The sequence below is a fragment of the Pseudonocardia lutea genome, assembly GCF_042658055.1.
GTDB lineage: Bacteria > Actinomycetota > Actinomycetes > Mycobacteriales > Pseudonocardiaceae > Pseudonocardia > Pseudonocardia lutea.
The window spans coordinates 54,232-96,153 of record NZ_JBHSQK010000027.1 but is presented as its reverse complement, the minus strand read 5'-3'; the positions used below and the strand labels follow the sequence as shown (position 1 = coordinate 96,153).

Genomic DNA, 41,922 nt, shown 5'->3' with positions numbered 1-41,922 from the left:
CTTACGAGCGAGGCGCCGGCCCCTCATACGGTCTAGTCGCCGCGAGAGGCCCGGCCGGCCCTGCGCCCCGGCGCGCGCTTCATGCCTCTCCCTCGGCACGCTCAAAGAGCGGCGACGCCAGCCCGGAGCACCCCGGACCGCGGCGTCGATCACCTCGGTCCACACTGGAACCGTGCGACTCGTGCTGCTGGCCCACGCCGCCACCGTGGCCACCCGGCGGTCCGGGTTCCCGGCCGACGAGCCGCTCGACGCCGCCGAGCTGCCCCTCCCGGCCCTCCCGCGCTACGAGGAGGTCCGCTGCGCGCCCTCGCTGCGCTGCCGGCGGACCGCCGACGCGTTCGGCCTGCCCGCCGCCGTCGACGACGGGCTGACCGGCCTCGACCACGGCAGCTGGGCCGGCCGCGCGCTCGACGACGTCGCCGCCGCCGACCCGGACGGCCTCACCCGCTGGCTCACCGATCCCGAGGCCGTGCCGCACGGCGGGGAGTCGATGGCCGCGTTCGTCGGGCGGGTCGGCGGCTGGCTGCGCACGGTGCCGAACCGCCCGCGCGGGCTGCTCGCCGTCGTCGACCCGGCGGTCGTGCGGGCCGCGCTGGCCCACGCGCTCGGCGCGCCGGTGACGGCGGTCTGGCGCATCGACGTCGATCCCCTGTCCGTGGCCGTGCTGGCCGGCGAGCCGGGCCGGTGGAACCTGCGCGAGCTGCGGCCGGGCCCCGGACGGGGCGCGAACGGCACCCCGCCCTGAGCGCTCCGGGGTCAGCCCCGGCCGCCGGCCTCCACTGCGAGCGGCTGGTACTCCCGCCAGCTCGCGAGCCGGCTCTCGTAGTCCGCCTCGGCGATCGACAGCGGGGCCTCGCCGAAGAACGCCCGCAGCGGCGGGTTCTCGGCGTCGACCAGCGTCAGCACGGCCGCGCTCGACGCGGCCGGGTCGCCGGGAGCCGCCGTGCGGCGGCGCCGCTGCTCGGCGGCCTTCTCGCGGAACTCGTCGTAGGCCGGGTTCGGCGTGGCGTGCTTCGCCGAGGCGCCGCCCCAGTCCGTGTCGAACCCGCCGGGCTCGATCAGCGTCACGTGGACGCCGAAGTCCGCGACCTCCTGGGCCAGCGCCTGGCTGAAGCCCTCCAACGCCCACTTGGACGCGTTGTAGATCCCGATGTTCGGGAACGCCGAGATCCCGCCGATCGAGCTGACCTGCAGGATGTGCCCCGAGCCCTGCGCGCGCAGGAACGGCAGCGCCGCCTGGGTGACCCAGAGCGCCCCGAACACGTTCGTCTCGATCTGCGCGCGGGCCTCCTGCTCGGAGAGCTCCTCGATCATGCCGAACTGCCCGTAGCCGGCGTTGTTCACCACGACGTCGAGCCGGCCGAAGTGCTCGTGCGCCTTCGCCACGGCGGCGAAGTCGGCCTCCCGGTCGGTGACGTCGAGCGTCAGCGGCAGGATCCTGTCGCCGTACTTCGCGACCAGGTCGTCCAGCGTGGTCGTGTCGCGCGCGGTGGCCGCGACCGAGTCGCCGCGCTCCAGCGCCGCGATCGTCCACTCGCGGCCGAAACCGCGGGACGCACCGGTGACGAACCAGACCTTCATCTCTCCACCTTCTCCGGATCGGCATGTCTGCCGTCCCGCACAAGGAGCGGAGGCGCCTCCGTATGCCCGGCCGTGGGCGCGCTCACACGGAGCCCGCGAACGGGTCGGCGATCCCGCCCGGTCACCCGTACCGCTCGACGAGCATCCGGCCGATCCGCGCGAGCCCGGCCGGACCTCCTCGTTCACGGTGCCGGTGCCGGTGCCGGTGTCGTCCTCGGCGTCCGGGGGCTCCACCTCGACGTACCCCGCCCAGCCGGCCAGCTGCTCGGCCAGCGCCCAGGGGGTGTGCCCGGTGACGGTCACGCGCACCCGGCCGTCGCCGACGTCGACGGTCCCCGCGCCGAGGTGACGGCCGAACCGCTCCCGCAGCACGGGGACGAGACGGGGCTCGACCAGCACCGTGACGGTGGCCGAGGAGCGGCGGCCCTCCAGCAGCTCCACGGTCTCGCGCCAGGCCTCGGTGAGCGACAGGTCGTCCGGCCGGTCCGCAGCGAGGTCGGTGAGCTCGGCGTCGCCGATCCGGTCGACGCGGAAGGTGCGGCGACCGGCGGCGGTGCCCGCGAGCAGGTACCAGGTCGCGGACTTGTCGACCAGTCCCCAGGGGTCGACGAGCCGCTCGCGGCCGGCGTAGCCGAACCGCACCTTGCGGCGCCGCACCACCGCCTCGGACAGGTGAGCCCGGTGAGGTCCGTGCGCGCCCCGCCGACGAGCGACCAGCCGCCCCCGCGGCCGGGCTGCGGGTAGACCGGCACGCCGGCGGCCGAGAGCGCCTCGAGGTCCCGGCGGGCGGTCGCGACGGAGACCTCGAGCTCCTCGGCCACCTGACCGGCGGTCACCCGACCGCGGGCCTGCATCAGCAGCAGGATCGCGACGAGTCGGTCGGCACGCACGGGCGGAAGTATTCTCCGGAAAGTGCTCAGACCGTGAACACTTCTGAGGCGCATGCTGCTCCCACACGCCGAACGGGAGGACGACATGCTGCAGGGAATGGCCACCCACAACTTCTTCGCCGCCGACCTCGACGCCGCGCGCGCCTGGTACTCGGACCTGTTCGGCGCCGAGCCGTACTACGTGGTCGAGGGCGGGTACGTCGAGTGGCGGCTCGGGCCGCGCGAGGACGAGTTCGGGATCGTGAACGCCGCGTACGCCCCGCACCCGACGGGCACGCCGGCCGGGTCCGTCACCTTCTGGGCGGTCGACGACGTGGCCGCCGCCCTCGACGACCTCGTCGCCCGCGGCGCCGCGAAGCACACGGACGTCCGCGAGCACGGCCCGGGCTTCGTCACCGCCTCCGTGGTCGACCCGTTCGGCAACGTCCTCGGGATCATGGAGAACGTCCACTTCGCCGAGGGGCTCCGCGGACCGGCCCGATGACCGGTCCCGTCTTGCCGTGTCGCCCCTCGAATGGTCGGGTAGGGGTCCGGGGACCCGGGACACGGCGGACGGAGGAGACGGCATGCCGATCGCGGACGTGGTGCGCAAGATGCGGAAGCAGCCAATCCCGGGCTCGGGTGGCGACCTGCCGCACGTCGTGGTGCTCGGCGCCGGGTTCGCCGGGCACACCGCCGCGAAGGGCCTGCTGCGCCGGCTCCGGGGCCGCGCCCGGGTCACCGTGATCGACCAGAACGACCACTTCCTCTACCTGCCGCTCCTGCCGGAGGTCGCGGTCGGCACGCTCGAGCCGCGCCGGATCGCGGTGCCGCTGGTGCAGTCCCTGCGGGGCGCCGACGTCGTGGTCGGCGAGGTCACGCACATCGACGTGGAGGCCCGCACGGTGGCGTACACCGACCAGGAGGGCGGCTCCGGGTCGGTGTCCTACGACCGGCTCGTGCTCGCGGTGGGCAGCGTCAACAAGCTGCTGCCGGTGCCCGGCATCGCCGAGTACGCGCACGGCTTCCGCGGGCTGCCCGAGGCCCTCTACCTGCGCGACCACCTCACCCGGCAGATCGAGCTGGCGGCCACGGCCACCGACCCGCAGGAGAAGGCGTCGCGCTGCACGTTCATCGTGGTCGGCGCCGGCTACACGGGCACCGAGGTGGCCGCGCAGGGGGCGTCGTTCACCGCGCAGATGGCGCGGGCCCACCCGTCGCTGCGGGGCACGCCGATCCGCTGGATGCTGCTCGACATCGCGAAGCGGGTGCTGCCCGAGCTCGACGAGCGGCTCTCGCGCACCGCCGACACCGTGCTGCGCGAGCGCGGCGTCGACGTGCGGATGGGTCAGTCCGTGGCGGAGGCGCTGCCGAAGTGCGTACGCCTCACGAACACCGACGAGGAGGTCCCGACCCACACCCTCGTCTGGTGCGTCGGGGTCCGGCCCGATCCCCTCGTCGAGGACCTGGGCCTGCCCAACGAGCGCGGCCGGCTCGTCGTCGGGACCGACCTGGCCGTGGCCGGGCACCCGGAGATCGTGGCGTGCGGCGACGCCGCCGCGGTCCCGGACGTCACCCGGCCCGGCTCGGCCACCGCCATGACCGCCCAGCACGCCACGCGGCAGGGCGCGCTCGCCGCGCGCAACGTGGCCGCGTCGCTCGGCCACGGCACCCCGCGGGCGTACAAGCACAGCGACCTCGGGTTCGTGGTCGAGCTGGGCGGGACGGACGCGGCGGCCAACCCGCTCGGCCTGCCGCTGTCCGGGCTGCCGGCCACCGCCGTCACCCGCGGCTACCACCTGCTGTCCATGCCGGGCAACCGGATCCGGGTGGCGGCGGACTGGCTGCTCGACGCGGTACTCCCCCGCCAGGCCGTGGCGCTCGGCATGGTGCGCGGCCGGCAGGTGCCGCTGGAGACGACCGCACCGGCGCAGGCGGGCTGAGGCGGTCCCGTCGGAGGTCCGAGCGGGAGGATTCGCGGGGAGGGTTCGCGGCGGCCCGGCGGGGGCATCCCGCCGGGCATGACGAGCCGAACCGACACGACGGCGCGCCCGGGCGCGGGTGGCCGGCCGGCCGGGGAGCAACCCCTCGGCCGCGAGGCGGCCACCCCGGTCCAGATCCCGCCCCGCGGCTGGCTGCAGGTGGTCAAGCGGGCGTGGGCCGAGGCGAAGGCGGACAACGTCCCGATCCTGGCCGGCGGGGTCGCCTTCTTCGCCTTCCTGGCGCTGTTCCCGGCGATGATCGCGGCGCTGACGCTCTACGGGCTGGTGGCCGACCCGGCGCAGGTCGCGGCGCAGGTCAACGACCTCGCCGCCGCCCTGCCCGAGACCGCCCGCCCGATCATCACCGACCAGCTGAACGCGGTCGCCGGCAGCAGTGACCGCGCGCTGGGCATCGGGTTGATCGTGTCGCTCCTGGCCGCGCTGTGGAGCGCCTCGGGCGGGACGATGAACCTCATCAAGGCCACGAACCTGGCCTACGACGAGGACGAGACCCGCGGCTTCCTGAAGCTCCGTGGCACCGCGCTGGCCCTCACCCTCGGCGCGGTCGTCTTCGTCCTGCTCGCGGTGGCGCTCGTCGCGGTCGTCCCGCCGGTGTTCGACGCGCTCGGCCTCGGCGGCATCGCGCTGGTCGTCGCCCAGATCGTGCGCTGGGCGCTCCTGGTGGCCCTGGTCGTCGGGGCCCTCGCGGTGGTCTACCGGGTCGCCCCGGACCGGGACTCGCCCCGGTTCACCTGGGTGAGCGTCGGCGCCCTGGTCGCGACGCTGCTGTGGATCATCGGCAGCGTGGCGTTCAGCCTCTACGTCAACAACTTCGGCAGCTACAACAAGACCTACGGCGCGCTGGCCGGCGTCATCGTCCTGATGCTGTGGCTCTACCTGACCAGCTACATCGTGCTGCTCGGCGCGGAGATCAACGCCGAGAGCGAGCGGCAGACCGAGCAGGACACCACGAAGGGCGAGCCGGTGCCGATGGGTGAGCGGGGCGCGGAGGCCGCCGACACCCTCGCCGACCCCCCGGAACCCCGCCGCGGACGGCGCTGACCCGGGGACAGGGGGTTCAGGAGCGGCCGCGGACCCGCGGGACCCCGGCCAGCAGCCCCCGCTGCGGGACGCCGTCGACCGGCTCGGCGGCGGCGCCCGCCTCGGCGAGCACGTCGTTCGCCGCGAGGACCCCGGACATCGCCGCCCGCTCCATGAGCCCGGCGAGGTAGGGCAGCTCCACGAAGTCCCCGGCCACCCGCACCCCGCGCGCGTCCGTACGGACGCCGGGGCGGGTCCCGGCCGTCCCGGGCGGGAAGGCCGGGGCCGTGGCCTCGTGGCGCTGGTGCACGTGCAGCACCTCCGCCGCGCGCACCTCGGGCCAGAGCGCGGCCAGCTCGGCGCGCATCGCCTCGGTCGCGGCCTTGGCGTCGGGCTCCGGGCACGCGTACGAGTGCAGCTCGACGACCGCTCCGCCGGTCCGCGCCGCCCACCCGGCCGACGGGGCCTCCAGCCGCGAGTACACCGTGATCGAGTCGAGCGTGCGCTCCCCGCTCACGGCGCTGAACACCGCCCGCTCCGGCGCGACGTCCCGGTCCAGCCACAGCCGGGTCACGGCGAACGGCGGCGCCGTCCCCAGTCCCGCGCACTGCCCGGCCAGGCGCGGCGCCGAGGCAGCCGCCTCCGGTGACGCCGCGAGGAGGCCGCGCAGCCCGCCGGGGTCCAACGCCAGCACGACGTGCCGCGTCGCGAGGTCCCCGTCCTCGGTGCCCAGCCGCCACCCCTGACCGGCGGGCTCGAGGCGCGTGGCCCGGCAACCGGTCCGCACCTGCGCCCCGTGGGCGTGCAGGTACCGCGCGAGCGGCTCCCAGATCGCGGTGCGGTGGTCGGTGACCGGGGCGTCGAAGCCGATGCCCTCCGGGTTGCCCAGGAAGTAGTAGTGGAACATCGCGACCAGCTCGCCCGCCGACAGCCCCTCCTGGTCGCAGAAGAACGAGCGGGCGAAGGCCTCGAACAGCATGCCGCGGGTGCGCTCGGACATCCCGAGCCGATCGAGGAAGGCGGCGGCGTCGACCGCGTCGAGCTCCGCGGACGTGGTCGCCCGGTCGTAGGCGAGCAGCGCGCGCCCGGCGTCGGGATCGGCGCCCGCCATGTCCTTCCAGCTCAGGCTCTTCGACCGGAGGATCAGCGCGAGCAGGTTCAGCGGCGGGGCGGCGGGCAGGCCGGAGAGGTCCTCGTCCGGCCACCGCCGGGAGATCACCGGGTAGCCCGCCACCGGGGCGAGGAACCGCAGCCCGGGGTCGATCCGGCCCAGCACCGCGCGCCAGGTGTAGTAGTGCCGGAAGAAGGCGTGGAACCCGTGCTCGACGACCTGCTCGGTCCCGTCCGGCAGGACCTCCGGCCATGCGCCCAGCCGGCCGCCGAGGTGCTCCGCGGCCTCCAGCAGCGTCACCCGGACCCCGCGCTCGGCGAGCACCACCGCGGCGCTCACCCCGGCCACCCCGGCCCCGACGACCACCGCCTCCGTGCCGGGCGGCACCTCCCGGGGCAGCGTCGGATCGGGCGTGACGAGGCGGCGTCGGCGCATCCGCAGCGGCGCGGCGCGGCTCGTGAGCGGGTCCGTCACGACCGGGACCCCGGCGACCGCACCGCCGACGGGAGGAGGCCGGCGCCGACACCGGCCCGCCGGGCGGCCCGGGCGAACGGGAGCGCGACCGCGCCCATCAGCACGCCGCCGACCAGCGCCGAGCCGGGGAGGCCGAAGAAGGCCAGGTGGGCGAGCACGGACGAGCCGTAGACCCAGAGGTAGAGCGCGGTGGCGGGCGCGGAGGGGCGGTCGTGGGGCGGCAGGGTCGCGTGCAGCGCCGCGACGACCAGCGCGGACACCAGGAGCCACCCCGCGTAGTTGATCAGCGGGATCCCGGGTACCAGCGGCAGCCCGGGCCCCGGGTCCAGCCAGCGCCAGTGCCCCGCCGCGACCATCTGCGGGTCGAGGAACACGTCCCACGCGGCGAGCGCGGCCGTCCCGACGGCGACCACCCCGGCGCGGGAGCGGGCCAGCGTCCGCCCGACGACCAGTGCGGGCCAGGCCATCATCGTCCAGGCCAGCGGCACGACCAGGGGCACGTCGAGCAGCTCCGGCCCGAGCGTGCCCGTGTAGGTGTAGGACCCGAACGGGACGCCCGTGCGCAGGCCGACGGCCTCGGCGGCGAGCCCGCCCCCGCCCGCGACGACGAGCAGCAGGAGCCCGCCGCGGGCGCCGTGCAGGCGGGTGGCGTCGCACAGCGAGGCGGCCGCGAACACCACCACCGACAGCACGGTCACCTGCGTGCGCAGCGCCTCCGGCATGAGCGGGTAGGCGATCTGGACCAGCACCGCGCCGGCCACCAGCGTCCAGGTCAGCGCGTGGGCGCGCCCACGCGCGAAGGGGGCGTTTCGGAGCACGCGTCGTCCTTCCTGGGGCACGGGACCGGGCACGGGGGTCCCCGGGGGTCCGACGATGCCGTGCCGCGCGCGTCCCCGCGAGTCGGGGCGCCCGGCGGGTCGAGGTGCGGGCCGGACCGGCGGCTCCTAGGGTTCCGCCGTGACCGCCGCCCGCCTTCCCGGACCGCTCCGGGCCGCGGCCACCGCGGGATCCGCACTCGCGGTGCTCGGCACGCTGCACCAGCTGCGCAACCAGCGGCTCCTGCGCACCCCGCCCGCCGCTCCCCCGCCGGTCACCGTCCCGGTCTCGCTGCTCGTCCCGGCCCGCGACGAGGCGCACCGCATCGGCCCCACCATCCGCTCGCTGCTCGCCCAGACCGGGCTGGCCCAGGCCGAGATCCTCGTGCTGGACGACGGCTCCACCGACGCCACCGCCGCGGCCGTCCGGGCGGCGGCGGGCGGCGACCCCCGGCTGCGGGTGCTCACCGGGACCGCGCCCCCGCCCGGTCGCCTCGGCAAGCCGCACGCCTGCGCCCAGCTCGCCGCCGCCGCGCGGGGCGAGATCCTCGTGTTCGTCGACGCCGACGTCGTCCTGGCCCCGCACGCCGTCGCCGCCGCGGTCGCGGTGCTGCGCGGACCGGCGCCGCTCGACCTGCTGTGCCCCTGGCCCCGGCAGGTGGCCGACGGCCTCGCCGCCCGGCTCGTGCAGCCGCTGCTGGCCTGGTCGTGGCTGGTCACGCTGCCGCTGCGGGTGGCCGAGCGCTCCGGGCGGCCCTCGATGGTCGCCGCCAACGGACAGTTCCTCCTGGTCGAGACGGCCGCACTCGCCCGTGCCGGCGGCTGGGCGGCCGTCGCGGGCGAGGTGCTCGACGACATCGCACTCGCCCGCGCGGTCCGGCGGACCGGCGGCCGGACCGGGGTGGCCGACGGGTCCGCGCTCGCCACCTGCCGGATGTACGACGACGGGCGCCAGCTCGCCGCGGGCTACCGCAAGTCGCTGTGGGCCGCGTTCGGCTCCGCACCCGGCGCGGCCGCGGTGGCCGCGCTGCTCGCGCTGGTCTACGTCCTGCCCGCCCTCGCCGCGCTGCGCGGCTCCCGGGCGGGCGCGCTCGGCTACGCGGCCGGCGTGGCGAGCCGGGTGCTCGCCGCCCGCCGGACCGGGGCGCGGAGCAGGCCCGACGCCGCCGCCCACCCGGTCTCGATCGCCGCGCTGCTCGGGCTGCTCGCCTCCTCGTGGGCCGGGCGGCGGGCGGGCACGCTGAGCTGGAAGGGCCGGGTCCTGTGACCGGAGCTGCGAGGGCGGTGCCGTGAGCCGGGTGATCGTGATCGGCGCCGGGGTGGGCGGGCTGGCCGCGGCGGCCCGGCTCGCGGCGCTGGGGCACGAGGTGGCGCTGCACGAGCGCGCGCCGATCCACGGCGGCAAGCTCGGCGTCGTCGAGCGGGAGGGTTTCGTCTTCGACACCGGTCCCTCGCTGCTGACCCTCCCGGATGTGCTCGAGGAGGTCTTCACGGCGACCGGCGGCCCGTCCGGGCTGCCGGTCGAGCCGGTGGACCCGGTGTGCGCCTACACCTTCGCCGACGGCACCCGGCTCGCCGTGCCGCACGATCCCGCCGCGGTCCCGGCCGCCCTGGACGCCGCGCTCGGGCCGGGCGCCGGCGACGCGTGGCGGGCGCTGTACGAGCGCTCCGGGCGGTTGTGGGACCTCGTCGGCGAGGCCGTGCTGCGCCGCCCGCTCGATCTGCGCGCGCTGCTGCGGATGTCGGTGCGGCTCCGCGACCTGCGCGCGGTCGCCCCGTGGCGGACCCTCGACGGCCTGGGCCGCGTACTGCTGCCCGACCCCCGGCTGCAGACCTGGTTCGCCCGCTACGCCACCTACTCCGGCTCGGACTTCCGCCGCACGCCCGCGGTGCTGTCCGTGACCCCGTACGTCGAGCAGCGGTTCGGCGGCTGGTACGTCCGCGGCGGGCTGCGCCGGATCGCCGACGCACTCCTCGAGCGGTGCGGCGAACTCGGCGTCGCCGTCCACCTCGGGTCCGAGGTCCAGGCGGTCACCGTCGCCGGCGGCGCGGTCCGCGGCGTCCGGATCCGCGGCCGCGAGGTGCCCGCCGACCTCGTGGTGTGCAACGCCGACGCCTCGGTCCTGTACGAGCGGCTGCTGCCGGCCGGTACGGCGCGGCGGGCCCGGCGCGACCTGCGCCGCACGCCCCGCTCGCTGGCCGGCTTCGTGCTGCTGGTCGGGCTGGACGGGCGGGAACCCGGCGCCGCGCACCGGGTCTGGTTCCCGCGGGACTACGCCGCCGAGTTCGACGCGATCTTCGGCCGGCACCCCCGCCCGGTGCCCGACCCGACGATCTACGTGCACGCGCCGGACGATCCCGCGCTGCGGCCGGACGCGGCGAGCGAGGGCTGGTTCGTGCTGGTCAACGCCCCCGTGCACGATCCGGGGCGGGGTGTCGACTGGGACGCGCCCGGAGTGCGGGAGCGCTACGCCGACCACGTCCTGGCCACGCTGGCGGCGCGGGGCACGGACGTCCGGGGCCGGGTCCGCGTCCGCGAGATCCTCACGCCGGCCGATCTCGAGCGGCGCGCCGGCGCCCCGGGCGGAGCGATCTACGGCACCGCCTCGCACGGCCCGCGCGCCGCGCTGCGCCGCCCCGCCAACCGCTCCCCCGTCCCCGGGCTCTACCTGGTCGGCGGCTCCGCCCATCCCGGCGGCGGGCTGCCGCTCGTGCTTCTCTCGGCCGGGATCACCGCGGGGCTCATCGGCCCGGCGGGAACCCGCGGGGCATCGTGCGCAGGATCCCCACCACCAGCTGCAGCAGCCCCACCACGCCCACGACCGTCCACGCGACCGCGAGCACCATGGCCCAGTCCCACCCGGTGAGCGGCGTGCCCGCGGGCAGCGCACCGGCGCCCGACGCGGCCACCGCCACCACGATCACCCGCGTCGGCCGCTCCGCGACCGTCACCGCGCCGACGCCCGGCATGCCGACGGACTGCGCCCGGGCCCGGACGTACTCGTGCAGCAGCACCAGCGCGGCCGCGGCCACCGCCCATCCCGGCGGCGCGCCCAGCGCCACCAGCACCGCCGCCAGGAGGAGGTCGCCGACCCGGTCCGCGACGGCGTCGACCACCGCGCCCAGCGGGCGGGCGCGGCCGGAGCGCAGGGCCACGGCGCCCTTGCGACCGTCGAGCAGCTCGGCGGTCACCACGAGCACCGCGGCGAGCAGCGGCCAGCTCCCGCCCGCCGCGGCCGCGGCCCACGCCCCGGCCACGGCCAACACACCGGCCAGCGACAACAGGTCCGGCGGCACGCGGGAGAGCGGCCCCGCGGCCAGCCCCTGCACCAGCCGCAGCCACCCGCGCACGACCGCCGAGGGCCGCACCCCGGCGTGCAGCGCGGACCAGCCCGCGAGGCCTGCGTCCTCCGGCTCCGTCACCGCGCCAGCCTCGCACCGCCGGGTGCCTGACGCCCACCGCGGGGGGCGCCGATGAGCCCCGAGCACACTCCGCGGGCGCTGCTGCGCGAGACGGCCCGGTCCTTCCCCGCCAGCGACGTCGCCCTGTGGGCCGCGGGCGCCACGTTCTTCGGCCTGCTCGGGCTGGTCCCGCTCGCCCTGGTGTCGTTGCGCGTCGCGGGCGTGCTGGTCGGGCCGGACACCCTGCGGGCCGGGATGGACACCGCGATCGGCGGGCTCCCCGCCGGGCACGGCACGCCCGAGGCGCTGCGCACGCTGACCGCCACGGCGCTGGGCATGTCCTGGCTGCAGACCCTCGTGGCGCTGTTCCCGGCCAGCCTCTACGGCGAGGGGCTGCGCCGCGCGTTCCTGCAGCTCTCCCCCGCGCAGGACCGGTTCACCGGATGGCGCGGACGGCTGGGCCTGCTCGCCCTCGCCGTCGTCGCCCCCGTGCTGGTGCTCGCCGTGCTCGCCACCTCCCCCCTGGTCGCCCCGCTCTACGTGCGGGGCGGCTGGTGGCTCGCGCTGGGCGTCGTCGTCGCCTTCCACGTCGTCTGGGTCACGGTGTCCGTGGCCCTGACGCTGGTGTTCCGGCTCGTCGGGCCGGGCCGCATCGGGTGGCGCGCCCTGCTGCTCGGCGGGTTCGGCATCGGGTCCGTGCTCGCCGGGTTCCTGCAGGGCTTCCTGCTGTTCCTGGCCATCCCGATCGAGTGGTCGGCCCCCTTCGGCGGGCTGCCGATCGTCGGCGCGGTCTCCGCGCTGGCCCTGTGGCTCTACCTGCTGCACATCCTGCTGCTGGCGGGCTACCGCGCCACCCTCGTGGCCGACGACGTCCTGCGGGGCTGATCCGCGGCCGGCACCACCCCCGACCCGGCTCGACTCGCGGCCCGGCGGATCCCGGGTCATGCTCCTCGTGAACAACATATGACGCGGTTGTCCGGCGGCGCGTGCCGGAGACGGAGGAAGCGGAGATGACGGTCGTGGCGCCCCTGCCCGTGGCGGACACCCGGCCCGGGAGCCTGCACACCGCGCAGCTCCCGCGCCTGCGCACCCTGCACGCCCTGGCGCCGGACGACCCGCGCCGCCGGGCGTTGCGCAACTCCATCGCCGAGGCCTACCTGCCCATCGCCGAGCGCATGGCCCGCGGGCAGGCCGCGGGCTCGCCCACCGCCTTCGACGACCTGCTGCAGGTCGCCCGGCTCGCCCTGCTCACCGCGATCGACCGCTGGGACCCCGAGCGCGGCGACGGCACGGACTTCGTCGGCTACCTCGTCCCCTGCATCCGCGGGGAGTTCCTGCACCACTTCCGGGACCAGACGTGGGTGGTGCGGGTGCCGCGCCGGGTCAAGGAGATGGCCGCCCGGGTCAACCGCGAGAGCTCGGCGCTCCACCAGCGGCTCGGCCGGGCGCCGCGGCCCAGCGAGGTCGCCGGGGCGCTGGGCGTCGACCGGGAGGTGGTGCTGGAGGTCCTGCTCGCCCAGGGCTACCAGACCGCGGGCTCGCTCGACGAGCGGCGCGACCCCGGCGAGCCCGAGGACGCCCGGCTCGGGGACCTCGACGCCGACCTCGGCCGCGCGGAGGACCGCGCCACCCTGCGGCCGCTGCTCGCCGCCCTGCCCGAGCGCGAACGGACCATCCTCGGCCTGCGGTTCGTCGACCAGCTGACGCAGTCGGAGATCGCCCGCCGGGTCGGCGTGTCGCAGATGCACGTCTCGCGGCTCCTCGCCCGCAGCCTGGCGACGCTGCGCGCGCACGTCGCGGCGAACCACGTTTGACGAACGGCTCCCGGACCTACTCCAGAGGTGGACCCGTGAACCGGGACGACAGGAAGGACACCATGACCAGCACCGAGAACCGCTCCCAGATCAACTACACCGTGCCCGGGATGAAGTCCGACGAGGCCGGCCAGGTCGTCGCGCTCCTGCAGGACCGGCTGAACGCCCTCAACGACCTCGCGCTGACGCTCAAGCACGTGCACTGGAACGTGGTCGGGCCGAACTTCATCGCGGTGCACACGATGCTCGACCCGCAGGTCGACGGCGTGCGCGAGATGGTCGACGACGTGGCGGAGCGGATCGCCACCCTCGGCGGCTCGCCCTGCGGCACCCCGGGCGCCCTGGTCGCGCAGCGCAGCTGGGACGACTACTCGATCGGCCGCAGCGACGCGATCGCGCACCTCGGCGCGCTCGACCTCGTCTACGCCGGCGTGATCGAGGACCACCGGGCCGCGATCGAGAAGACCGAGGAGCTCGACCCGGTCACCCAGGACATGCTCATCTCCCAGGCCGGTGACCTCGAGCAGTACCAGTGGTTCGTCCGCGCCCACCTGGAGAACGCCGACGGCACCCTGCGCTCGGCGGACGCCGACACCGAGGTCGCCGCCGCGAAGGCCGCGACGCAGTGACCCGCACGCCGGACGGGCGACCCGGCCGGGTCGCCCGTCCGGCGGGACGGCCGCCACGCGGCCAGTCCGCGAACGGCCCCGCTACCGGCCCCTCCCGGGCGGCCCGCCGCCGCCCGCGCACCTGAGGCTCAGGACCCCGTCCGCGAGACGTTGCGCAGCCTGCTGGTGAGGGTCTCGATCTCGCCGCGGGCGTCGTCGAGCTGTGCGCGGGTCCGGCGCAGCTCGTCGGCGCGCTCCTCGAGGTCCGATCGCGCGGAGTGGAGGGCCTCGGCCGCCCGGTCGCGGGCGTCGTCGGCCTCGCGGCGGGCCTCGTCGGCGCGCTCGCGGGCCCGGTCGCTGTCCTGCAGCCGGTCCTCGAGATCGGCGATGGTCTGCGCGGAGGCGAGGGTGTGGCCGTCGTCGAGCAGCTCCCGCAGCCGGCTCGCGAGGGCGAGCTGACGGCGGGAGTACCGGCGGTGCCCGCCGCCGGTGCGGTGCGGGTGGAGCACGCCGGCGTTGTCCAGGCTGCGGAGGAACGCGGGCTGCACACCGAGGAGCTCGGCCGCCTGTCCCATCGAGACGGCCGGGTAGTCCTCGTCGTCCAGCCTGTCGAGGTTGTTGGCCACGGCCCCTCGCGTCCCTCCCCTTCCGGCCGGTGCGCAGCGCACGACCGACCTTCGTCCGTCGAGGAAACTTCTACCAGCGGGTGCAGTTTTCCGCAAGAACGCGGTACCGGAGCCTGCGTCAGGCGGCCAGGAGCTCGAGGAGCCGGGCCCGGTCCGGCCCGGGAGTCGGGGCCGGCACCGCGCCCGCGTGCCGCTCGACGGCCGCACGCACGGCCGGCCGGGCGAGCACCTCCGGCGGCAGCGCGGTGCACAGCGCGATCTCGAGGACGCCCCGGAACACGTCCGGATCGGTCGCCGCGGCCGCCAGCAGCGCCTGGGTCGTCGGGTTCCCGGCCGGCGCCGGGGTCCCGTCCCGGACCGCGACCATCTCGGCGATCCGGAAGCGGTCCGCCGTGATCTGGGTGTGCACGAACGGCGCGACGACCTCGTCCGTGCGCGCGTGGAAGGTGCGGGCCAGGCGGGCCGGGTCGTCGAGGGCCTCCCGCACCGCGTGGCGGAGCACCTGGGCGTGCAGCACGCCGACCGACAGCCCGCGGCCCGCCGACGGGTTCGTGCAGGCCCACGCGTCGCCCACCGGGACGAACCCGGTCACCACGGGCCGGCCGTCCTCCACGTACCGGCACAGGCGGTCGATCACGCCCGCCATGGGGCGGACCCCGCCGAGCGGCTCGCCGTCGAGCCAGTGCGCCTGCAACGGGCAGGCCCCGACGACCCGCTCGAACACCCGGGGCTCCCGCAGCGCGCGGAGGGCGTGGTCGGCGCTGGTCCCGAACACCGTCACCGACCAGGTGTCGTTGTCGCTGCGCAGGGTCAGCAGGGAGATGCTGCCGATCGGCATGATCGCGCGGCCGCGCAGCCGCGGCGGCTCGGGCCCGCGGTAGAACCGCGTGTAGTAGACGTAGCCGCGGTCCTCGGACATCTCCTGCGGCGCCCGCGCCCCCGCCGCGGTGAGCCAGCTCGCCGCCCGCGTCCGGCGGCCGGTCGCGTCGACGACGAGATCGGCCGCGAACCTCCGACCGGACGTGGTGACCACACCGGTGACGTGCGGGACCCCGGTGAGCGCCGAGGGCCCCGTCGTCAGCCCGGCCACCTTCGTCCCGCGGCACACCTCGACCCCGGGCTCGGCCTCGGCGAGCTCGGCGAACACGGCCTCGAACACCGGCCGCCGCCCGGTCACGAAGCGCAGGTCCTCGTCCCCGGGCCGCGGGGTCCGGTCGGTCAGGGTGGGCGGGGCGGCGGCGACGTAGTCCATCCACACGCACCCGGCCTTCTCCAACAGCCCGGTCACGTCCGGCAGCTCCTCGTCGCACACCCGCCGGAACCGGGCGAAGAGGTTGTGGGGCTGGCGGAACTGCGCCACCCCGGTCCGGCGCCAGCTCCCCCAGGCCTCCTCGGCCGTCGCCGGCGCCGGGTCGGCGTCCCCCTCCAGCACCGTGACCCGGTGCCCGTCGCGGGCCAGCATCACCGCCGCGGCCAGCCCGATCACCCCGCCCCCGCACACCACGATCGATCCCACCGCGTCACCGCCCCGCTCCGGGCCCGGCCGTCCACCGGACATCTGTGCCGGAAAGGGAGCAGGTCGATCAGCCACCTGATACCCGGCGGCCGCGTGCCGACGGGTCGCCTTCGGACCCGGACGGCGAGCAGCCGCCGAGGTGCTGGTCGATCTGCTGCGCGCAGTCGGCGCTACCCGCACGGCACGCGGGGCAGCAAGATCGCGTGTCATGGAGCAGGACGGTCGGAAACCGACCCTCCCGGTCCAGGAATGGTGATCGCGGGGCGCGAAGCGGCCGTGCGACGGCGCGACTCCGCGAGCAGCGCGTCGAGGAGGGGTGGAGACCGGCACGGTCAGCGCTCGTCGAGCACCCGGCGGGCCTTGAAGGTGGTCTCGGGGAGGGTGCCGGGGGCGAGCAGGACGGCCGGGACACGGATGCCGAGCACCCGCCGGAGCGCGTCCTCGACCGGCTGCCGGAGGCCCGGGTCGCCCTCCGCCTCGACGGTCATCTCGTCGAGGGCGCCCTCCTTCCGGACCCGGATGCGGAACTCGGGGCCGAGTCCCGGGACGGAGCGCAGGGCGGCCTCGACGGCGCTGGGGAACACGTTGGCCCCGCGGATCACCACCATGTCGTCGAGCCGCCCGAGCACGCCCTCCGGCATCCGCGGATAGGTCCGGCCGCAGGGGCAGGGATCGGTGGCGAGGTAGGTCTCGTCGCCCGGCGCGAAGCGGATCATGGGCTGCGAGTCGCGCCAGAGATGGGTGTAGACGACGGCGCCGCGCTCGCCGACCGGGACCGGCGCGTTGAGGTCCGCGGAGGAGACGACCTCGGTGAACACCTCGTCGACGTAGAGGTGCGTGCCGGTGCCGGCCTCGCAGCCCACGCTCGTCTGGAAGGGGTACATCTCCGAGGTCGAGCCGGCGTCGGCGGCGATCGCGCCCCAGCCCTCCTCGATGATCGTGCGGGTCCCCGGCAGCGCACCGCCGGGCTCCCCGCCGACGAGCAGGTGCCGGACCGTGGACCCCCGCAGGTCGATGCCCATCTGCTCGGCGACCGAGAGCAAGTGGATGCAGTAGGACGGCGTCGCGCTGAACACCGTGGACCCGAGCCGGCCGATCAGCTCCAGGTGCTTCTGCGAGTCGGTGATCCCGATCGGGAACAGCGTCGCCCCGATGCGCTCGGCGCCCTGCACCACGCCCCAGCCGCCGAAGAACAGGCCGAACGGGAATCCGACCTGGACGAGGTCGTCGGGCCGGACGCCGGCGCACCACTGCGCCATCGCGTGCACCTCGCCCGCCCGCTCCCAGTCCGCCTTCGACACCGCGTACATCGTCGGCACCCCCGAGGTGCCCGACGAGCCGTGGATCCGCGCGATCCCGCCCGGCGGCAGCGCACGGGCGTAGCTGCCGAAGGGCGGGTGCGCCGCCTGGTCCGCCACCAGCATCGACTTGGTGATCACCGGGACCTTCGTGGTGAAGTCCTCCAGCGACCGGACGTGGTCGGGGTGGAAGCCGTGGGCGTCGTAGTGCCGCCGGTAGAAGGGCAGCTCGGCGTAGGCGTGGCGCAGCTGGTGCCGGATCCGCTCGAGGATCAGCACCTCGCGCTCGGCTGGGTCGAGGGTCTCCCGTTCCTCGTCCCAGAACCGCGGGAACCCGCGCGCGTCGGTCCGCAGCGACCGGGGTCCGCTCATGGTGGCTCCTCAGCCGATCGCGCGGTCCCGCGCGGCCCAGTGGGGCGCCCGCAGGACCTTCTTGTCGATCTTCCCGAAGGGGGTCTCCGGCAGCGCCGCGACGAGCTCGACGGACTTGGGCCGGGCGTAGGCGGCCAGCTCCCCGCGCGTCCACTCCAGCAGCGCGGCCCGGTCCAGCTCGTCCGCCGGGACGGCGGGGACGACCACGGCGTGCACCGCCTCGCCCCAGTCCTCGTGCGGGACCCCGATCACCGCCGCGCGGGCGACGGCCGGATGACGGACCAGCACGTCCTCGACCTCGCGGCAGTACACGTTCATCCCGCCGCTGATCACCATGTCCGCCTTGCGGTCCCGCAGGTGCAGGTAGCCGCCGTCGTCGAGGAACCCGACGTCGCCGGTGCGGATCCAGCCGCCGGGCAGGAACTTCGCCGCGGTGGCCCCGGGGTCGTCCAGGTAGGCCTCGAGCGTGTACGGCGCGCGGAGGCAGACCTCACCGGTCCCGCCCGACGGGAGGGGTGCGCCGTCGTCGTCGACGACCCGGACGTCGGCCATGATCGACGCCTGCCCGCAGGAACCGAGCAGCTCCGGCCGGGCGGGGTCGTGGTCGTGCTTGGTCAGCCGGGTGCCCCAGTTCGGGCACTCGGTCTGGCCGAAGAGCTGCACGAACACCGGCCCGAACACCTCCAGGGCCCGGGCCAGCCGGGACGGGGCGATCGGGGCGGCGCCGTAGACGACCGTCCGCAGCGGCAGGTCCTCCCGGCCCCGGGTCGCCGCGTCGATCAGGTCGAGCAGCCGGTAGATCATCGTCGGGACCAGGAAGGTCCACGTGATGCCGCCGGTGCGCAGGAGGTCCAGGGCGCGGGCGGCGTCGAAGCCCGGCTCGATCACGATCGTCGCGCCCCGGACCAGCGCGGACTGCGCGAAGAGCCCGGCCGCGTGCGCGAGCGGGGTCGTGAGCAGCAGCCGCTCGTCCTGGGCGAGCTCGGCCTCCACGATCTGGGCGTACTGCACCGCGACGGCCGAGGCCTGGGTGTGCACGACCCCCTTCGGCAGCCCGGTGGTGCCGCCGGTGAAGTAGATCGCCGCCCGGTCCGTGGGCCCGATCGCGGGCGGCGGCACGGCGACGTCGCGGGGCCCGGCCAGCGTCTCCCCGGCCGGCGGGCCGCCGCCGTCGTCGACCCGCAGGATCGGCAGACCCGCCCCGGCCCGCTCGCCGACGGCGACGACGCCGGTTCCGAGCACCAGCGCCCGCACCCGGGCCGCCTTCAGGATGTGCGCGACCGTGGCCTCGGGCAGCAACGTGTTGACGGGCACCTTCACCGCGCCCGTCCGCGCCACGGCGAGATCCGCGACCACGAACTCGACGCAGTTGCCGAGGTACAGCGCCACCGCGTCGCCCGGGCGCACCCCGGCTCCCCGGAGCTGGTCCGCCACCGCGGCGGACCAGCGGTCGAGGTCGCCGTAGGTCCAGCTCCGCCCGCCGGCCTCGACCGCGGTCCGCACCCGGTGCCGCCGGAGCGCGGCCTCGAACTCCTCACCCAGCGTCGCGCGCACCGCTCAGGACGGCCTCTCGACCAGGCCCTGCGCCTCGGCCACGTCCCAGTACGAGTGCAGGCCGCGGACGTGCTGGCCGCCGTCGACCGGGACGAAGTGCCCCGTGATCCGCTGCGCCGCCGGGGACATGAGGAACAACGCCACGTCGGCGATGTCCGACGGTTCCTGGTTCCGCTTGTCCGCCACCAGGGTCCGGTCGGTGAACTCCTGCCCGATCTGCCCGACGGAGAAGCCCTCGCCGAGCGGGGTGTTCACCAGACCGGGACCGATCGCGTTGACCCGCACGTTGCGCCGCCCGAGCTCCCCCGCGCAGACCTCGGTGAAGCTCTTGACCCCGGCCTTCGCCGCGCAGTAGCTCCCCATCCCGTCCGTCGCCGCGACGGCGTTGAGCGAGGAGATGTTGACGATCGAGCGGGGTGCGCCGTCCGCGGGCAGCTGCCGCGCGAACGCCCTCGTGCAGAGGAACGTGCCCTTCAGCAGCGTGTCGACGATGAGGTCCCAGTCCTCCTCGGTCGTGTCCTCGACGAGTGCGACCGTCGCTGTGCCGGCGTTGTTGACCAGGTGGTCGACCACGCCGAACCGCTCGGCGGCCAGTGCGAACGCCGCCTCGACGTCCGCGGCCACGCACACCGAGCCCTCGTACCAGGCGATCCGGTCGCCGCCCCCGAGCTCCGCCGACGCGGCCTTGACGTTCGCGGGCTCGATCTCGAGGACGACGACGTCCGCCCCCTTCTCCAGCACCGCCGCCGTGATCCCCTTGCCGATCCCGCTGCCGCCGCCCGTGACGAGCACGGTGCGGCCGGCGAGCTCCGGGACGGGCGAGGACAGCCCCGCCGCCATCAGGCGATGCCGAGCGCGACGTTCGCCAGCTTCTGCCGGCGCGCCAGCCGCTCCCGCTTCGTGAAGTGCGGCATGACGTACCGGGCGAACATCTCCAGCGACCGGTTCCACTTGTCCGTGGTCACCCAGTCCCGGCAGTTGATCAGCAGCGTGCCGAAGCCGCCGACCTCCTCCTCGAGCTCCTTGATCTGGCGCACGCAGTCCTCGGGGCTGCCGATGATCCAGGGGATGTTGTCGACCATCCACTCCAGGGTGAGGTCCGCGTCCGTCATCCCGTCGCCGATCTTCATCAGGGCGCCGAGGCCGAGCCCGAACAGGTAGTCGTAGGAGAGCTTCACGCCCTCGCGGATGTCCCGCAGCGCCTGGTCCTTGTCGTCGGTGACGTAGACCTCGCGGACGATCCGCCAGTTCTCCCTGGTCACGGCGGGGTCGATGCCGGAGCGGGCGCCGGCGTCGAGCATGGCCGCGCCCATGGCCTTGAGGTCCGGCGCGTCCTGGTAGGTGCCGTTGTCGATCGGCGCGAAGTGCACGGACAGCGGCTTCCAGCCCCGCTCGCCGCACTTGGCGTAGTTGTGCACGCCGGTCAGCCCGGCGATCGCGAAGGGCGGCACGTCCTGGTACGGCCCGACCTGCAGCTGGCGGTTCTCGTACTTCCAGTACACGCCCTCGTAGCTGACCGGCTCGTCCGAGGTGAGCAGCTGCCAGATGATCTCCAGCGCCTCGTTGGTCCGCGGCGCGGCCTCTGCGGGCTCCAGCCCGAACAGCGCCTTGTCGGTGGGCAGCCCTCCGCCGCCGAAGCCGTACTCGAGCCGGCCGTGCGTGAGGTGGTCCAGGAAGGCCATCCGCTCGGCCACCATGAACGGGTCCTGGTACGGCAGGTTGATCACGCCGGTGCCCAGCCGGATCCGGTGGGTCACCGCCGACGCCTTCGCGATCATGTACTCCGGCACGGGGACGTTCTCGTAGCCGCCCGTGTGGTGCTCGCCGATCCAGTACTCGTGGAAGCCCAGCCGCTCCGCCTCCACGATGCCCGCGATGTCGCGGTCGTAGGACAGCGTCCAGTTCTCGCGCGGCGGGTGCTCGGGCATGGTGAAGAAACCGAACTTCATCGGTCGGGTCCTCTCGCAGGTCCGGTCGGGGCCCGGGCGCAGGCACGGCGCCCGGAACACGACGTCAAGGACGAACACGGGTTTGCTGATCGCAGGCGAAATCACTGTGTCGTGGGCCACGGGACGTGTCAAGGGCCGTGCCCCGGGCCGCTTGGGCATGCCGACAATCGTTGATAGCCGACCCGCCGTTTGGTTTCATGAGCCGTGTGAGCACCCCCGACCCACGGCCCCGGGTCGTCGCCGGTCCGCAGGGCGGCGGCCTGGTCGAGGGCCGCCGCTGCACGACGTGCGGCGAGGTCGCCGCGTTCGCCTGGCCCGCCTGCCCGGCGTGCGGCGGGCCGGTCGAGCCCGCCCGGTTCGGGCCCGAGGGCACGGTGTGGAGCGCGACCGTCGTGCGGATCGCGGTGCCCGGCCGGACCCCGCCGTACGGTCTCGCCTACGTCGACCTCGACGACGGGCCGCGCGTCCTCGCGCACACCGGCGGGCCGGTCCCGATCGGCGCCCGGGTGCGGCTGGTCCCGGACGACGGCGGCGACGTCGGGGTGGAGGTCGTCGGATGAGGGTCGGGATCGAGGGGGTCGGCACCTCGCACTTCGGCCGGCAGCCCGGCGTCGACCTGGTCGACCTCGCGTTCGCCGCCGTCGACGAGGCCTTCCGTGCGGCGGGCGGGCCCCGATCCGTCGACGCGGTGTGGGTCGGCACGGTCTTCGGCCCGGCCGGGGTGGCGCAGCGGGTGCTGCGCGCGACGGGTCTGACCGGGGTGCCGGTGCTGACCGTCGAGAACGCGTGCGCAAGCGGCACCACCGCCTTCGCCGAGGCCTGCGAGGCCGTGCGGTCCGGCCGGTACGGGCGGGTGCTCGCGCTCGGGATCGAGCGGATGGGCGACGGCGCGATCACGCCCGAGCCGACCGACCCCGAGGGCCGCTCCGGGCTGGCCCTGCCCGCGCTGTACGCGATGGCCGCCGCGCGCTGGCTGCACGAGGGACGGGTGACGGCCGAGCAGCTCGCCGCCGTGTCGGTGAAGAACCACGCGCACGCCCTGCACAACCCCCGCGCCCAGTACGCCGGCCGGTACACGGTCGAGGAGGTGCTGGCGTCGCGGATGATCGCCGACCCGCTCACGCTGCTGCAGTGCTGCCCGACCTCGGACGGGGCGGCGGCCGCGATCGTCGGGCCCGCGGCGCCCGGGCGGGTCACCGTGCGGTCGGTCGCGCTGCGCTCCGGCGCGCCGTGGAACCACCGGTCCCCGCAGGTCTGGGGGCACGACCTCGTGCGGGACACCGCCGCCGCGGCGTTCGCGGCCGACGGCGTCGGGCCCGGCGAGGTCGACGTCGCCGAGGTGCACGACGCCTTCACCGTCGGCGAGGTCGTCACCACCGAGGCGCTGGGGCTCGCGGGCCCCGGGGAGGGCGGGAAGGCGGCCGCCGCCGGCCGCACCGCCCTCGGCGGGGAGCAGCCCGTCAACCCCTCCGGCGGGCTGCTCTCCCGCGGCCATCCGCTCGGCGCGACGGGCCTGGCCCAGCTCGCGGAGATCGTGTGGCAGCTGCGCGGCGAGGCCGGCGACCGGCAGGCCGACGGGGCACGCATCGGGCTGGTGGAGACGATGGGCGGCGGGGTCTCGGTGCTCGACGGCAACGCCTGCGTCGTCGCCGTGCTGGAGGCTCCGTGACCGTGCCGGGAGCGGGCACGGAGGCGGACCTGCTGTCCCCCGGGGCCGTCGCGGACCCGTACCCGCTGCTCGCCGAGCTGCGCGCGCACGACCCGGTGCACTGGAGCGAGCGCTACCGGTCCTGGTTCGTCACCCGGTACGCCGACGTCGACGCCGCCCTGCGCGACCCGCGCTTCTCCTCCGACCGGATCTCGCCGTACCGCCGTGCCCGGCTGGACGGCCCGGACGCCGACGCGGGCGTGCGCGCGGCGTTCGGGGTCCTCGAGGACTGGATGGTGTTCAAGGACCCACCCGACCACACCCGGCTGCGAAAGCTGCTGAGCCGGGCGTTCACGCCGCGGGCGGTCGAACGCGTGCGTCCGCGGATCGGGGAGCTCGCCGCGGAGCTGCTCGACGACCTGTCGGGCTCCGCCGACCTGATCGGCGACTACGCCTACCCGCTCACCGCCTCGGTCGTCGCGGAGCTCCTCGGCGTGCCCCGGGCGGACCGGGACCGGTTCAAGGAGTGGTCGGACCGGATCACCGGGCTGGTGTTCGGCGGGATGGGCGACCCCGACCGGCACGCCGACGGCGCCGCCGGGATGGCCGACCTGACCGCCTATCTCGGTGAGCTGGTCGCCCGCCACGAGCGCGAGCCCGCCGACGACCTCCTCACCGCGCTGATCCGGGCCCGCGACTCGGGCGACGCGCTCACCCACGAGGAGGTCGTCTCCACCGGGGTGCTGCTGCTGTTCGCCGGCCACGAGACCACCACGAACCTGGTCGGCAACGGGCTGCTCGCGCTCCTGCGGCACCCGGGTACGCCGGCGGACGCGCCCGGGACGGTCGAGGAGGCCCTGCGCTACGACGGCCCGGCCAAGACCATCGTGCGGATCATGGCCGCGGACGTCGAGCTGGGCGGGCGGGCGCTCCGCCGCGGCGACCGCGTGTTCCTCTGCCCCGCCGCGGCCAACCGCGATCCCGCCGTGTTCGGCGACCCCGACCGCTTCGACGTGACCCGCCGCCCCGGCCGTCAGCTCGGCTTCGGGATCGGGCTGCACTACTGCCTCGGCGCCCCGCTCGCCCGGCTCGAGACCGCGGTCGCCATCCCGGCCGTGCTGCGGCGCTTCCCCGGGCTCCGGCTCGCCGACGAGCCGCTGCGCTGGCACCCGGTCCTGCTCTCGCGCGGCCTGGTCCGGCTGCCCGTGCACCTCGGCTAGTGCATGCTCCAGCCGCCGTCGACCGCCAGGGTGATCCCGGTGAGGTAGGAGCCGGCGTCGGAGGCCAGGAGCAGGAGCGGCCCGTCGAGCTCCTCCTCGCGCCCGATCCGCCCCATCGCCGTGCGGGCGGCGAGGGCCTCGGCCCCGCCCTCGCGCTCGAGCAGCGGCGCGGTCATCTCGGAGGCGAACCAGCCCGGCGCCAGGACGTTGACCCGGATGCCGTGCCGGCCCGACCACTGGGCGGCGAGATCCCGGGTCAACCCGGCGAGCCCGGCCTTCGACGCCGAGTAGGCCGCCTCGGGCAGGTGCCCGGTGCTGTGCCCGAGCGCCGAGCCGATGTTGACGATCGCCCCGCCCCGGCCCGCGGCGATCATGGCCCGCCCGGCGTGCATCGCCATCCGGTACGCGCCGAGGAGGTTGACGTCGAGCAGCCGGGCCGCACGCTCCGGGTCGTCCTTCTCCGCCCGCGCCGCGTAGCCCGTGCCGGCGTTGTTGACCAGCACGTCCGGCCCGCCGAGCGCGACGGCCGCGGCGACCAGGGCGGCGCACGACGCGTCGTCGGTGACGTCCGTCGGCAGGGCGACGCACCGGCGTCCGGCGTGCCGGACCGCCTTCTCCGCCGCCGCCAGCCCGTCGGCCCGCCGGGCCCCGACGACGACGTCCGCCCCGGCCTCGGCGAGCACCCGGGCGAACCGCAGCCCGAGCCCCGAGGAGGCGCCGGTGACGACCGCGACCCGGCCGTCGAGCCGGAAGCGGTCGCTCACCCCTCCTCCGGGAAGGAGCGGGCGAGGCCGGCCATCCCGCCGCCGGCGACGAGCCCGCCCAGGGCGAACGCGAAGAGGCGGTCGGCGAGCTCGCGGTCCGCCTCCTCGCCGCGCGGCACGAACCAGTGCTGCATCCAGTCGAGCATCCCGACCAGCGCCCGCGCGGCGGTCCGCGGATCGGCGGCCAGCGAGAACTCGCCGGTCCGGGCACCCTCGGCGACCAGGGACTCCACCGCGGCCATGTACCGGGCGTCCATGTCCCGGAAGTCGGCGAAGCGCGGCGCCGTCATCCGGCCGATGTGCTGCAGGTACACGAAGGCGGCCGGGTAGAAGTCGGCGAAGATGCGCACCTGCATCCGGATCAGCTCCCGCAGCCGGACGGCCACGGTCTGCCCGGTGTCGGCCTGCAGGCGCTCCAGCTCGGCGAGCAGCTGCTTGGCGGGCTGCTCGACGACCGCGAGCAGCAGCTCCTCCTTGCTGCCCACGTAGTTGTAGATGCTGCCTTTGAGGATCCCGACCCGCGCGCCGATGCCCTCCAGGGTGGCGTTCTCGTAGCCGCGGTCGCGGAACTCCTCACCGGCGGCGGCGAGGATCTCCGACCAGCGACTGGGGCGGGGCACGCCCGCAGCCTAGCGCCGGTCGGCGATCACCCGCCCCCGATCACCCGCCCCCGACGACACCGCCGAGCACACCGTCGCCGACCATCCGGGGCCCGGGGCTCTCAGCTGCCCTCCGCCTTCCGCCTCGCGACCGGGGCGCCGGCGAGGTCCTCCTCGTTGCACAGGAGCTTGACCTCGTAGTACGCCGCCCCGGCCCGGTCGTCGTAGTCGAGGTGGATCGCGATGACGTCGAGCGGCTCGCCGAGCCACTCCTGGGCGGCGCGCAGCCACTCGGCGGACCGGCTCAGGGCCGTGGGGAGATCGTCGTCGCGGAACACGACGGGCCGGAACGGGACGTCCTGGATCTCGTCCTCCGGGCCGCCGGGCCGCGGGAGGTCACCGGACAGGCCGGCCTCGTCGAGCTGCAGTTCGACCAGATTGTCGCTCACGCTCCCGAGCCTAGGCCCCCGGCGGAACCCGGCAAACGCGGAGCGGGCCGCGGCTCACGGCAGCGGGCCGGTGCCCGGCAGCGCGGTGCCCGGGTCGAGGTCCCGGTCGTCGGGTGCGGGGGTGCGCCCGGGCAGGAGCAGCGCGGCCACGACCGCACCGCAGAGCGCCAGGCAGGCCAGGACGAGGACCGCGGACCGCTGCCCCGCCACCGCGGCGCCGAGCGGGGTGTTGCCCGCGGCGAGGGCGCGCGCGGTCGCCGTGGCCGTGAGCACGGTGACGACGGCGATCGAGATCGCGGCCCCGACGGCCTGAGTGCTGTTGCAGCGTTCCCGCGCCGACCCCGTGCCGGGAGCGCGGCACGCCGGACATCGCCGTCACGGTGCAGCTCACGCTCGCGGCCCCGGTCCCCGCCCCCAGCAGCAGGAACGGGACCAGCAGGTCGGGGACGAACGCCACGGAGGGGCCGTACGCCCGGGAGAGCAGCAGCGCGCCGGAGGCCGACACCAGCATCGCGGCCGGCACCACGATCCGCGGGCCGACGAGGTGCAGTGTGCGCGACGCGATCTGCGCGACGACCGCCGTCAGTGCGGCCCACGGGACGAACGCCAGACCCGCGCGCAGCGCCGACCAGCCGAGCGTCTCCTGCATGAACAGCGAGGTGGTGAAGTAGGCGCCGATCCCCGTGCCCGCGGTGACCAGGACCAGGACGAACGCGACCGACGTGCGCCTGCGGAACAGGCCGCGCGGCAGCAGCGGATCGGGACTGCGCGCCTGGGACACCGCGAACCCGGTGCCGAGCGCGACGGCCGCGAGGAGCAGGAGGACCGCGACGGGCAGCCCGCCGGCGACGCGGAGCTCCCCCAGCCCGAGGACCAGGGCGGCCACCGTCGAGGTGCACAGCGCCCCGCCGAGCAGGCCCAGCCGCGGCCGGCGCCCCTCCGGGACCCCGGCCGGGACCAGGACCAGCACCGCGACCGCGGCCACGACGCACACCGGGACGTTCACCAGGAAGACCCACTGCCAGCCGCCCGCCGAGGTCAGCAGCCCGCCCAGCACGTTGCCCAGGGTGGCGCCGACCGCGCCGACGGCCGCCCACGCCCCGAGCGCGGTACTGCGTTCCCGCGGGGCGACGAACACCGAGGTCAGCAGGGCCATGGCCGCGGGCGAGGCCATGGCCGCGCCCAGCCCGGCCAGCGCGCGGGCGCCGATCAGCACCCACGCCCGGTCCGCCACCGCGCACAGCAGCGAGCCCACCCCGAAGACGAGCAGGCCGGCGAGGAACAGCCGCCGCCGGCCGAACACGTCCGCGCAGCGGCCGCCGAGCAGCAGCAGGCAGCCGAAGGTCAGCGGGAAGGCCGTCAGCACCCACTGCAGCTCGCCCGGCCCGAGCCCGAGCTCGCGGCGGATCACGGGCAGCGACACCGTCACCACCGTGCCGCCGACCAGCATCATGAACTGGACGCTGCACATCAGGGCCAGGAAGGCGCCGCGCCGGGCGACGACCGGCGCGGCGTCGGGCACCGCCGCGGGCAGATCCGTGCCCACCCCGTCAGCCGAGGTAGGCGGTGATCGCCGCGAGGGTGTCGTCGAGGTACTCCACGAGCATCCCGTGCCCGCCCCGGGGCAGGACCTGCAGCGTGCCGTGGGGCAGCAGCTCCGCGATCTCGACGGACTGGGCGACCGGGGTCAGCACGTCCTCGGCGCCCGCGAGCACCAGGGTCGGGGTGGTCGCCGAGGGCAGGTCCGGCCGGGAGTCGTACACCCGCAGGCCGGCGGCCTGGGCCTCGAAGCCCGCGAGGGTCGTCGGGTGCGGGTCCTTGCGGGCCAGCTCCGCCTGGGCCTGCGCGGCGGCGTGGTCGGCGAGCAGCCGCGGGGTGAACGCCCACGGCATGCCGTGGATCCCGACCGCGACCGGGTCGACACCCGCCCGGCGCAGCGCGAGACCCGAGTCGAGCCACGCGTCCTGGACCCCGGTGTAGGAGGGGAAGGCGTTGAGCAGCACCGCCTTCGTGAGCAGGTCGCCGTGCCGGACCAGCATCGACTGGAGCACCGAGCCGCCCAGCGACCAGCCGACGGCCGAGACCGGGCCGAGCCCGAGGTGCTCGACCAGCGCCGCGGCGTCGTCGCCCAGCGTGTCGACCGGGTAGGGGCCGGGCGGCACCTCCGACAACCCGGTCCCCCGGTTGTCGAAGGTGATGACGGTGAAGCCCTCGCGGAGCCGAGGGACGGCAGCGGCCCACGCGAGGGAGCTCAGGCCGAGCCCGGCGATCAGCAGCAACGGCGGGCCGTCGCCCTGCACGTCGTAGCGCAGCCGGACCCCGTTGACCGTCGCGGTACCGACCTCACCCCGTCGGCTGCGCCGGTCGCCGTCCCCCGTGCTCATGAGCCCGCCACCAGCGACCCGGCCCCGACCCGGGCCCTGCTGACCTCGGGTGTCCAGTGGTCGGGCCGGTCGGCCCACAGGTCCCGCAGCTGCGGGATGACCTTGGTCCCGAACAGGTGGGTGTTCATCGCGGCGGTCTCCTCCGGGAGGTTGCCCATGTGCAGTGAGGCGATCAGCTGCCCGACGCGCAGCTCGGTGGCCAGCTCGCGGAGCCGCTGCGCGACGCGGTCCGGGGTGCCGGCGACGATGTAGCCCTTCTCGTCGTACTCCCAGAAGGACATCTCGCCGGACACCGCCCGGCGCTTGTCCTCCCGGGCCTCCGGCGTGGTCGTCCGCCGGAGCATCCCCGCCATGGCCGCGGACGAGTGGTAGCCGGGCGGCGTCGCCCACCGCGTCGCGGGGTCCCGGACCCGCTGGAAGTAGCGCACGGCCTCGGCGTACTTCTGCTCCGCCTCCCGGTCCGTATCGGCCACGCAGACGATCTGGGTGAAGGCCATCCGGTGCGGGTTGAGGTCGCCGTCGTGCGCGGCCACGTAGTCCCAGTAGCCGTCGACGAGCGGCTTCGCGGCCTTGAGCCCGGAGAAGGACAGGTGGCCGTAGCAGTAGTTCTCCCGCGTCACGAGCTCCCACGTCTCCGGGCTCGACGAGCCGGGGACCCAGATCGGCGGCCGGCGCTGGATCGGCCGCGGCCACAGGTTGACGTGGCGCAGCTGGGTGTAGCGGCCGTTGAAGGCGAACGACTCCGGCTCCTCCCAGGCCCGCAGGATCAGCTCGCGCGCCTCGTGGAAGCGCTCGCGCAGCTCGATCGGCGGGCGGCCGTAGGCGTGGGTGGAGTCCATCGGCGTGCCGAACACGAACCCGGCGATCAGCCGGCCCTCGGACAGGCAGTCCAGGTAGGCCATCTCCTCGGCGACCCGGGTCGGCGGGTTGTAGAGCGCCAGCGAGTCGCCGATGACGAGGATCGCCGCCTTCTCGGTGGTGCTCGCGACGCTCGCCGCCAGCAGGTTCGGCGAGGGGGTCATCGCGAACGGCGTCTGGTGGTGCTCGTTGACCGCCAGCCCGTCGAAGCCCGCCCGCTCGGCCTGCTGCATCAGGCGGATGAACATCCGGTAGTTGGCGCCGACGCGCGCGGGGTCGGCCATCGCGATCGGGCTGTCCACCCAGCCGCCCTGCCCGGGCGCCGGGAAGTCGGGGGGCAGCCCGTCGTAGGTGACCTCCGCGAACCAGTGGAACTTCACGTTCCCGCCTCCTGCCCTCGCTCCGGACCGCACACCCGGCCCACCGGCGCCCGCCGGGTCCGGGGCCAGCGTGAGCGGCGCCGCGAGGGCCGACAATGGGGATCCGCACAGCACTTCCCGCCGCATCGTGGACATCGTCCCAATGCGCTGCCCGGATCCGCCCGGAAATGGCCGTTGTGCGATCGTTATTCGAAGTCGGACGGTTCGGACGTTGCCCGCCGCGGGTCGCCTCGCTTAGCGTCCGAAGCCGACGCCGACCGTCGATCCCCTGCTGAGACCGGCCGAAGAACCTGCGGCCGGATCCCGCGTGTCCGTTCCAGGGAGACCCCCGGAATGGGACCGAGCGCTGCCCGGATCTTCCCGAGAATCGATGCGCCGACTTCAACGAGGAGGTTGAGCATCCGTGCTGAAGTTCTTTCTCACGCGGGTCGCGACCACCGTTCCCGTACTCCTGCTGGTGACCTTCGTGGTGTTCGGCCTGGTGCTGCTCATCCCGGGCGACCCGGCCGTCACCATCGCCGGCCCGGAGGCGACCGTCGAACAGGTGGCGGCGGTCCGCGAGCGGCTCGGGCTCGACCGCCCGATGATCGTCCAGTACTGGGACTGGATCACCTCCGCGCTGTCCGGTGATCTCGGTACCTCGCTGTTCACCAGCCGCCCGGTCGCCACCTCGATCGGCGACGGCCTCCCGGTCACGCTCGCCCTGGCCGGCTCGGCGCTCGTGATCTCCCTGCTCATCGCGGTGCCGACCGCCATCGTCTCGGCGCTGCGCCGCGGGACCTGGCTGGACCGGATCTCGACCATCGGCTCGTCGCTGGGCATCGCCCTCCCGTCCTTCTGGCTCGGCCTGATGTTCGTGCTGCTGTTCAGCCTGACCCTCGGGTGGCTGCCGGCCACGGGTTACGTCCCGATCGAGAAGGACCCCGCCGCCTGGGCCTCGCACATCCTGCTGCCGGCCCTGACCCTCGGCATCGCCGGTGCCGCGGAGAGCGCCCGGCAGCTGCGCGGCTCGATCATCGGCGTCCTGCAGCAGGACTACGTCCGCACCGCGCGGGCGAAGGGCCTGCGCGGCCGGATGGTGATCGGCAAGCACGTCATGAAGAACGCGAGCGTCCCGCTCGTCACGGTGCTGGGCCTGCAGATCACCGCGCTGCTCGGCGGCGCCGTGCTGGTGGAGCAGATCTTCGGCGTCCCCGGCCTGGGCCAGGTCGCGCTCAACGCGGTGACCACCCGCGACATCCCGGTCATCCAGGGGATCGTGCTGGTCGCCGTGCTCGTCGCGATGCTCTCGAACCTCCTCGTCGACCTCACGTACGGCTACCTCAACCCGAAGGTGCGGCCCCGATGACCAATGTGGAGAAGAAACCGGAGGCCCGGCCGCCCTCGGCACAGGTCGCGCCGGAGGCCCCCGCGGCCTCGGCGATGCCGGCCGGCTCCCCCGCCTCGGTCTCCGCCGAGGCACTCGCCCACGGCGGCGGGGCCTGGGCCGACTTCCGCCGCCGGGTCGGCGGCAACCGGGGCGCGATGATCGCGCTCGCGGTCCTGGCCCTGCTGGTGGTCGTCGCCCTGATCGGCCCGTTCATCACCCCGGCCGATCCCAACGCGCAGAACCTGCGGGCGGTCCTGCTGGACCCGTTCTCGCCCGGCCACCTGCTCGGCACCGACCAGCTCGGGCGCGACATCCTGAGCCGGCTCATCGTCGGCACCCGGGTGTCCCTGCTGGCCATCGCGCTGGCGCTGCTCGTGGCGATGGCGATCGGGGTGCCGCTCGGGTTCCTCTCCGGCTTCCTGTCCGGCCGCTTCGACCAGGTCGTCATGCGGCTCAACGACGCCGCGATGAGCTTCCCGCCGCTGCTGCTCGCCATCGCGCTGGTCGGGGTCCTCGGGCCGAGCCTGCGCAACGCGATGTTCGCGGTGGGGATCCTGATGGCGCCGCGCTTCCTGCGGCTGGTCCGCGGCGTGGTGCTCGGGCTCAAGGAGGAGACCTTCGTCGAGGCCTCCCGCAGCATCGGCACCCCGACCTGGATGGTCATCCTCCGGCACATCCTGCCGAACACCCTGTCCCCGCTGACCGTCGCGATCGCCGTCACCGCCGGGTACGCGATGCTCTCCGAGGCGGGCCTGAGCTTCCTCGGCCTCGGCGTCCAGCCGCCGGACGCCAGCTGGGGCTCCATGATCCGCGAGGGCTTCCTCTACTTCGGACGCTCGCCCTGGCTGGGGATCTTCCCGGGCGTGCTGATCGCGCTGACCGTGTTCACCTTCGTGACGCTCGGCGACGGGCTCCGTGACGCCCTCGGCCGCGAGGAAAGGACCGAGTCGTGACCGCCACCACCGGCAGCGCCGGCAGTGCCGGCAGCGCCGCCGTCCGCGCGGGCGGCGTCGCCGACACCACCCTCGAGGTCGACAACCTGGTCGTCGACGTGCTCACCGAGTCCGGGTGGGCGACCGTGGTCGACGGGGTGAGCTTCTCCGTCCGGCGCGGGGAGACGCTCGGGATCGTCGGCGAGTCCGGCTCGGGCAAGAGCGTGACCTGCCTGTCCATCGCCGGTCTCATGCCGCCCAAGCAGACCCGGGTCCGGGCCGACACGCTGCGGCTGCTCGACCACGACCTCACCCGGCTCACGCCGAAACAGATGTCCGACGTCCGCGGGCCGACGATCTCCATGATCTTCCAGGAGCCGATGAGCAGCCTGAACCCGGCGTTCACGGTCGGCGACCAGATCGCGGAGGTGCTGCGCCGGCACGAGGGCGCGAGCCGGCGGGAGTCGAAGCGGCGCGCCGTCGAGCTGCTCGACCGGGTGGGGGTGCCCAGCCCGGCGCGGCGCGCCACCCAGTACCCCTTCGAGTTCTCCGGGGGCATGCGGCAGCGGGTGATGATCGCGATCGCGCTGGCCTGCAACCCCGACGTCATCGTGGCCGACGAACCGACCACCGCCCTGGACGTCACGGTCCAGGCGCAGATCCTCGAGCTGCTCCGCGAGGTGCAGCGCGAGCACGGCATGTCGGTCATCTTCATCACCCACGACCTCGGCGTCGTCGCGGACGTCTGCGACCGGGTCCTGGTGATGTACGCGGGCCAGATCGTGGAGGGGGCCGGGCTCGACGAGCTGTTCGAGTTCCCCCGCCACCCCTACATGGAGGGCCTGCTGGCGGCGATGCCGCGGATGGACGACCCGTCGGACGCGCTGGCGAGCATCCCGGGCCATCCCCCGCGGATCGGCGCGATGCCGGCGGGCTGCCGCTTCCACCCGCGGTGCCGCTACGCCGCCGACGCCTGCGTGGGCGGCGGGACACCGCCGTTGGAGGTCGTCGCCGCGCACCACACCACCCGCTGCCTGCGCCACTCCGAGCTGACCCTGCGAGGCAACCCGTGAGCCCGTCCCCGGAGCCGCTGCTGTCCGTCCGCGACCTCGAGGTCACCTTCTCCCCGCGCAAGCGGCTGTTCCGCGAGCGGATCGCGCTCCGGGCCGTCGACGGGGTGAGCTTCGACCTGGCCGAGGGCGAGACGCTCGGCCTGGTCGGCGAGTCCGGCTGCGGCAAGTCGACGACGGCGCGCGGCCTGATGCGCCTGGTCGAGCCCACCGGCGGCTCGGTGCGGCTGGAGGGCCGCGAGCTGCTCGGGCTGCCCGCCAAGGAGCTGCGCACGGCGCGCCGGGACGTCCAGATGGTGTTCCAGGACCCCTACTCCTCGCTGGACCCGTCGATGCTGGTGCGCGACTCGATCGGCGAGCCGCTCGACGTGCACGTCAAGCTCAACCGCACGGAACGGGTGGAGCGGGTCGCCGAGCTGCTGCGCCGGGTCGGGCTGCCGCCGGAGTACATGACCCGCTACCCGCACGAGTTCTCCGGCGGGCAGCGCCAGCGCCTCACGATCGCCCGGGCGATCGCCGCGGACCCGAAGATCCTGGTCCTCGACGAGGCGGTGTCCGCGCTCGACGTCTCCACCCAGAACCAGGTCATCGGGCTGCTGGAGGAGCTGTCCGCGCAGATCGGGCTGACCTACCTGTTCATCGCGCACGACCTGTCCGTGGTCCGGCACATCTCCGACCGGGTGGCGGTGATGTACCTCGGGCAGATCGTCGAGCACGGCGACGCGGCCCGGGTGTTCGACGCCCCGGCCCACCCGTACACCGAGGCGCTGCTGTCCGCGGTGCCCGTGCCGTCGCCGAGGACCCAGCGGGCACGGGAGCGGATCGTGCTGTCCGGGGACCCGCCGGACCCCTCGCGGGTGCCGCCGGGCTGCCGGTTCCACACCCGGTGCACCTACGCGATGGACGTCTGCCGCACCGAGGTCCCGCTGCTCACCCCCGCGCAGGGGTCGGGCGAGGTGGCCTGCCACCTGCACACCGCCGGCCCCCGGCTCGCCGGTGCCTCCGTCCGGACGCTCGCGACACGCTCGGAGATCCCGGCATGAGGAGCGCGGTGTGGGAGGGGATCGGGCGGATCGGGCTCGTCGAGGTCGACGACCCGGTCCCCGGGCCCCACGACGTCGTGCTGGACGTCGCCGCCTGCGGGATCTGCGGCTCGGACGTGCACGCCTTCGCCGAGGGCGTCTGGATCACCCCGGGCGCGCCGATGGGCCACGAGTTCTCCGGCACCGTCAGCGCGGTCGGGACCGGGGTCGGCGAGCTGAAGGTCGGGGACCGCGTGGCGGTGAACCCGATGGGGCCGTGCGGCTCCTGCCGGCAGTGCTCCCTCGGCCGCACCAACCTCTGCGCGGCGCCCGCCTCGAGCGCCCGCGGCGGGCTGTCGGACAAGGTCCTCGTGCCGAACGCGGAGTCGGGGGCCCGGCTGCACCGGATGCCCGACTCGATGAGCGTCGAGGAGGGTGCCTTCCTCGAGCCGCTCTCGGTCGCGACCCGCGCCGTCGCGAGCGCCGCGCCCGATCTCGACGGGCCGGTCGTGGTCGCCGGCCTCGGCTCGATCGGCCAGTGCGTGCTGCGGGTGCTGCTCGCGTACGGGGCCCGGGACGTCGTCGGGATCGACGTCTCGCCGGCCCGCCTGGCCGCCGCCTGCGGGCTCGGCGCCGCGGTCCTCGACGCCCGCACCGACGACGCCCGCACCCACCTGCTCGACCGGTGGGGCACCTCGACCTCGCCGTACCAGGTCGCCGGGAACGTCGGCACCTTCTTCGAGTGCTCCGGGGCGCCGCCGATGATCGCCCTCGCCACCGAGGTCGTGCGGGCCGGCGGGGTCGTGTCGGTCGCCGGGCTGGTCGGCGCCCGGCCGCCGGTCGACCTGGACACGGTGGTGCAGAAGGAGCTCCGGCTGCTGGGCAGCTTCGCGTACACCGGGCCCGACGCGACCGAGGCCTTCCGGCTGCTGGCCGAGGGCCTGGTCGACGTGGCCCCGCTCGTCTCGCACCGCGTCCCGCTGAGCCGGGTCGCCGACGCCTTCGACACCCAGCACGCCGTCGACGGCTCGGTGAAGGTGCTCGTCCTCCCCGATCCCGCCTGAGGAGCCCTGACATGTACGCCGTCGGCATCCCGCACCCCGGAGGCCCCGAGGTGCTGCGGCTCGTGGAGCTGCCCACCCCCGAACCCGGGCCCCGGGAGATCCGCATCCGCACGACGGCGGCCGCGGTCAACCCCACCGACACGGCCTTCCGGCAGTGGGGCCCGCGGGCGGAGGAGGGCCTGGCCCCTCCGTGGGTCCCCGGGATGGAGCTGGCCGGAGTGGTCGACGCGGTCGGCGAGGGCAGCGTCTGGGCCGTCGGCGAGCGGGTGATGGCGATCGTGATGCCCCGGCGCGCGCTGGGCGGCGCCCAGGCCGAGTACGTCGTCGTGCCGGACACCGCCGCCGCGGCGATCCCGGACGGGATCGGCGACGTCGAGGCCGCCACGCTGCCGATGAACGGCCTGACCGTGTACTCCGCGTTGCTGCACCTCGGCCTCACCGCGGGGCGGACGCTCGGGGTGACCGGGGCGGCCGGCGCCGTCGGCGGGTACGCCATCGAGCTCGGCCGGATCGCCGGCCTGCGGGTCGTCGCCGACGCCTTCCCGCAGGACGAGGAGCTGGTCCGCGGTCTCGGCGCGGACGTGGTGGTCCGGGCCTCGCGAGAGGTCGGCGAGGAGGTGGCCGCCTTCCGGGCCGCCGTGCCGGACGGGGTCGACGGGCTGATCGACGCCGCCGTGCTCGACGCGGGCGCCCTGCCGATCGTGCGCGACGGCGGGGCGCTGGCCACGGTCCGCTTCTGGGCCGGGCCGACGGAGCGGGACATCCGCATCCACCCGGTCGTGGTCCGCGACCACCTCACCGACGGGGCCGAGATCGCCAAGCTCGCGCAGCTCGTCGTCGACGGGCGGCTCACGCTGCGCGTCGCCGACACCTATCCGGCCGCGGCGGCCACGGCCGCGCACGAGCGGCTGCAGGCGGGCGGCACCCGCGGCCGGCTCGTCCTCACCTTCTAGGAGGCAATCGATCATGGGCATGCTCGACGGCAAGGTCGCCGTCCTCACCGGCGGCGCCAGCGGCATCGGCCGGGCGACGGCGGTGCGGTTCGCCGAGGAGGGCGCGGACGTCGTCGTCGGCGACCTCCAGGACGGCGCCGAGACGGTCGCGCTGGTGGAGAAGACCGGGCGCTCGGCCCGGTACGTCAGGACGGACACCACCTCGGAGGCGGACTGCGACGCGCTCGTCGCCGCCGCGGTCGAGGCCTTCGGTCGCGTCGACGTCGGCGTGGCCGCGGCCGGGATCGCGACCGCGCAGGGCGCCAGCAACATCCGGACGCGCGCGGCCCGGGGCGACGCCACCCACGTCGTGAACATCGAACCGGACGCGTTCCGCCGGGTGCTCGACGTCAACGTGCTCGGCGTGCTGTTCACCGACCGCGCCCTGGCGCGGCAGATGCTCGCGCAGGGCGACGGCGGGTCCATCGTGAACATCGCCTCGACGGCGGCGAAGATCCCGCTGGCGGGCGCCTCGCCGTACTGCGTGTCGAAGGCCGGCGTCTGGATGCTGACCAAGGTCATGGCGCTGGAGCTGGCGACGACGGGCGTGCGGGTCAACGCCGTCGGCCCCGGCTACACCGACACGCCGATGATCGCCGGCCTCGAGGACGACGAGCCCGCCTACACGACGGCCATGAGCATCACGCCGATGAACCGGCTCGGCACCGCGGCCGAGTCGGCGGCCGCGTGCCTCTACCTCGCGAGCGACGAGTCCTCGTTCACCACCGGGCAGATCCTGCACCCCGCCGGTGGCCAGTTCACGGGCTGAGGCCCCCACCCCCGAGAGGAGTGCCCGGTGAGGGCTCCTTCGTCCCGGCGGCTGCTCGCCGGCTTGGTCGCCGTGTTCGCGCTGCTCGTCACCGCCTGTGGCGGTGGCGGCGGCGCGGGCTCCGGCGCGGCCGCGACGCCGGACCCGAACGCGATCCTGCGCTACGCGTTCGTGCAGAACGTCTCCAGCTTCGACCCGCACCGCTCCAGCAACGCGTGGGACATGGTCAACCTGCGCCTGGTCTACGACCAGCTCCTGCAGGAGGACCAGAACGGCGAGATCGTCCCGATGCTGGCGACCGGCTACGAGTTCCTCGACGGGGGCACGGTCCTGCAGCTGACCCTGCGCGACGACGTCACCTTCCACGACGGCACCAGGTTCGACTCCGCCGCGGTGAAGGCCAACCTCGAGCGGGCGAAGACCCTGGAGACCAGCGCCGTCAAGGGCGCACTGCGGGCGATCGCGTCGATCGACACCCCCGACCCGACCACCGTGCGGCTGAACCTGAGCTCCCCCGGCGGCAACCTGCCCGCGCTGTTCACCGAGCGGCACGGCTCGATGATCAGTCCGGCCGCCTTCGACAACCCCGACCTGGACCAGAAGCCGGTCGGCTCGGGCATGTTCACCATGACCGAGTACGTCCCCGGCCAGGTGACCCGGTACGCCAAGGCCCCGAACTACTGGGACCCGGACGCGGTGAAGGTCGCCGGCGTCGAGGTCTACGTGCAGACCTCGTCGCCGACGCGGCTGAACATGCTCACGACCGGCCAGGTCGACATGACCTACCTGGACCCGTCCACCCAGGACCAGGCCGTGGCGGCGGGGCTGCACGTCGAACCCTCGCAGAGCACGACGATCTTCCGGATGACGGTGAACACCGCCAAGGCGCCCTTCGACAAGCTCGAGGTGCGGCAGGCGATGGAGCACGCGATCGACCGCCGGGCCATCGTCGACGGCGTGCTGTTCGGCATCGGGGCACCGACGTCGCAGCTGATCCCGCCGGGGCACTGGGCCTACGACGACAAGGTGGCGTGGGACGGGCCGGACTACGGCTACGACCCGGAGAAGGCGAAGCAGCTGCTGGCCCGGGCCGGCTACCCGGCGGGCACCGAGTTCGAGATGCTCATCCCCGCGCTCGACGACCATCGCGCCGTCTCCGAGGCCGTCATCCCGATGCTCGAAGCAGTGGGCCTGCGCGCGAAGACCCGGGTGATCGAGCCCGCCACCACGCCGGCCACGTTCTTCGGCCGCCAGGAGGGCAACGCCTACATCGGCGCGAGCGCGCCGTTCGTGGACCCGTCGACCCAGTACGAGTCGAACCTGACGGGGCAGTTCACCAACCCGTGGAACACGACCTCCCCGGAGTTCACCCAGGCCTGGAACGACTCCCTGGTCGGGGCGACGCGGGACGAACGGCTGCCCGCCGTGCACCGGATGATCGAGGACGAGAAGGACCTGCGGCGCCAGTTCGGGATCTACGCGGCCCAGCCGCCGAGCGTCTGGACCGACAAGGTGATCTTCCCGCCCGGTTACCGGCCCGCGTACGCCCCGGTGTTCCGCGGCGTCGCGGTGGCGGCGGACTGACCGTCCCCGCCGTCCGAGGACGGCGGCCCGGGCGGGTTCCGACGACCCGCCCGGGCACGGCGGACTTCTCGAGGAGAGGGAGCGCGATGGTGCGTGACAGGAGAGCGTCGTCGAGGGTGCCGGCGGTGCTGGTCGCCGTGGTGGCGCTGCTCGTCGCGGCGTGCGGCGGGAGCGGGGGCGGGACGGGCTCGGGGCAGGCCACGGAGGCCGACCCGAACGCGACGCTGCGCTTCGCCTGGTCCCAGGCGGTGTCCACCTTCGACCCGCACAAGTCCGGCAACCCCTGGGACAACGTCGTCTACCAGCTGCCGTACGACCACTTGATCCGGGCGGACACGTTCGGCGAGCTCAAGCCGCAGCTCGCGACGAAGTGGGAGTTCGTCGACGACGGGAAGGCGTTGGTGCTCGACCTCAGGGACGACGTCACGTTCGTCGACGGCACCCGGTTCGACGCGAGCGCCGCGAAGGCGAACCTGGACCGGGCGCGCTTCATGGAGACCAGCGCGGTGAAGGGCCTCATCCGGGCGATCCGGGACGTGCAGGTCGTCTCGCCCACCCGGATCCGGATCAACCTCGACGGGCCGGGCGGCAACCTGCCGAACTTCTTCTCCAGCTCGGCCGGCGTGATGATCAGCCCGGCGGCGTTCGACAACCCGGACCTGGACCAGAAGCCCGTCGGCTCGGGGATGGCGTCGCTCGTCGAGTACGTCCCGAACCAGGTCGTGCGCTTCGAGCGGAACCCGAACTACTGGGACAAGGAGGCGGCCAGGGCCGCCAGGTACGAGATCTACGTGCAGCCGCAGGCCACCACCCGGATGAACATGCTGATCGGCGGCCAGGCGGACATCGCCAATCTCGAGGCCTCGCAGGCCGACCAGGCCAAGGCGGCCGGGCTGAACGCCGAACCCTCGGCCAGCACGGCGATCCTCAACTTCTTCATGAACCCGGGCAAGGCGCCGTTCGACAGGCTCGAGGCCCGGGAGGCGCTGGAGCACGCCATCGACCGCACGGCGATCGTCGACGGCGTGTTCTTCGGCTACGGGACCCCCGTCGCCCAGTTCCTGCCGCCGGACCACTGGGGCTACGACCCCGCCGTCACGCCGGACGCCCCGGGCTACAACCACGACCCCGCGCGCGCGAAACAGCTGCTCGCCGAGGCCGGGTACCCGAACGGCGTCGACATCGAGTTCCTGATCCCGGGCATCGACAGCCACCGGTCGGCGGCCGAGGCCCTGATCCCGATGCTCGAGGCGGGCGGGTTCCGGGTGAAGCCCCGGGTCATCGACGCCGCGACCACGGCGGACACCTTCTTCGCCCGCGAGGAGGGCAACGCCCTGATCGGCATGGGCTCGCCCGTCGGCGACCCGACGACGGCCTACCTCCCGGAGCTGCCGGACCAGTTCTACAACCCGTGGAACGTGAGCACGCCGCAGTTCGTCACGGCTTACGGTGCCGCGCTCCTCGGGACCGACCCGCAGTCCCGCGCGCCGGCCGTACGGCAGATGGTCGAGAGCGAGAAGGGCATCCGGAAGCGGGTGCCGATCCACCAGCACACCCCGCCCATGGCCTACACCAGCGCCGTGGTCCTGCCGACCGAGGGCTACCGGGTGAACTTCATGTTCAGCCTGCGCGGGGTCGGGGTGGGAGTGGGGGCCTGACCGTCCGGCCGGTCGCCGCGCCTCACGCGGCGGCCAGCCGGAACACGGGCACGGCCTCCGAGTCGCCGTCAGCCCGCTCGTAGTCCAGCCGCACGCGGGCAGCGGTCGTGACCTCGTGCGGCTGCGCGCCGACCACGCACGACCACCACCACGGGCCCTCGTCCAGCTCGACGATCACCAGCGGCCGGGTCGAGCCGTCCCGGCGGTGCGCCACGGCGTGGCTCACGACCGTCCCGCCCCCGCTCTCGGTCATCCCGAGCCCGACGATCGCCGGCGTGCGCCCCCGGGGCATCGTCCGGGGCGTCACGGCCTCACCCACCGCGCACCTGTCGAGAACGGCACGTCGCGGTCCACTTCGTACTCCTTGGGCAGGCCGAGGATCCGCTCGGCGATGATGTTGCGCTGGATCTGGTCGGTGCCGCCGCCGATCGAGGTGAAGTAGGCGTTGAGCGCCAGGAAGGTCGCCTCGTCCCCGATCGGCTCCTCCGGGCCCTCCAGCATGGACCGCGGCCCGGCCAGTGCGGTGCGCACGCGGGCGCTCTCGTGGAGGATCCGCGACATCGCGAGCTTGCCCAGCGACATCACCGACGACGAGGAGCCCTGCTCGAGCTCGGCCTTGGCGCGCAGCGCGTTCCACTCGTTCACCTTCCGCAGCGCGGCCACCCGGGCGAGGTCCTGGCGCACCACGGGATCGCCGAGCCGGCCGGTCTCGGCCGCCAGCCCGACCAGCTCGTCGCCCATCGCGGCCATGCCCGTGGCCGAGCGGCCCGCGCGAGCGCGGTCGCCCATCACCGACCGCTCGTAGGCCAGCGCGGTCTGCAGGACGCGCCAGCCCTCGCCGAGCCCGCCGAGCCGGTGCTCGTCCGGCACCCGGGCGCCGGTCAGGAAGACCTCGTTGAACTCCGCCTCCCCGGTGATCTGCCGCAGCGGCCGCACCTCGACGCCGGGCTGCCGCATCGGGAACAGGAAGAAGGACAGGCCGCGGTGCTTCGGGACGGACCAGTCGGTGCGGCAGAGCAACAAGCCGTGGTCCGCGGTGCGGGCCGAGGAGGTCCACACCTTCTGCCCGTCGACGACCCAGTCCTCGGCGTCGGCCACCGCACGGGTGCGGACGGCGGCGAGGTCCGATCCCGCGCCGGGCTCGCTGTAGAGCAGGCACATCGCCACCTCGCCCCGCAGCATCGGGCCGACGAACCGCTCCTTGAGCGCGTCCGAGCCGAAGGTCAGGACGGTGGCGGCGTACAGGTTGTGCCGGTCCTGGCCGGATCCCGGCGCCCCCACGCGCCGGAACTCCTCCTCCACGACGTGGCCCTCGTCGTCGGACAGGCCGCGGCCGAACCAGCGCCGCGGCCAGCGTGGCGCCGCCCACCCCGCCTCGACGACGGCGGCGACGAACTCCTTCCGCGGGCGCGCCGGGTCCCATTCGGCGGCGAGCCAGGCCGCCACCTCCTCGCGCACGCTCATGCCACCGCTCCGCTCCGCTGCAGGTACCGCTCCCGGTGGTAGGCGGCGTCCCCCAGCAGCTGGGCGCTCGTCCGGGCCCGCCGCAGGTAGAGGTGCGCCGCGTGCTCCCAGGTGAAGCCGACGCCGCCGTGGATCTGGATGGAGTCCGCCGCGATCCGGACGAAGGCGTCGGAGCAGTAGGCGTGCACGAGGCTCGCCAGCGCCGGCAGGTCCGGGTCGCCCTCGTCGGCCGAGGCCGCCGCCCAGCGCGCCGCGGAGATCGCCGACTCGGACTCCAGCAGCAGGTCCGCGAGCAGGTGCTTGATCGCCTGGAAGCCGCCGATGGGGCGGCCGAACTGGACGCGCTGCTTGGCGTAGGCGACCGTCCGCTCCAGCGCGAAGGCGGCGGCACCGGCCTGTTCGGCGGCGAGCGCGACGGCGGCGAGGTCGAGCGTGCGGCCCAGCACCGGACCCGCCGCGCCCTCCGGCCCGATCCGCTCGGCGGGGGTGGCCGCGAAGGTGACCCGGGCCTGCCGGCGGGTGCGGTCGACCGTCCGCAGCGGGGTGCGGACGAGGCCCGGGGCGTCCCGGGCCACCGCGAACAGGGTGGGCCCGGCCGGGGTGCGGGCGGGGACGAGCAGCAGGTCGGCCGCGTGCCCGTCCACGACGTACGGTTCCTCCCCCGTCAGCCGCCAGCCCTCGGCG

Annotated in this window: 39 protein-coding genes and 2 pseudogenes; 21 read left to right on the top strand and 20 right to left on the bottom strand. The window is 74.9% G+C overall.

Translation table 11 applies throughout. The features are described 5' to 3' along the window. Positions 1-172: 172 nt before the first annotated feature. Complete coding sequence (locus tag ACFQH9_RS13040) at positions 173-745, top strand: histidine phosphatase family protein (RefSeq protein WP_379566281.1); 573 nt, start codon at positions 173-175, stop codon at positions 743-745. A gap of 11 nt (positions 746-756) precedes the next feature. On the opposite strand, the gene ACFQH9_RS13035 is transcribed toward ACFQH9_RS13040, so the two are convergent. Together ACFQH9_RS13035 and ACFQH9_RS13030 are read right to left on the bottom strand one after the other, a co-directional pair. After that, a complete protein-coding gene (locus ACFQH9_RS13035) occupies positions 757-1,581 on the bottom strand; it encodes an SDR family oxidoreductase (protein ID WP_379566287.1) in 825 nt (274 codons plus the stop codon). A 216-nt stretch (positions 1,582-1,797) separates the two neighbouring features. After that, positions 1,798-2,471, bottom strand: a pseudogene (locus ACFQH9_RS13030) (helix-turn-helix transcriptional regulator); the annotation flags it as partial. A 52-nt stretch (positions 2,472-2,523) separates the two neighbouring features. Here ACFQH9_RS13030 and ACFQH9_RS13025 point away from each other — a divergent pair. From ACFQH9_RS13025 to ACFQH9_RS13015, 3 genes are all read left to right on the top strand, one after another. Next, positions 2,524-2,955: a VOC family protein gene (locus ACFQH9_RS13025; RefSeq protein WP_379566280.1), complete on the top strand. Its 432-nt coding sequence runs from the start codon at positions 2,524-2,526 to the stop codon at positions 2,953-2,955. Positions 2,956-3,064: 109 nt separating this feature from the next. After that, complete coding sequence (locus ACFQH9_RS13020; protein WP_379566286.1) at positions 3,065-4,393, top strand: NAD(P)/FAD-dependent oxidoreductase; 1,329 nt, start codon at positions 3,065-3,067, stop codon at positions 4,391-4,393. A 78-nt stretch (positions 4,394-4,471) separates the two neighbouring features. Further along, entirely contained in the window at positions 4,472-5,494 is a 1,023-nt protein-coding gene (locus ACFQH9_RS13015) for a YihY/virulence factor BrkB family protein (protein ID WP_379566279.1), read from the top strand. Between the two features lie 16 nt (positions 5,495-5,510). Here the strand turns inward: ACFQH9_RS13015 and ACFQH9_RS13010 are convergent, their stop codons facing one another. Next, entirely contained in the window at positions 5,511-7,058 is a 1,548-nt protein-coding gene (locus ACFQH9_RS13010; protein WP_379566278.1) for an FAD-dependent oxidoreductase, read from the bottom strand. Then, a complete protein-coding gene (locus tag ACFQH9_RS13005; RefSeq protein ID WP_379566277.1) occupies positions 7,055-7,876 on the bottom strand; it encodes a carotenoid biosynthesis protein in 822 nt (273 codons plus the stop codon). The genes ACFQH9_RS13010 and ACFQH9_RS13005 overlap by 4 nt, the downstream gene beginning before the upstream one ends. Positions 7,877-8,015: 139 nt before the next feature. Here ACFQH9_RS13005 and ACFQH9_RS13000 point away from each other — a divergent pair, with 139 nt between their 5' ends. Continuing rightward, positions 8,016-9,140, top strand: a complete 1,125-nt coding sequence (locus ACFQH9_RS13000) for a glycosyltransferase family 2 protein (RefSeq protein ID WP_379566276.1) — start codon at positions 8,016-8,018, stop codon at positions 9,138-9,140. A 22-nt stretch (positions 9,141-9,162) separates the two neighbouring features. Next, positions 9,163-10,740 carry a phytoene desaturase family protein gene (locus ACFQH9_RS12995; RefSeq protein ID WP_379566275.1) on the top strand — a complete coding sequence of 526 codons (1,578 nt, stop codon included), beginning with the start codon at positions 9,163-9,165 and terminating at the stop codon, positions 10,738-10,740. Positions 10,741-10,756: 16 nt separating this feature from the next. Here ACFQH9_RS12995 and ACFQH9_RS12990 read toward each other — a convergent pair. Continuing rightward, positions 10,757-11,131 (bottom strand): annotated as a pseudogene (locus ACFQH9_RS12990) (CDP-alcohol phosphatidyltransferase family protein); the annotation flags it as partial. A 216-nt stretch (positions 11,132-11,347) separates the two neighbouring features. Between ACFQH9_RS12990 and ACFQH9_RS12985 the strand changes: the two are divergent. The 3 genes from ACFQH9_RS12985 to ACFQH9_RS12975 all read left to right on the top strand — a co-directional run bounded on the left by ACFQH9_RS12985 (position 11,348) and on the right by ACFQH9_RS12975 (position 13,718). Further along, positions 11,348-12,160: a YhjD/YihY/BrkB family envelope integrity protein gene (locus ACFQH9_RS12985; protein WP_379566274.1), complete on the top strand. Its 813-nt coding sequence runs from the start codon at positions 11,348-11,350 to the stop codon at positions 12,158-12,160. 125 nt (positions 12,161-12,285) lie between these two features. After that, on the top strand, positions 12,286-13,089 hold the full coding sequence (locus ACFQH9_RS12980; protein WP_379566272.1) for a sigma-70 family RNA polymerase sigma factor: 804 nt from the start codon (positions 12,286-12,288) through the stop codon (positions 13,087-13,089). 62 nt (positions 13,090-13,151) lie between these two features. Further along, a complete protein-coding gene (locus tag ACFQH9_RS12975) occupies positions 13,152-13,718 on the top strand; it encodes a Dps family protein (protein ID WP_379566270.1) in 567 nt (188 codons plus the stop codon). A 128-nt stretch (positions 13,719-13,846) separates the two neighbouring features. On the opposite strand, the gene ACFQH9_RS12970 is transcribed toward ACFQH9_RS12975, so the two are convergent. The 6 genes from ACFQH9_RS12970 to ACFQH9_RS12945 all read right to left on the bottom strand — a co-directional run bounded on the left by ACFQH9_RS12970 (position 13,847) and on the right by ACFQH9_RS12945 (position 21,012). After that, a complete protein-coding gene (locus tag ACFQH9_RS12970; protein ID WP_379566269.1) occupies positions 13,847-14,323 on the bottom strand; it encodes a helix-turn-helix domain-containing protein in 477 nt (158 codons plus the stop codon). Between the two features lie 118 nt (positions 14,324-14,441). Continuing rightward, on the bottom strand, positions 14,442-15,839 hold the full coding sequence (locus ACFQH9_RS12965) for an NAD(P)/FAD-dependent oxidoreductase (RefSeq protein ID WP_379566268.1): 1,398 nt from the start codon (positions 15,837-15,839) through the stop codon (positions 14,442-14,444). A gap of 332 nt (positions 15,840-16,171) precedes the next feature. Further along, the gene (locus ACFQH9_RS12960) at positions 16,172-17,509 is read right to left on the bottom strand and encodes a phenylacetate--CoA ligase family protein (RefSeq protein WP_379566267.1); all 1,338 of its coding nucleotides are present in this window, start codon (positions 17,507-17,509) and stop codon (positions 16,172-16,174) included. Positions 17,510-17,518: 9 nt separating this feature from the next. Further along, positions 17,519-19,063 (bottom strand): class I adenylate-forming enzyme family protein, encoded by a 1,545-nt coding sequence (locus ACFQH9_RS12955; protein ID WP_379566266.1) that lies wholly within the window; start codon positions 19,061-19,063, stop codon positions 17,519-17,521. 3 nt (positions 19,064-19,066) lie between these two features. Further along, positions 19,067-19,903, bottom strand: coding sequence for an SDR family NAD(P)-dependent oxidoreductase (locus ACFQH9_RS12950; protein ID WP_379566265.1), 837 nt, complete (start codon positions 19,901-19,903; stop codon positions 19,067-19,069). Continuing rightward, on the bottom strand, positions 19,903-21,012 hold the full coding sequence (locus ACFQH9_RS12945) for an LLM class flavin-dependent oxidoreductase (RefSeq protein ID WP_379566264.1): 1,110 nt from the start codon (positions 21,010-21,012) through the stop codon (positions 19,903-19,905). Before ACFQH9_RS12945 ends, ACFQH9_RS12950 begins: the two co-directional genes overlap by 1 nt. Before the next feature lie 206 nt (positions 21,013-21,218). Between ACFQH9_RS12945 and ACFQH9_RS12940 the strand changes: the two genes are divergently transcribed. The 3 genes from ACFQH9_RS12940 to ACFQH9_RS12930 are packed head-to-tail and all read left to right on the top strand — an operon-like array spanning position 21,219 to position 23,880. Continuing rightward, positions 21,219-21,572 carry a Zn-ribbon domain-containing OB-fold protein gene (locus tag ACFQH9_RS12940; RefSeq protein WP_379566263.1) on the top strand — a complete coding sequence of 118 codons (354 nt, stop codon included), beginning with the start codon at positions 21,219-21,221 and terminating at the stop codon, positions 21,570-21,572. Continuing rightward, positions 21,569-22,681, top strand: a complete 1,113-nt coding sequence (locus ACFQH9_RS12935; RefSeq protein ID WP_379566262.1) for a thiolase family protein — start codon at positions 21,569-21,571, stop codon at positions 22,679-22,681. The genes ACFQH9_RS12940 and ACFQH9_RS12935 overlap by 4 nt, the downstream gene beginning before the upstream one ends. Continuing rightward, positions 22,678-23,880 (top strand): cytochrome P450, encoded by a 1,203-nt coding sequence (locus tag ACFQH9_RS12930; protein ID WP_379566261.1) that lies wholly within the window; start codon positions 22,678-22,680, stop codon positions 23,878-23,880. Before ACFQH9_RS12935 ends, ACFQH9_RS12930 begins: the two co-directional genes overlap by 4 nt. Here ACFQH9_RS12930 and ACFQH9_RS12925 read toward each other — a convergent pair. From ACFQH9_RS12925 to ACFQH9_RS12900, 6 genes are all read right to left on the bottom strand, one after another. Next, on the bottom strand, positions 23,877-24,644 hold the full coding sequence (locus ACFQH9_RS12925; RefSeq protein ID WP_379566260.1) for an SDR family NAD(P)-dependent oxidoreductase: 768 nt from the start codon (positions 24,642-24,644) through the stop codon (positions 23,877-23,879). The two genes, ACFQH9_RS12930 and ACFQH9_RS12925, sit on opposite strands and share 4 nt — an antisense overlap. Further along, positions 24,641-25,264, bottom strand: a complete 624-nt coding sequence (locus ACFQH9_RS12920; protein WP_379566259.1) for a TetR/AcrR family transcriptional regulator — start codon at positions 25,262-25,264, stop codon at positions 24,641-24,643. The genes ACFQH9_RS12925 and ACFQH9_RS12920 overlap by 4 nt, the downstream gene beginning before the upstream one ends. 101 nt (positions 25,265-25,365) lie before the next feature. Beyond that, positions 25,366-25,692: a hypothetical protein gene (locus ACFQH9_RS12915; protein WP_379566258.1), complete on the bottom strand. Its 327-nt coding sequence runs from the start codon at positions 25,690-25,692 to the stop codon at positions 25,366-25,368. Between the two features lie 10 nt (positions 25,693-25,702). Next, on the bottom strand, positions 25,703-27,238 hold the full coding sequence (locus ACFQH9_RS12910) for an MFS transporter (protein WP_379566257.1): 1,536 nt from the start codon (positions 27,236-27,238) through the stop codon (positions 25,703-25,705). Positions 27,239-27,242: 4 nt separating this feature from the next. After that, positions 27,243-28,076, bottom strand: a complete 834-nt coding sequence (locus tag ACFQH9_RS12905) for an alpha/beta fold hydrolase (RefSeq protein ID WP_379566256.1) — start codon at positions 28,074-28,076, stop codon at positions 27,243-27,245. Continuing rightward, positions 28,073-29,314: an LLM class flavin-dependent oxidoreductase gene (locus ACFQH9_RS12900; protein WP_379566255.1), complete on the bottom strand. Its 1,242-nt coding sequence runs from the start codon at positions 29,312-29,314 to the stop codon at positions 28,073-28,075. Before ACFQH9_RS12900 ends, ACFQH9_RS12905 begins: the two co-directional genes overlap by 4 nt. 403 nt (positions 29,315-29,717) lie before the next feature. Here ACFQH9_RS12900 and ACFQH9_RS12895 point away from each other — a divergent pair, with 403 nt between their 5' ends. From ACFQH9_RS12895 to ACFQH9_RS12855, 9 genes are all read left to right on the top strand, one after another. After that, complete coding sequence (locus ACFQH9_RS12895) at positions 29,718-30,662, top strand: ABC transporter permease (protein WP_379566254.1); 945 nt, start codon at positions 29,718-29,720, stop codon at positions 30,660-30,662. Beyond that, positions 30,659-31,636, top strand: coding sequence for an ABC transporter permease (locus tag ACFQH9_RS12890; protein ID WP_379566253.1), 978 nt, complete (start codon positions 30,659-30,661; stop codon positions 31,634-31,636). The genes ACFQH9_RS12895 and ACFQH9_RS12890 overlap by 4 nt, the downstream gene beginning before the upstream one ends. Next, the gene (locus ACFQH9_RS12885) at positions 31,633-32,688 is read left to right on the top strand and encodes an ABC transporter ATP-binding protein (protein WP_379566252.1); all 1,056 of its coding nucleotides are present in this window, start codon (positions 31,633-31,635) and stop codon (positions 32,686-32,688) included. Before ACFQH9_RS12890 ends, ACFQH9_RS12885 begins: the two co-directional genes overlap by 4 nt. After that, the gene (locus ACFQH9_RS12880; protein ID WP_379566251.1) at positions 32,685-33,728 is read left to right on the top strand and encodes an ABC transporter ATP-binding protein; all 1,044 of its coding nucleotides are present in this window, start codon (positions 32,685-32,687) and stop codon (positions 33,726-33,728) included. Before ACFQH9_RS12885 ends, ACFQH9_RS12880 begins: the two co-directional genes overlap by 4 nt. Next, positions 33,725-34,771 carry a zinc-dependent alcohol dehydrogenase gene (locus tag ACFQH9_RS12875; protein WP_379566250.1) on the top strand — a complete coding sequence of 349 codons (1,047 nt, stop codon included), beginning with the start codon at positions 33,725-33,727 and terminating at the stop codon, positions 34,769-34,771. Before ACFQH9_RS12880 ends, ACFQH9_RS12875 begins: the two co-directional genes overlap by 4 nt. An 11-nt stretch (positions 34,772-34,782) precedes the next feature. Next, the gene (locus tag ACFQH9_RS12870) at positions 34,783-35,724 is read left to right on the top strand and encodes an NADP-dependent oxidoreductase (protein WP_379566248.1); all 942 of its coding nucleotides are present in this window, start codon (positions 34,783-34,785) and stop codon (positions 35,722-35,724) included. A gap of 13 nt (positions 35,725-35,737) precedes the next feature. Continuing rightward, complete coding sequence (locus tag ACFQH9_RS12865; protein WP_379566247.1) at positions 35,738-36,532, top strand: SDR family NAD(P)-dependent oxidoreductase; 795 nt, start codon at positions 35,738-35,740, stop codon at positions 36,530-36,532. A 27-nt stretch (positions 36,533-36,559) separates the two neighbouring features. Next, a complete protein-coding gene (locus tag ACFQH9_RS12860; protein ID WP_379566246.1) occupies positions 36,560-38,116 on the top strand; it encodes an ABC transporter substrate-binding protein in 1,557 nt (518 codons plus the stop codon). A 116-nt stretch (positions 38,117-38,232) separates the two neighbouring features. Continuing rightward, on the top strand, positions 38,233-39,774 hold the full coding sequence (locus tag ACFQH9_RS12855; RefSeq protein ID WP_379566245.1) for an ABC transporter substrate-binding protein: 1,542 nt from the start codon (positions 38,233-38,235) through the stop codon (positions 39,772-39,774). A 22-nt stretch (positions 39,775-39,796) separates the two neighbouring features. Here the strand turns inward: ACFQH9_RS12855 and ACFQH9_RS12850 are convergent, their stop codons facing one another. The 3 genes from ACFQH9_RS12850 to ACFQH9_RS12840 all read right to left on the bottom strand — a co-directional run. Next, complete coding sequence (locus ACFQH9_RS12850; protein WP_379566244.1) at positions 39,797-40,081, bottom strand: PhlB family protein; 285 nt, start codon at positions 40,079-40,081, stop codon at positions 39,797-39,799. Then, positions 40,078-41,238 (bottom strand): acyl-CoA dehydrogenase family protein, encoded by a 1,161-nt coding sequence (locus ACFQH9_RS12845; protein WP_379566243.1) that lies wholly within the window; start codon positions 41,236-41,238, stop codon positions 40,078-40,080. Before ACFQH9_RS12845 ends, ACFQH9_RS12850 begins: the two co-directional genes overlap by 4 nt. After that, positions 41,235-41,922, bottom strand: a 688-nt coding sequence (locus ACFQH9_RS12840) for an acyl-CoA dehydrogenase family protein (protein WP_379566242.1), incomplete at its 5' end; no start/stop codon positions are given. The genes ACFQH9_RS12840 and ACFQH9_RS12845, both read right to left, overlap by 4 nt.

What these genes read in the sequence shown, in the direction of transcription:
- ACFQH9_RS13035 (WP_379566287.1), bottom strand. Translation starts at nt 1,581, where the DNA reads ATGAAGGTCTGGTTCGTCACCGGTGCGTCCCGCGGTTTCGGCCGCGAG.
- ACFQH9_RS13025 (WP_379566280.1), top strand. Translation starts at nt 2,524, where the DNA reads ATGCTGCTCCCACACGCCGAACGGGAGGACGACATGCTGCAGGGAATG.
- ACFQH9_RS13020 (WP_379566286.1), top strand. Translation starts at nt 3,065, where the DNA reads ATGCGGAAGCAGCCAATCCCGGGCTCGGGTGGCGACCTGCCGCACGTC.
- ACFQH9_RS13015 (WP_379566279.1), top strand. Translation starts at nt 4,472, where the DNA reads ATGACGAGCCGAACCGACACGACGGCGCGCCCGGGCGCGGGTGGCCGG.
- ACFQH9_RS12985 (WP_379566274.1), top strand. Translation starts at nt 11,348, where the DNA reads ATGAGCCCCGAGCACACTCCGCGGGCGCTGCTGCGCGAGACGGCCCGG.
- ACFQH9_RS12980 (WP_379566272.1), top strand. Translation starts at nt 12,286, where the DNA reads ATGACGGTCGTGGCGCCCCTGCCCGTGGCGGACACCCGGCCCGGGAGC.
- ACFQH9_RS12975 (WP_379566270.1), top strand. Translation starts at nt 13,152, where the DNA reads ATGACCAGCACCGAGAACCGCTCCCAGATCAACTACACCGTGCCCGGG.
- ACFQH9_RS12960 (WP_379566267.1), bottom strand. Translation starts at nt 17,509, where the DNA reads ATGAGCGGACCCCGGTCGCTGCGGACCGACGCGCGCGGGTTCCCGCGG.
- ACFQH9_RS12950 (WP_379566265.1), bottom strand. Translation starts at nt 19,903, where the DNA reads ATGGCGGCGGGGCTGTCCTCGCCCGTCCCGGAGCTCGCCGGCCGCACC.
- ACFQH9_RS12945 (WP_379566264.1), bottom strand. Translation starts at nt 21,012, where the DNA reads ATGAAGTTCGGTTTCTTCACCATGCCCGAGCACCCGCCGCGCGAGAAC.
- ACFQH9_RS12935 (WP_379566262.1), top strand. Translation starts at nt 21,569, where the DNA reads ATGAGGGTCGGGATCGAGGGGGTCGGCACCTCGCACTTCGGCCGGCAG.
- ACFQH9_RS12905 (WP_379566256.1), bottom strand. Translation starts at nt 28,076, where the DNA reads ATGAGCACGGGGGACGGCGACCGGCGCAGCCGACGGGGTGAGGTCGGT.
- ACFQH9_RS12890 (WP_379566253.1), top strand. Translation starts at nt 30,659, where the DNA reads ATGACCAATGTGGAGAAGAAACCGGAGGCCCGGCCGCCCTCGGCACAG.
- ACFQH9_RS12875 (WP_379566250.1), top strand. Translation starts at nt 33,725, where the DNA reads ATGAGGAGCGCGGTGTGGGAGGGGATCGGGCGGATCGGGCTCGTCGAG.
- ACFQH9_RS12870 (WP_379566248.1), top strand. Translation starts at nt 34,783, where the DNA reads ATGTACGCCGTCGGCATCCCGCACCCCGGAGGCCCCGAGGTGCTGCGG.
- ACFQH9_RS12865 (WP_379566247.1), top strand. Translation starts at nt 35,738, where the DNA reads ATGGGCATGCTCGACGGCAAGGTCGCCGTCCTCACCGGCGGCGCCAGC.
- ACFQH9_RS12845 (WP_379566243.1), bottom strand. Translation starts at nt 41,238, where the DNA reads ATGAGCGTGCGCGAGGAGGTGGCGGCCTGGCTCGCCGCCGAATGGGAC.